The sequence below is a fragment of the Rhodococcus sp. BP-261 genome, assembly GCF_019835205.1.
GTDB lineage: Bacteria > Actinomycetota > Actinomycetes > Mycobacteriales > Mycobacteriaceae > Rhodococcoides > Rhodococcoides kyotonensis_B.
In genome coordinates, this window is record NZ_JABUCO010000002.1 from 288356 (window position 1) to 345342 (window position 56987).

Annotated in this window: 58 protein-coding genes and 1 pseudogene (2 of these 59 running past the window's edge); 33 read left to right on the forward strand and 26 right to left on the reverse strand. The window is 65.7% G+C overall.

The window, feature by feature from the left end; translation table 11 throughout:
* The 5 genes from HQ354_RS03600 to HQ354_RS03620 all read right to left on the reverse strand — a co-directional run.
* A protein-coding gene (locus HQ354_RS03600; RefSeq protein WP_222634170.1) for a DUF881 domain-containing protein crosses the window boundary here: on the reverse strand, positions 1 to 27 show its 5' portion. It extends 828 nt beyond the left edge of the window; only the first 27 of its 855 coding nucleotides appear in the window; its start codon is at positions 25 to 27; its stop codon lies beyond the left edge, outside the window.
* The gene (locus HQ354_RS03605; protein WP_243636803.1) at positions 20 to 631 is read right to left on the reverse strand and encodes a CDP-alcohol phosphatidyltransferase family protein; all 612 of its coding nucleotides are present in this window, start codon (positions 629 to 631) and stop codon (positions 20 to 22) included. The genes HQ354_RS03600 and HQ354_RS03605 overlap by 8 nt, the downstream gene beginning before the upstream one ends.
* A 40-nt stretch (positions 632 to 671) precedes the next feature.
* Positions 672 to 1322, reverse strand: a complete 651-nt coding sequence (locus HQ354_RS03610) for a CoA pyrophosphatase (protein WP_068431224.1) — start codon at positions 1320 to 1322, stop codon at positions 672 to 674.
* On the reverse strand, positions 1319 to 1726 hold the full coding sequence (locus HQ354_RS03615) for a nitroreductase family deazaflavin-dependent oxidoreductase (RefSeq protein ID WP_068431226.1): 408 nt from the start codon (positions 1724 to 1726) through the stop codon (positions 1319 to 1321). The genes HQ354_RS03610 and HQ354_RS03615 overlap by 4 nt, the downstream gene beginning before the upstream one ends.
* Positions 1727 to 1799: 73 nt before the next feature.
* Positions 1800 to 3446, reverse strand: coding sequence for an FAD-binding dehydrogenase (locus tag HQ354_RS03620; protein ID WP_068431483.1), 1647 nt, complete (start codon positions 3444 to 3446; stop codon positions 1800 to 1802).
* Between the two features lie 130 nt (positions 3447 to 3576).
* On the opposite strand from HQ354_RS03620, the gene HQ354_RS03625 reads away from it, so the two are divergent.
* From HQ354_RS03625 to HQ354_RS03635, 3 genes are all read left to right on the forward strand, one after another.
* Complete coding sequence (locus HQ354_RS03625; RefSeq protein ID WP_114330959.1) at positions 3577 to 4359, forward strand: PIG-L family deacetylase; 783 nt, start codon at positions 3577 to 3579, stop codon at positions 4357 to 4359.
* Between the two features lie 98 nt (positions 4360 to 4457).
* On the forward strand, positions 4458 to 5615 hold the full coding sequence (locus HQ354_RS03630; RefSeq protein ID WP_084424018.1) for an alpha/beta fold hydrolase: 1158 nt from the start codon (positions 4458 to 4460) through the stop codon (positions 5613 to 5615).
* A gap of 82 nt (positions 5616 to 5697) precedes the next feature.
* Positions 5698 to 6720, forward strand: a complete 1023-nt coding sequence (locus HQ354_RS03635) for a LacI family DNA-binding transcriptional regulator (RefSeq protein ID WP_167675937.1) — start codon at positions 5698 to 5700, stop codon at positions 6718 to 6720.
* A gap of 11 nt (positions 6721 to 6731) precedes the next feature.
* Here the strand turns inward: HQ354_RS03635 and HQ354_RS03640 are convergent, their stop codons facing one another.
* The 4 genes from HQ354_RS03640 to HQ354_RS03655 all read right to left on the reverse strand — a co-directional run bounded on the left by HQ354_RS03640 (position 6732) and on the right by HQ354_RS03655 (position 11497).
* Positions 6732 to 7661, reverse strand: coding sequence for an aldo/keto reductase (locus HQ354_RS03640; protein ID WP_222634171.1), 930 nt, complete (start codon positions 7659 to 7661; stop codon positions 6732 to 6734).
* Between the two features lie 81 nt (positions 7662 to 7742).
* Positions 7743 to 9074, reverse strand: a complete 1332-nt coding sequence (locus HQ354_RS03645) for a DUF3533 domain-containing protein (protein ID WP_222634172.1) — start codon at positions 9072 to 9074, stop codon at positions 7743 to 7745.
* Positions 9075 to 9156: 82 nt separating this feature from the next.
* A complete protein-coding gene (locus tag HQ354_RS03650; protein ID WP_222634173.1) occupies positions 9157 to 10509 on the reverse strand; it encodes an MCE family protein in 1353 nt (450 codons plus the stop codon).
* 154 nt (positions 10510 to 10663) lie between these two features.
* A complete protein-coding gene (locus HQ354_RS03655) occupies positions 10664 to 11497 on the reverse strand; it encodes a class I SAM-dependent methyltransferase (RefSeq protein WP_222634174.1) in 834 nt (277 codons plus the stop codon).
* Between the two features lie 162 nt (positions 11498 to 11659).
* Between HQ354_RS03655 and HQ354_RS03660 the strand changes: the two are divergent.
* The 3 genes and pseudogenes from HQ354_RS03660 to HQ354_RS03670 all read left to right on the forward strand — a co-directional run.
* Positions 11660 to 11974 (forward strand): annotated as a pseudogene (locus tag HQ354_RS03660) (winged helix-turn-helix transcriptional regulator); the annotation flags it as partial.
* Between the two features lie 129 nt (positions 11975 to 12103).
* The gene (locus tag HQ354_RS03665) at positions 12104 to 13189 is read left to right on the forward strand and encodes an Rv1355c family protein (RefSeq protein ID WP_167675949.1); all 1086 of its coding nucleotides are present in this window, start codon (positions 12104 to 12106) and stop codon (positions 13187 to 13189) included.
* Between the two features lie 72 nt (positions 13190 to 13261).
* Positions 13262 to 14479 carry a GGDEF domain-containing protein gene (locus tag HQ354_RS03670; protein WP_222634175.1) on the forward strand — a complete coding sequence of 406 codons (1218 nt, stop codon included), beginning with the start codon at positions 13262 to 13264 and terminating at the stop codon, positions 14477 to 14479.
* Here HQ354_RS03670 and HQ354_RS03675 read toward each other — a convergent pair.
* Entirely contained in the window at positions 14447 to 15172 is a 726-nt protein-coding gene (locus HQ354_RS03675) for a hypothetical protein (RefSeq protein ID WP_167675953.1), read from the reverse strand. The genes HQ354_RS03670 and HQ354_RS03675 overlap by 33 nt on opposite strands.
* A 272-nt stretch (positions 15173 to 15444) precedes the next feature.
* Here HQ354_RS03675 and HQ354_RS03680 point away from each other — a divergent pair, with 272 nt between their 5' ends.
* From HQ354_RS03680 to HQ354_RS03700, 5 genes are all read left to right on the forward strand, one after another.
* The gene (locus HQ354_RS03680) at positions 15445 to 16359 is read left to right on the forward strand and encodes a DUF4436 domain-containing protein (RefSeq protein ID WP_261768438.1); all 915 of its coding nucleotides are present in this window, start codon (positions 15445 to 15447) and stop codon (positions 16357 to 16359) included.
* An 81-nt stretch (positions 16360 to 16440) separates the two neighbouring features.
* Entirely contained in the window at positions 16441 to 18741 is a 2301-nt protein-coding gene (locus HQ354_RS03685) for a pyruvate dehydrogenase (protein ID WP_222634176.1), read from the forward strand.
* Between the two features lie 159 nt (positions 18742 to 18900).
* On the forward strand, positions 18901 to 20091 hold the full coding sequence (locus HQ354_RS03690) for an acetyl-CoA C-acetyltransferase (RefSeq protein ID WP_068431253.1): 1191 nt from the start codon (positions 18901 to 18903) through the stop codon (positions 20089 to 20091).
* Between the two features lie 99 nt (positions 20092 to 20190).
* Positions 20191 to 21015 (forward strand): SDR family oxidoreductase, encoded by an 825-nt coding sequence (locus tag HQ354_RS03695; RefSeq protein WP_222634177.1) that lies wholly within the window; start codon positions 20191 to 20193, stop codon positions 21013 to 21015.
* Positions 21016 to 21038: 23 nt separating this feature from the next.
* Complete coding sequence (locus tag HQ354_RS03700; protein WP_167675959.1) at positions 21039 to 21335, forward strand: DUF503 domain-containing protein; 297 nt, start codon at positions 21039 to 21041, stop codon at positions 21333 to 21335.
* Between the two features lie 68 nt (positions 21336 to 21403).
* On the opposite strand, the gene HQ354_RS03705 is transcribed toward HQ354_RS03700, so the two are convergent.
* Complete coding sequence (locus tag HQ354_RS03705; protein ID WP_222634178.1) at positions 21404 to 22429, reverse strand: Gfo/Idh/MocA family protein; 1026 nt, start codon at positions 22427 to 22429, stop codon at positions 21404 to 21406.
* A gap of 13 nt (positions 22430 to 22442) precedes the next feature.
* Positions 22443 to 23366, reverse strand: a complete 924-nt coding sequence (locus HQ354_RS03710; protein ID WP_222634179.1) for a sugar phosphate isomerase/epimerase — start codon at positions 23364 to 23366, stop codon at positions 22443 to 22445.
* 216 nt (positions 23367 to 23582) lie between these two features.
* On the opposite strand from HQ354_RS03710, the gene HQ354_RS03715 reads away from it, so the two are divergent.
* Positions 23583 to 24566 (forward strand): LacI family DNA-binding transcriptional regulator, encoded by a 984-nt coding sequence (locus HQ354_RS03715; protein WP_068431271.1) that lies wholly within the window; start codon positions 23583 to 23585, stop codon positions 24564 to 24566.
* A 33-nt stretch (positions 24567 to 24599) separates the two neighbouring features.
* On the opposite strand, the gene HQ354_RS03720 is transcribed toward HQ354_RS03715, so the two are convergent.
* The gene (locus HQ354_RS03720) at positions 24600 to 25352 is read right to left on the reverse strand and encodes an acyl-[acyl-carrier-protein] thioesterase (protein WP_222634180.1); all 753 of its coding nucleotides are present in this window, start codon (positions 25350 to 25352) and stop codon (positions 24600 to 24602) included.
* Between the two features lie 153 nt (positions 25353 to 25505).
* Between HQ354_RS03720 and HQ354_RS03725 the strand changes: the two genes are divergently transcribed.
* On the forward strand, positions 25506 to 26657 hold the full coding sequence (locus tag HQ354_RS03725; protein ID WP_167675965.1) for an acetyl-CoA C-acetyltransferase: 1152 nt from the start codon (positions 25506 to 25508) through the stop codon (positions 26655 to 26657).
* Here HQ354_RS03725 and HQ354_RS25450 read toward each other — a convergent pair.
* The 4 genes from HQ354_RS25450 to HQ354_RS03740 are packed head-to-tail and all read right to left on the reverse strand — an operon-like array spanning position 26638 to position 30123.
* Positions 26638 to 27729: a nitronate monooxygenase family protein gene (locus tag HQ354_RS25450; RefSeq protein WP_068431274.1), complete on the reverse strand. Its 1092-nt coding sequence runs from the start codon at positions 27727 to 27729 to the stop codon at positions 26638 to 26640. The genes HQ354_RS03725 and HQ354_RS25450 overlap by 20 nt on opposite strands.
* A complete protein-coding gene (locus HQ354_RS25455; protein WP_261768437.1) occupies positions 27726 to 28484 on the reverse strand; it encodes a CoA-transferase subunit beta in 759 nt (252 codons plus the stop codon). Before HQ354_RS25455 ends, HQ354_RS25450 begins: the two co-directional genes overlap by 4 nt.
* A complete protein-coding gene (locus HQ354_RS03735) occupies positions 28481 to 29350 on the reverse strand; it encodes a CoA transferase subunit A (protein ID WP_222634182.1) in 870 nt (289 codons plus the stop codon). The genes HQ354_RS25455 and HQ354_RS03735 overlap by 4 nt, the downstream gene beginning before the upstream one ends.
* A gap of 5 nt (positions 29351 to 29355) precedes the next feature.
* Positions 29356 to 30123, reverse strand: coding sequence for an enoyl-CoA hydratase family protein (locus HQ354_RS03740; protein ID WP_068431279.1), 768 nt, complete (start codon positions 30121 to 30123; stop codon positions 29356 to 29358).
* Between the two features lie 109 nt (positions 30124 to 30232).
* Here HQ354_RS03740 and HQ354_RS03745 point away from each other — a divergent pair, with 109 nt between their 5' ends.
* Together HQ354_RS03745 and HQ354_RS03750 are read left to right on the forward strand one after the other, a co-directional pair.
* Positions 30233 to 31030, forward strand: a complete 798-nt coding sequence (locus HQ354_RS03745; protein ID WP_308115110.1) for an SDR family oxidoreductase — start codon at positions 30233 to 30235, stop codon at positions 31028 to 31030.
* Positions 31027 to 31935 (forward strand): SDR family oxidoreductase, encoded by a 909-nt coding sequence (locus HQ354_RS03750; RefSeq protein WP_068431284.1) that lies wholly within the window; start codon positions 31027 to 31029, stop codon positions 31933 to 31935. The genes HQ354_RS03745 and HQ354_RS03750 overlap by 4 nt, the downstream gene beginning before the upstream one ends.
* An 8-nt stretch (positions 31936 to 31943) precedes the next feature.
* Here HQ354_RS03750 and HQ354_RS03755 read toward each other — a convergent pair whose 3' ends face one another.
* A complete protein-coding gene (locus tag HQ354_RS03755; RefSeq protein ID WP_068431291.1) occupies positions 31944 to 32750 on the reverse strand; it encodes an SDR family oxidoreductase in 807 nt (268 codons plus the stop codon).
* On the reverse strand, positions 32747 to 33934 hold the full coding sequence (locus HQ354_RS03760) for an acyl-CoA dehydrogenase family protein (RefSeq protein ID WP_068431292.1): 1188 nt from the start codon (positions 33932 to 33934) through the stop codon (positions 32747 to 32749). The genes HQ354_RS03755 and HQ354_RS03760 overlap by 4 nt, the downstream gene beginning before the upstream one ends.
* Before the next feature lie 45 nt (positions 33935 to 33979).
* Between HQ354_RS03760 and HQ354_RS03765 the strand changes: the two genes are divergently transcribed.
* The 5 genes from HQ354_RS03765 to HQ354_RS03785 are packed head-to-tail and all read left to right on the forward strand — an operon-like array spanning position 33980 to position 38800.
* A complete protein-coding gene (locus tag HQ354_RS03765) occupies positions 33980 to 34846 on the forward strand; it encodes an enoyl-CoA hydratase (RefSeq protein ID WP_167675973.1) in 867 nt (288 codons plus the stop codon).
* A gap of 4 nt (positions 34847 to 34850) precedes the next feature.
* A complete protein-coding gene (locus HQ354_RS03770) occupies positions 34851 to 35990 on the forward strand; it encodes an acyl-CoA dehydrogenase family protein (protein ID WP_167675975.1) in 1140 nt (379 codons plus the stop codon).
* A complete protein-coding gene (locus tag HQ354_RS03775) occupies positions 35987 to 36967 on the forward strand; it encodes an acyl-CoA dehydrogenase family protein (RefSeq protein WP_222634183.1) in 981 nt (326 codons plus the stop codon). The genes HQ354_RS03770 and HQ354_RS03775 overlap by 4 nt, the downstream gene beginning before the upstream one ends.
* Entirely contained in the window at positions 36964 to 38088 is a 1125-nt protein-coding gene (locus tag HQ354_RS03780) for an acyl-CoA dehydrogenase family protein (protein ID WP_222634184.1), read from the forward strand. The genes HQ354_RS03775 and HQ354_RS03780 overlap by 4 nt, the downstream gene beginning before the upstream one ends.
* A 31-nt stretch (positions 38089 to 38119) precedes the next feature.
* Positions 38120 to 38800, forward strand: coding sequence for a TetR/AcrR family transcriptional regulator (locus HQ354_RS03785; RefSeq protein ID WP_068431302.1), 681 nt, complete (start codon positions 38120 to 38122; stop codon positions 38798 to 38800).
* 1 nt (position 38801) lies between these two features.
* Here HQ354_RS03785 and HQ354_RS03790 read toward each other — a convergent pair whose 3' ends face one another.
* Positions 38802 to 38948 (reverse strand): hypothetical protein, encoded by a 147-nt coding sequence (locus HQ354_RS03790; RefSeq protein ID WP_157105421.1) that lies wholly within the window; start codon positions 38946 to 38948, stop codon positions 38802 to 38804.
* Between the two features lie 220 nt (positions 38949 to 39168).
* Here HQ354_RS03790 and HQ354_RS03795 point away from each other — a divergent pair, with 220 nt between their 5' ends.
* Together HQ354_RS03795 and HQ354_RS03800 are read left to right on the forward strand one after the other, a co-directional pair.
* Complete coding sequence (locus HQ354_RS03795; protein ID WP_068431305.1) at positions 39169 to 39942, forward strand: glucose 1-dehydrogenase; 774 nt, start codon at positions 39169 to 39171, stop codon at positions 39940 to 39942.
* A gap of 40 nt (positions 39943 to 39982) precedes the next feature.
* The gene (locus tag HQ354_RS03800) at positions 39983 to 40900 is read left to right on the forward strand and encodes a D-isomer specific 2-hydroxyacid dehydrogenase family protein (RefSeq protein ID WP_254303646.1); all 918 of its coding nucleotides are present in this window, start codon (positions 39983 to 39985) and stop codon (positions 40898 to 40900) included.
* Here the strand turns inward: HQ354_RS03800 and nac are convergent.
* Positions 40894 to 41826, reverse strand: a complete 933-nt coding sequence (gene nac, locus HQ354_RS03805) for a nitrogen assimilation transcriptional regulator NAC (RefSeq protein WP_174551498.1) — start codon at positions 41824 to 41826, stop codon at positions 40894 to 40896. The two genes, HQ354_RS03800 and nac, sit on opposite strands and share 7 nt — an antisense overlap.
* A gap of 271 nt (positions 41827 to 42097) precedes the next feature.
* Between nac and HQ354_RS03810 the strand changes: the two genes are divergently transcribed.
* The 8 genes from HQ354_RS03810 (at position 42098) to HQ354_RS03845 (ending at position 49743) form a co-directional block, all read left to right on the forward strand.
* On the forward strand, positions 42098 to 42889 hold the full coding sequence (locus HQ354_RS03810; RefSeq protein WP_068431311.1) for a LamB/YcsF family protein: 792 nt from the start codon (positions 42098 to 42100) through the stop codon (positions 42887 to 42889).
* Positions 42886 to 43578 carry an allophanate hydrolase subunit 1 gene (locus tag HQ354_RS03815; protein ID WP_222634185.1) on the forward strand — a complete coding sequence of 231 codons (693 nt, stop codon included), beginning with the start codon at positions 42886 to 42888 and terminating at the stop codon, positions 43576 to 43578. The genes HQ354_RS03810 and HQ354_RS03815 overlap by 4 nt, the downstream gene beginning before the upstream one ends.
* A complete protein-coding gene (locus tag HQ354_RS03820) occupies positions 43571 to 44608 on the forward strand; it encodes a biotin-dependent carboxyltransferase family protein (protein ID WP_222634186.1) in 1038 nt (345 codons plus the stop codon). The genes HQ354_RS03815 and HQ354_RS03820 overlap by 8 nt, the downstream gene beginning before the upstream one ends.
* On the forward strand, positions 44605 to 45948 hold the full coding sequence (locus HQ354_RS03825) for an MFS transporter (RefSeq protein WP_222634187.1): 1344 nt from the start codon (positions 44605 to 44607) through the stop codon (positions 45946 to 45948). Before HQ354_RS03820 ends, HQ354_RS03825 begins: the two co-directional genes overlap by 4 nt.
* Positions 45949 to 45958: 10 nt before the next feature.
* A complete protein-coding gene (locus tag HQ354_RS03830; protein ID WP_068431317.1) occupies positions 45959 to 46714 on the forward strand; it encodes an SDR family oxidoreductase in 756 nt (251 codons plus the stop codon).
* Positions 46707 to 47738 (forward strand): L-idonate 5-dehydrogenase, encoded by a 1032-nt coding sequence (locus tag HQ354_RS03835; RefSeq protein ID WP_222634188.1) that lies wholly within the window; start codon positions 46707 to 46709, stop codon positions 47736 to 47738. Before HQ354_RS03830 ends, HQ354_RS03835 begins: the two co-directional genes overlap by 8 nt.
* Positions 47739 to 47851: 113 nt before the next feature.
* Positions 47852 to 49063, forward strand: coding sequence for an aspartate transaminase (locus tag HQ354_RS03840; protein ID WP_222634189.1), 1212 nt, complete (start codon positions 47852 to 47854; stop codon positions 49061 to 49063).
* 8 nt (positions 49064 to 49071) lie between these two features.
* Positions 49072 to 49743: a 4-carboxy-4-hydroxy-2-oxoadipate aldolase/oxaloacetate decarboxylase gene (locus tag HQ354_RS03845; protein WP_114330925.1), complete on the forward strand. Its 672-nt coding sequence runs from the start codon at positions 49072 to 49074 to the stop codon at positions 49741 to 49743.
* A 6-nt stretch (positions 49744 to 49749) separates the two neighbouring features.
* On the opposite strand, the gene surE is transcribed toward HQ354_RS03845, so the two are convergent.
* Positions 49750 to 50514, reverse strand: a complete 765-nt coding sequence (gene surE / locus HQ354_RS03850) for a 5'/3'-nucleotidase SurE (protein ID WP_167675994.1) — start codon at positions 50512 to 50514, stop codon at positions 49750 to 49752.
* Positions 50511 to 51539 carry a 1-phosphofructokinase family hexose kinase gene (locus tag HQ354_RS03855; protein ID WP_167675996.1) on the reverse strand — a complete coding sequence of 343 codons (1029 nt, stop codon included), beginning with the start codon at positions 51537 to 51539 and terminating at the stop codon, positions 50511 to 50513. The genes surE and HQ354_RS03855 overlap by 4 nt, the downstream gene beginning before the upstream one ends.
* Positions 51540 to 51648: 109 nt before the next feature.
* On the opposite strand from HQ354_RS03855, the gene HQ354_RS03860 reads away from it, so the two are divergent.
* Positions 51649 to 53019 (forward strand): mycothione reductase, encoded by a 1371-nt coding sequence (locus HQ354_RS03860; RefSeq protein WP_308115111.1) that lies wholly within the window; start codon positions 51649 to 51651, stop codon positions 53017 to 53019.
* A 27-nt stretch (positions 53020 to 53046) separates the two neighbouring features.
* Positions 53047 to 53925 carry a glucose 1-dehydrogenase gene (locus tag HQ354_RS03865; RefSeq protein WP_084424044.1) on the forward strand — a complete coding sequence of 293 codons (879 nt, stop codon included), beginning with the start codon at positions 53047 to 53049 and terminating at the stop codon, positions 53923 to 53925.
* A gap of 16 nt (positions 53926 to 53941) precedes the next feature.
* Here HQ354_RS03865 and HQ354_RS03870 read toward each other — a convergent pair whose 3' ends face one another.
* The 3 genes from HQ354_RS03870 to HQ354_RS03880 form a co-directional block, all read right to left on the reverse strand.
* Entirely contained in the window at positions 53942 to 54598 is a 657-nt protein-coding gene (locus HQ354_RS03870) for a TetR/AcrR family transcriptional regulator (RefSeq protein WP_068431328.1), read from the reverse strand.
* Positions 54599 to 54605: 7 nt separating this feature from the next.
* Positions 54606 to 56084: an MFS transporter gene (locus HQ354_RS03875; protein WP_068431329.1), complete on the reverse strand. Its 1479-nt coding sequence runs from the start codon at positions 56082 to 56084 to the stop codon at positions 54606 to 54608.
* 110 nt (positions 56085 to 56194) lie between these two features.
* Positions 56195 to 56803, reverse strand: coding sequence for a GyrI-like domain-containing protein (locus HQ354_RS03880; protein WP_068431331.1), 609 nt, complete (start codon positions 56801 to 56803; stop codon positions 56195 to 56197).
* Between the two features lie 183 nt (positions 56804 to 56986).
* Between HQ354_RS03880 and HQ354_RS03885 the strand changes: the two genes are divergently transcribed.
* On the forward strand, position 56987 holds a 1-nt sliver of the coding sequence (locus HQ354_RS03885) for a DedA family protein (protein WP_114331009.1). It continues 581 nt past the right edge of the window; only 1 of the gene's 582 nt is visible here; only part of the start codon is in view: it crosses the right edge, with 1 base visible at position 56987; its stop codon lies off the right edge, out of view.

Genomic DNA, 56987 nt, shown 5'->3' on the forward strand with positions numbered 1-56987 from the left:
GGTATTGCGCTGCGCCGGCCTACGCATGAGGAGTCGGCCTGCTTTCGGCTGTCGGAGTCGTCATGCCGACGAGAATCGCCTGGTACGTGTACAAGATGCCGGTCCACGTGTACAACGCCGTCCCCCAGACAAGGAGTGCATATCCGATCGGCGAGCACACGTCGGCGACGGTCGAATCCCCTGCAGCGATCAGCAGGACGGGCAACGCCATCATGATGACGAACGTCGCCGCCTTGCCGAGGTAGATGACCTGCGGCGGAGGGAGTCCCCGTCGCCGATACACGAACATCGTTCCCGCCAGGACGAGATCCCGCCCGATCAGCAAGGCCGCAACCCACCAGGGAATGATGCCGCGCACGACGAATGCGACGAGCGCGGTCACTACCGACAGCCGATCCACCAGTGGATCGAGCAGTTCACCGAGCCGTGACGACTGGTCGAGGGCGCGGGCGAGCTTCCCGTCGAGCCAGTCGGTCGCACCGCTCGCGAGCAGCACGGCGAGTGCGAGACCGTCGGCGTGGCGGACCAGGAGCAGGTAGAGGAACAGCGGAATCAGCAGCAGACGGAGCACACTGAGAACGTTCGGAACGGTCAGGATGCGATCGCCCCGATCAGTTTCGGACGGACTCACCACTCGCACCTCGATTCCTGAACTGGCGAACGCAGATGCGTCAGCGCCACGCGAACACCGGCTGTTCGAAGTCTGCCACGCGTGTGTGTCGTCCTCGAAGTACCACCTCTCGGAACTGGTGAACCACCGCGCCCGTGGGCGCGTGGACGAGCGACTCGCGGAACGGCCACTGGATCACCGGTCGTTCCGATTGCTCGATGGTCACGAATCGCGGATCGATGTCGATTTCCGACACCCCGACCTCGTACACGATGGCGACCTCGTCGGGACTCGGTTTCAGTTCGGCCAAGCGGTCACCGACCCAGACGACGAACGGCGTGATCACGTAGCCCGATCTGGTCTCGTAGTCGTCGAGGCGTCCCAGCACGGCATCCTGGTCTGCCCGCAACCCGAGCTCCTCGTGCAGTTCACGCAGGCAGGCCTCGACCGACGACTCGCCCGGATCCACACTGCCGCCGGGCAACGCGAACTGCCCCGGGTGTGCACGCAGGCGCGACGGCCGTTTGGTGAGAAGCAGTCGTCGGTGTCCCGGTGTGCCACCGATCGCCAGCGCCACGGACGCGGCCCGCTTCGCCCGGGCTGGGACCGTCGTGGGGACGAACGACGAGAGAGCAGCGACGACGTCGGAGCGTTCGAGTCGGTAGTCGGGCGGTTCACCGGCGCCCGACGCGTCCGCCGTGTTCGCTGTCAGGACTTCGCCGACAACGCGACGACGGGAATGACCCGCGACGTCTTCTTCTCGTACTCCGCGAAGCCGGGGTACAGCTCTGCCTGTTTGCGATACAACTCGTCACGCTCGGTGCCGGTGATCTCCAAAGCCACGACGTCGACCGTCGAATCCCCCACCTCGATCGCGGCATCCGGGTTGGCCTTGAGGTTGTGGTACCAGTCGGGATTCGTGTCGGCCCCTGCCTTCGACGCGAAGATGACGTAACGATCGTCGTCGGGCAGGTACATCACGGGGCTGATGCGCCGAGCACCGGACTTGGCCCCCGTGCTGTGAAGCAGCAGCAGTGGCGCCCCCTCGAACGGCCCTCCCACTTTGCCGTGATTCGCGCGGAACTCCGCGATGACTTGCTCGTTGAAATCGGCCATCGAACACTCCTCGTCTGCGGCTGAACGGTGCGGTTCACTCTACCGAGACGGGGCGTCGAAACACCGGCTCCGGTCAACGCGCCGCGGCGCGACCTGCAGCTCGGCCCGAGAAGATGCATCCACCCAGGAATGTGCCCTCGAGCGACCGGTAACCGTGGACTCCGCCTCCACCGAACCCGGCCACTTCACCGGCTGCGAACAGCCCGTCGAACGGTTGTCCGTCGCGACGAAGAACTCGGGAATCGAGGTCGGTTTCGAGCCCGCCGAGTGTCTTCCGGGTCAGAAGATGGAGCTTGACCGCGATCAAGGGTCCCGATGCAGGATCGGACATCCGATGCGGCGTGGCGATCCGTGCGGCCTTGTCGCCCCTGTATCTACGGGCCGCATGAATGGCCGACACCGAGAGGTCCTTGCTGAAGTCGTTGTCCATTTCCCGGTCGCGTGCGGTGACCAGTCGTTCGATGTCGCCTGCTTTCAGTTCGACCTCGCCGATCCGGTTCATGCCGGCTACCAGTTCGCCGATCGAGTCGGCGACGACGAAATCCTCGCCGCGACGCTTGAAGGCTTCGACCGGTCCCGGTGCTCCGGATCGCACGCGTTCGAGAAGCTTGCGGACGCTCTTGCCCGTCAGGTCCGGGTTCTGTTCCTGGCCGGACAGCCCGAACTCCTTCTCGATGATCTTCTGATCGAGCACGAACCACGAGTAGTCGTATCCGGTCCGGACGATGTGTTCGAGTGTGCCGAGGGTGTCGAATCCGGGAAACAGCGGTGCGGGCAACTGTTGTCCGTGCGCGTCGAGCCACAGCGACGACGGGCCGGGCAGGATCCGGATACCGTGGTTCGGCCACACCGGGTCGAAGTTGGTGATTCCTTCGGTGTAGTGCCACATGCGGTCCGGATTGATGACGCTCGCGCCCGCGTCGGCGGTGATCTGCAACATTCTGCCGTCGACGTGCGCCGGTACACCGGTGAGCATGTGCTTGGGCGCAGGCCCCATGCGCTCGGGCCAGTTCTTCTTGACCAGGTCCCAATTCGCGCCGATGCCTCCGGACGTGACGATGACCGCGGGCGCGTCGAACTCGAACTCTCCGATGCCGAGACGCGACGACGGGACTCCGCGTGGCGCGCTCGACGGTTCGAGAACGGTGCCGCGCACGCCGGTAGCGGCGCCGTCGGTGACGACGATGTCGTCGACACGGTGGCGGTGCGCGAGCGTGACCAGCCCGTCGGTGACGCCCTTGCGCACGATATCGGCGAAGATCTCGACGAGCGCAGGCCCTGTCCCCCAGGTGATGTGGAACCGCGGAACCGAATTGCCGTGTCCGGTGGCACCGTATCCACCTCGTTCCGCCCATCCGACGAGCGGGAAGATCTTCAATCCTCTTTGCCGGAGCCAGCTTCGCTTCTCCCCTGCGGCGAACTCGACGTAGGCTTCCGCCCAGCGACGCGGCCACCGGTCTTCTTCGCGGTCGAACCCGGCCGTGCCCATCCAGTCCTGCAAGGCAAGCTCGTGCGAATCCTTGATGCCGAAGCGGCGCTGCTCGGGACTGTCGACGAAGAACAAGCCACCGAACGACCAGAACGCCTGACCACCGAGATTGGCCTCGCTCTCCTGATCCACCAGAATCACGTGCTTGCGCGACGCCACGAGCTCGGCCGTCGCGACCAGGCCTGCCAGGCCCGCCCCCACGACGACGACATCCGCCTTGGAAACGACCATGTCCACCCCTTCTCATCCACACCCCGCCGGTACTGCGCTCCGACTGTAGACGCCATGGCGAACGAGTCGAGGGCGAACGCACGGGTTCTGCACTACTCTGCTGTCGACTGCCGACCGGAAGGTACCTGCCATGCCCGTTCGCACCACCGACGACGATCGTGTTCCCAGCGTTCTCTGCGTCCACGCGCACCCCGACGACGAAGCGCTCTTCACCGGGGGCGTGTTGGCCCGCACCGCTCGTCGGGGCGGACGGACCGGCGTCGTCACCTGTACGTGGAGCGAGGGAAGCGGCCGGGTCGAGGAACTTCGGCGGTCGCTCGACATTCTGGGCGCCGGCGAGCCGCGCCTGCTCGGGTACACCGACAACGCGTTCGACGACGGGGTGAAGTTCTGTTCCGCGCCGTTCGACGAGGCGGTCGGGAAAGTCGTCGGCCACATCAGGGACTTCCGTCCCGACGTCGTCGTCACGTACGACGCCTTCGGTTCCTACGGACATCCGGACCACGTCCACGCACACAGGGTGACCATTGCCGCTGTGGAGGCCGCAAGTCATCACCAGCTCTACCCGAACGCCGGGACGCCATGGGCGCCGTCGCATCTGTGTTTCGCGACGTTTCCGCGCAGCGAGGTCGAGAACCGGTGGGGAACGCTGTTCGGCGGCACGGCACCGCAGCCCGGCCCCGGAATCCCCGGCGTCGACGACGAACTCGTGACGGTGACCGTCGACGTTCGGGAGTTCTTCGAGACGAAGTGGGCCGCATTCACGGCCCACGAATCCGAACTCGCGCGCGGCGGCGGCGCGAGCCAGTTCGTCGCCATGAACGACTTGGATCGACGCGACACCCTCGGCACGGAGTGGTTCATCCATCGACAGCTGAGAGGCGACGCGACGGACCCCTTCGCGCCTCGGTGACCTGCGCGTCGACGCGGCCGCGTCGTGGTGTCGCCGACGACGCGTACCGTGGTCGAAGACCACTGAAGTCGAACGAGTAGGTCCGGAGAGTTCACCTCGTGCGATGGGACGACCGGCTGCGTCGCGAGCGCCTGGCGCAGACTCGGCTGGGGCACGACTGGATCGTTCTCGGCCGAACGCGTCGCGCGCTCCTACGCACGGCACTCGCCCTGATTCCACTCCTGCTCGTGCTGAATCTGTACTGGCAGCACGACGTCGCGCCCGAACAACGCAGACTCGCGTCGACGACTCCTCAGGTCGATCAGATCTTCGATGCAGCGGATCCTCGAGACCGCGCTACCGCCGTCGTCGACATGGTCGGACTGGGCAACGTCGATGCAGCACCGACCGCGATGTCGCTCCCTGCATTCGGTGCGATCGGCCGCGTCTGGGCGGTGCGCTACGACAACCGCGGTATCGACACCGAGGTGATCGGCCAGCTGATCGCCGCGCGCGCGAAGACCGCGGGGGTGAAGAACGTCGTGCTGGTCGGCCACAGCATGGGTGGCGTCGTCGCGCTCGAGGTCGCGCAGCATCTGTACGAGGACAGCGACGTCCGCGTGACCGGAATCGTGTTGGACTGCACGCCCCTCGACCTGCACGCCGTGCGCGCAAGCAGTCGAGACGCAGGTGAGAACCTGTTGCGGTGGATCGGCTGGCTGCCGGGAGCGCGTGAGAGTCGCACGCTACGCACCGTCGTCGAGATGGCCGCTCGCTCCGAGAGATTCGTCGACCTGCATTCGTCGTGGTACCCGAGAATCCACTGGGACGACGCCGTCGACGCGTTCGACGAAGTCATGCGGGACAAGATCCTGAACCCCTCGGCCGCGAGCAACGGGTTCATCGAGTCGCAGTTCAGGACCATCGTCGCGTCCGGCGCACTCGACAACCTCGATGCGCTGAACCGCCCGGTCGACGGAAAGCCCAGTCCGGCAATCGTCTTCATGCGTCCCTCGATCGGACGCGCGGACGGCGTCGTCGACGTCGACTATTCGCAGTCGATCCTGTTCGACCGGGTAGGTGGATCCGACGGGCAGCTACGTGTCGTCCGCATGCCGGGAACCGGTCATGCGAATCCGCGCCAGGAACCGCAGCGGTACAACGATGCCGTCGTCGACCGTGTACTGCCGTTTCTCGAACCACGCGTGTTCTCGTCGGGCCGCTCGGCGCTCCCGGTGAGCGGCGACGTCACTCGTCGGACGACGTCGCCGGGGTGACCGACGCTGCGGCGGCCCGCGACGCTATGGTCGTGACGGACACCCAGCGTGGATCCATCCGAAACCCCTCAGGAGTTATCCGATGCCCCACCCGTATCCGGTGCGCGAGATCGCGAGGCAAGCCGGCGTCAGTGAGGCGACCGTCGATCGCGTCCTGCACAAACGTCCAGGTGTGCGTGCCGGTACCGTTCTGCAGGTGGAACAGGCGATCGCCGACCTCGACCGTCAGCGCACGCAACTGAGGCTCTCCGGCCGGACGTTCATGGTCGACGTCGTGATGGACACACCCAATCGATTCTCCCGTCTCGTGCGCGAGTCCCTCGAGGCCGAGCTACCGGGCTTGCGGCCCGCGGCCATCCGCGCACGGTTTCATCTGAAGGAGGGTTGGCCGGTCGACGACCTCGTCGCGACCCTGGACTCCGTCGCCGCGAAGGGCAGTCACGGCGTCATCCTGAAAGCTCCGGACACACCGGCCGTGGCTGCGGCGATCGATCGAGTGACGGCCGCGGGCGTTCCGGTTCTGACGCTCGTGACGGACGTACCCGCGAGCAATCGAATCGCGTACGTCGGGATGGACAACCGCGCCGCGGGAAGCACTGCGGCATATCTGGTGTCGCAGTGGCTACGGCAGTCCGACGCGGCCGTCCTGGTCATGACGAGCCGCAACTTCTTCCGCGGCGAGGAAGAACGAGAGATGGGCTTCCGTGCCGCGATGCGAGCACGAGACCCAGGTCGTCGCATCGTGGAGATCTCGGACACCGACGGCCTCGACGACACGTCTCGGATACTCGTCGCCGCCGAGTTGGAGCGAGGCCAGGACATCCGCGCTGTCTACTCCATCGGTGGCGGCAATTCCGGTGTGCTCGATGCATTTTCGGCCGCCGGACGCGAATGTGAAGTGTTCGTCGGACACGATCTGGCCCAGGAAAATCGTGCGCTTCTGCAGACCGGTCACCTGACGGCGGTGTTGCACCACGACCTGCGCGAGGACATGCGGTACGCGGCCCGGTCCATCATGACGTTCCACGGGGCGCTGCCGGGCTCGGTCCGTACGGTCCGGTCCAAGATCGACGTCATCACCCCGCACAACATGCCGGGGCGATGACGCGTTCGGTGTCAGTTGTTCTCGGGGAGGCCGCTGATCCAGGACGTGCTGCGGACACCGTCGGTGATCGCGAGGACGTCGGCGAGCAATTCCTCGTCGATGGGCGCCGAGACGGCGGCCACCGCTGCATCGAGGTTCTTGGCCTTGGTCGTGCCGATCACCGTTGTCGCACAACCGGATCGCTGAATCGAGAACTGGTTGGCGAGGAAGGACACGTCCACGCCGCGAGCGGCACACAGCGCGGAGACGGCGCGTGCCGCATCGAGAATCTCCTGCGGGGCAGGCAGATCGATCCGTAGGCCTGCTGGTGTCAGTAGACCGAGAGCGACTGCGGCAGCGTTGATCACGGCCGTGTCGTTGTCGCGGCACACCGGAGCGAGTACCGTCTCGAGTTCGGTGTTCAGCAACGTGAAGTGAGCGTAGGAGAGGATCACGTCGAGGTCCGTCTCGGTCACCGCGCGGGCCAGCGTGTGCATCGGATATCCGGTCATGCCGATGTAGCGGCACTTGCCCTCGTCGCGCAGCGAGACGAGTTCCGCGTAGGCGTCGCCGAACACGCCGTCGAGAGAGACGAACTCGATGTCGTGCAGCTGGAACACGTCGACGTGATCGGTGCCCAGCAGCTCGAGGCTGCGCTCGAGGCTCGTGCGAATACCGTTGGGCGAGAAGTCGAAATCGTTCGCACCGTTACGTCCTGCCTTGGTGCCGATCAATACCTCGTCGCGTATACCGGCGACGGCGCGACCGAGCCGGCGTTCGGCCAACCCCTGTCCGTAGTACGGGGACGAGTCGAAGAAATTGATTCCGGCGTCGACTGCGCGATGAACGGCATCGAGCGCCGCCGTTTCGTCGGCACTTCCGAACATATCGCCGAGGGGGGCCGTTCCGAACGATACGGCGGAGACCTTCAGCCCGGTGCTACCGAGGGTGTTGTACTGCATGGATTTTCGCGACTCCAGTCAGGTGAGGTGGTGCACCCGATTATTCAGGGCGCGTGGCGGCTCCGACAAGCGACCTTTCCATCAATTGTCCCTCGAGGTCACGAGAGCACCGTTTCGGCGCTCGAAGCCCTTGCGGTCGTAGAGGCGAACGACGACGAGACCGACCAGAAGACCGATCGCCATACCGATCGACGTCATGGTCACTCCGTGTCCGAGGCCTGCGTCCCATCGGGCGTCGAAGTAGAGGATCGCGCGCACCGCGAGGTAGACCTGGTGCATCGGCTCGAACTGTGCGAGCCATCCGAAGATCCTCGGTGCGGCGCTGATCGGGACGGTTGCGCCCGCCGACGGTAGCCCCAGAACGACGAACAGGATCAGGTTGATCAACAGGCCGAGCGTGCCGAACACCGACACGATGGACACCGCCGTCACACCGACCGCGGTGATGGCCAACGCCCCGTACATCCACAACAGCAGCGAATGCGACGACGGCATACCCAGTGCGTGGGAGATCAGCAGATACAAGGCCGACACCACCAGGCCGACGATGGCCATGAGCGCCCACTTGATCAGCATGGTCTGCAAGCGGGATATGGGCGCGGACGCCGTGTGACGGAAGAACGGCCCGTACTCGGTCGGCGTGAATCCCAGGACGCTGTCGACCAGAGAGCTGACGACCATCGCGCCCGTGAAGCCGGCGAGAAGGAGCAACAGCGCGTAGTAGAACGCAGACAGGCCGAGGCCGGTTCCGTCCGGGAGTGGATCGTGCGGAGTGACGATGATGTCGATCGGCTCGGCGAGCGTCAGTGCAGCGGCGCCCGAGATCGGCGACGCTTCGGTCGCACCGAGCTGTGCCTGCACCTGCTCCGTGAGCTGTTGTCCGACCTTGGCATTGGCTTCACCGAGCGCCTGATCGCCGATCGCGCTGAACAACGACGAGCCGAGGGTTCCTGCGCGCGGGTTCGTGTAGACGGTGATGACAGGCTTGTCGACGTCGCCTGCAACGACACTGGCCTGCGCCAGTATGGACAGGCGTTTCGTGAAGTCGCTCGGAATGACTATGGCGCCGAACACGTCTCCACTGTCGAGTTGGTCGTGCGCCTGCGCGATCCCCATCTGCCTGAGGTCGACGGTGTTCGGGTCGATCCCTGCAACCAGTCCATCGCGAATCTGATTGCCGAAATTCGCCTGTTCACCCGTCGGCAGAACGTCCCCTTCATCGCTGACGACGAGAGCGATCGGGAAGTCGTGCAAGCTCTTCTTCGGATCGAGGATGCCACCCATGTACACCGCAGCCAGCACGGACATCAGCACCGACACCACGACGATCGGTGCGATCCACAGTCGAGGCCCGCGAAGCGCACCTGCACCGGATCGCTCGTGCTGCCCGTGCTCGGGCTTCTCGTCTGTCATCCACGACTCCTCGAACGCAGTGAGAGGTCCGTCGCGTGCACCACGCGGCAAACCCTTGCCGGTCGGCGACACCGATCGCCGATCACCGGAAGCCTACTTCCGTCCCTCGTAGGGCGGGTGCGCCCAGGGTCGTCGTCCACGACGGCACATCCTCCGGAGCGACGCCTCCTGCTTCGCCGTAGATCACGGCGAGCGTGTCGCGTTCGAAGTCCGAGCCTTCGTAGGCACTCGGCAGTGCAGCGTCGGACACCGCGGGTACCGCGGAGTACTGCGGCGCCGGCAACTCCGGAACATCCTGCGGCCCCGGGTTTCTCGACGGGACCTGGTACGAACCGTCGTTCACGGAACCGCCCGGGTACTGGCCGAAGAATTCACCGGCGGCGGTATCGGCAGGTTCGAAGCACCGGGGCCCGCGGTTGTCGAGGAACCGCGGCTCGTCCTGGTTCGGCAGGTAGCGGCCCTTGGGGTTCACGATCGGCATCGTGACGTTGATGCCGCGGTATTCGTCGCCCACGCCGATGACTTTCTGCGCCTCGGCAACTGTCGGAACGAACTGCGCGAACGTACATCCGAACGCAGGCGAGTACTCGGCCAGAAGCTCGAGCGCTTGACGGGAGTCCGCGGCGATGCCGACGAGGTTGTCCGAATTCGCCTGCAGGAAATCCGAAGTCGTACCGCCCGTCGACGTGAGTGTTGCGATCAGCGTGTCCACCGCAGGTCGCTGTTCGACCACGGTGTTCCCTGTCACGGCGAGATTGTCGAGGGCGTCCACCAACTGCGGGGCCGCATCCGAATAGGTTTGCGTCAGATCCGCGAGGCCACGCAGATCGTCCTGAATGGTGGGCAGTTCGGTGTTCAGGGCGGCGAAGATGCGCTCGAGTCGGTCGATCGTCAACCCGAGATCGCTGCCGCGCCCGGTCAGTCCCTGCGCCAGCGCTCCGAGCGTGCTCGCGAGGTCTTGCGGCGGAACGGCTTCGAGCAACGGAAGCAGGTTGTCCAGCAGCTGGCCCACCTCGATGGCTGCGCCGCTCGTGTCCTGCCTCAGCACGGAGCCGTTCGTGATCGGCTCTCCCTCCGCGCCTTTCGGCACGATCAGCGACACGAATCGCTCACCGAACAACGTCTTCGGCAGAAGACGAGCCGTCGTGTCCGACGGAATGAGGTCGGCCTTGTCCGGATCGATGGCCAGACGGGCGGTGACCACACCGTCGGCCGCCGACGTGGATCGCACCTCCCCCACGATCAAGCCGCGAACCTTCACGTCGGCGTTGGTGGGCAACGCGTTTCCGACGGAGTCGGTGATCAGATCGACGTCGACAACCGTCTTGAACGTCTTGGTGTACGACGTGATCGACCACGCGACGAACACGATGATCATCAGGAACAGGAGCATGCCGAGCAGTCGCCGCTTCAGCGGTGACGGAGATTCGATCATGCGGCGACGCCCGGCCGCGACCCGATTCCGACCGAGCGTCGTGCAGACCGACAGGACGACCCGAGGAGGGGGTGTGCGCTCATTCCGCGAATCTTAATGTAACGCGGGGTCACAGTTACAAGAGAATGTGACGCACACGATCACCCGACGGCTGTCACTCCGCGCGACGGCCAGTGACCAACAGATACTCCCATTCCATCGACGTTCCGTCGTAGAACTCTTCGGCCAGTTCCCGCAGGGTTGCGTCCAGTGCACGAACCTTGTCCGGCTCGGCCTCGATGCGGGAGTACACCGCGATGGTCGGACCGTACTTGGCCTTGAAGTAGTCGAGGAAGCCGTCGGGCTCCGTGAACATGTCGACGACCAACTTCTTCCTCGTGCACTGCAGGTCGGCAACTCGATCTCCGAACAACTCTCGCACGTGAGCCTCGTCACCCCACAGGGGCGGAGGCTGCGCTCCGGGCGGTGGCGGTGCCGCGTACGGCTTCAGTGCGGCGAACATGCGGCCGATGAAGCCCGTGGGGGTCCAGTTGACCATCCCTATCGACGCGCCTGGCCGGGCGACGCGAATCATCTCGTCGGCTCCCGCTCGATGGTGCGGCGCGAACATCACCCCGATGCACGACAGCACCGCATCGAACTCGCCGTCCTTCCACGGGAGCGCCTCGGCGTCGGCCTCACGCCACTCGATGTCGGTGAGTCCGCGTTCTGCCGCGAGTCGCCGTCCTTCGTCGAACAATTCCGGTGTCAGGTCCGAAGCCACGACGTGCGCGCCGCATGCCGCAGCGGCAAGCGCCACGTTGCCGCTGCCCGCAGCCACGTCCAGTACTCGTTGTCCTGGCGATATCGAACACGCATGGACGAGCATCGGTCCCAGTTCGCCCACTACCTCGGCTGCAATGGCCGGGTAGTCACCCATCGCCCACATCGAGCGATGAGCCGCCTTCAGCGCACGGTCGGCGGCGATGGTGTCGATCGAGTCGGTCATGACATCCTCCTCTCGCGATTCGTTACCTCGACATGCTGTCTTCGAATGGTAAAAGCACTGCTCCCACTGCCTCCAGTACTGAATCTGTACCGCCTCGGGCTTCGGGCGAACAGGACCGGACGACTCTGTCGGTCCCGGCCGACCCGTCGTAACATCCGGCACATGGGGGCGACCTACCACCAGTTGTGTCCCGCGGCGAAAGCGATGGAACTGTTCGACGAGCGCTGGACACTCCTCGTCGTCCGCGAACTCGTTCTGGGAAGCAAACGGTTCAACGAACTTCGACGGCAACTTCCGACGATGTCGCCGACGCTGCTGTCCAAACGCCTGCATCGGTTGTCCGCTGCCGGAATCGTCGAGAAATGCGTCGTCGACGACGACGTCCACTACGCACTCACCGAGTCCGGGCGAGATCTGCGCACGGTCGTCGAGGCGCTGGGAGCATGGGGTGCACGCTGGCTCGACACTGCCGACGATGCGCGCGCGCTGACGTGACGACACCTCGCACTGCACCGCGCGCGCTCACCCGTTTTCTCGGCTGCGTACGGAATGATCGAGATGGTGTCCGCATCGGTGCGGGCGGTGACGTGAATTCTGGAGGTATGGGTGGCCGAGCATCGGGTGTTCGATGTGTCCGTTCGCGGCGACGAGGAGGACGCCCGGCAACTATTGAACGACCCCACCATCGCGGTTCTCGACACCGTCGACCAGCAGCGACGATCGCTGGCAGAGCTACTCCCGAGGCCGGTGACCGAGCTCGAGGAGCAGGCGCGGTGGGTGCACTACCCGTGGCGCCGGACCGTCGCGCGAGTTCTCGGCCCCGACGGTTTCCACCGGCTTCGCTTGGACCGCAACCGGGACAAGATCACTCTCGACGAACAACGGACGTTTCGGGGTCTGAAGATCGGAGTCGTGGGGCTGAGCGTCGGGCACGCGATCGCCCATACTCTCGCTCTCGAGGGGTTGTGCGGTGAGCTGCGGCTGGCCGACTTCGACGAACTCGATCTGTCCAACCTCAATCGGGTTCCGGCGTCGGTGTTCGATCTCGGCGTCAACAAGTCCGTTCTCGCCGCCCGTCGCATCGCCGAGATCGACCCGTACCTGCCGGTTGCGGTGTTCACCGACGGCATCACCGAAGCGTCGATCGACGAGTTCGTCGACGGGCTCGATCTGGTAATCGAGGAATGCGACTCGTTGGAAGTGAAGCTGCTCGTCCGCGAGCACGCACGCCGACGGCGTATCCCGGTGGTCATGGAAACCAGCGACGGCGGAGTGCTCGACGTCGAGAGGTTCGATCTCGACCCGGACCGACCGCTGCTACACGGACTGCTGCCGGATCTCGGACCCGCCCGGTTCTCGACCATGACTGCCGAGGAGAAGACGGCAATAGCTGCATCGATCCTCGACCCCGCGAAGATCACCGCCCGGATGGCGGCATCGGTACCGCAGATCGGATCGACTCTGTCCACGTGGCCGCAGCTCGGCGGCGATGTCGCGCTCGGCGGGGCGGCCGTGGCCGCGGCAGTACGGACGTTCGGACGCGGTGAGTCTCTCCCGTCCGGTCGCAGACGTATCGATCTCGACGCACTGCTGCGCGCCGGTGAGGATCCGCTGACCCGACATCGTGATTCCGCGGCACGCGCCGCCGTGCCGTCGCAGTCCGCATCGGGTGACGACGCCGACACCGCGTAGCGGACTAACTTCGTGCGTGTGATCTCTAGGTAATGTTCGTTCGGTCCACTTCCCGATTCGAGGGTTTCGACGATGAATGTGTTTGCCCGGTTGCGCCCGCGTTCGTGGGTGAGCTCGTGGCGTTCGCATGTCGACACCCGCACGTCGATGGTGATCCTCAGCGCGACCGGCGCCGTGCCGCTTCTGGTCATCGCGATGATCTCGCCGACGTTCCTGCGACCGAATGCCTTTCCGCTTCTGATCGGTGTGCTCCTCTTCACCGCGGTGACAGTGCTGTTCGCGGCACGGGTGGGGCGTCTGACCGAACAGCAGTTCGCCGTGCTGGGTTTCGGCGGGATGGCCGGTGTCGCAGTGTGCGCCTACCTCATTGCCGACCCGGCGGGCATGCGGGCAGTGACGTCGATGTTGGCGATCGTGCCTGCCATCGCGGCGTCGGGGTCGCCGCCGCGCGTGACCATTGCTTTGACCGCGGTGTCGGTCGCCATGGCCACGGCGTTGTCGATCGAGGGCATGGGGTCGTCGGGCTGGGCGGTCACCGCTGTGGCGATCGGTGCCGCCGCAACCGCTGTGCTGGTTCCCGTCGTCCTCATCACCGGCCTTCGCCGTGCCCTGCATGTGATCAACGAACAGCTGCGAGTACTGGCGAGCACCGACCCGCTGACCGGGTTGGTCAATCGCCGTGGGTTGCTCACGCTCACCGAGGAATTGCTGGACACGGCCGCCAGGCACGACTTCCCGGTATCTGCGTTGGTGGTGGACATCGACCTGTTCAAGACCGTCAACGACACCGACGGCCACGCGGCCGGTGACCGAGCTCTGACTGCAGTCGCGCAAGCCCTCGTCGATGCCGCGGACGACGCCGGAACACCGAACGCGATCGTCGCGAGAATCGGCGGTGAGGAGTTCCTCGTCCTCGCGCCGAGTCGACCTGGTGCGGACCTCGCGGACAAGGTGCTGCACCGGGTTCGGTCGGACTGCACGGTCACCGTCAGCGTCGGAGCTCTCACCGTCGACCTGCAGCAGGCATCCCCCGGCACGGAACCTCGCCCACCACGGTCGAACGGCACCGAACGGGATATCGATGCGGTCCTCGACCAGGTGGTCCGTGCGGCCGACATCGCTCTGTACGCGGCGAAGAGCGCCGGCCGCGACCACGCCTGCCACGCAGGGGTTCTGCGGATTCCCTGGGGAGCGGACTCGGTGCGCGGCACACGCATCAGAGCGACCGCCGACCCTCGTACTGCGACCGGTGAGAGATCACGCGGCGACGGCAGCCGCAGAGTGTCGTAGGGCCCGCGCGTCGCGATACATGCGGGACAACACGTCGGGCCGAGCGTCGACCTGGATGCTCCGGCGATCCCACCACATGATGCGGGTGCGGTACCGCTCGTCGGGATACGCGGCGTAGGGCACGTGCTCTGCGACGCGGCCACCCGACGACTCCCACCGTCGCAGAACGTGTTCCGCTGCGGTCGCCATGATCCATCGCACGTTCATCGCATCCATCGTCGGCACCGCGACGCGAGCGAGCGCACCTGCGACGGCGCCTGCGTCGGCGAAATCGGCGTCCACCCAGGCGGTTTTCATCTCGACGACGCCGTCGCGCAGCCTCGAGTCGATCATGTCGCGGACTTGTTCGCGGCCGATGTTCCCCGCCCACTCCGTCATCGCATGCGACTGGTCGGCACTCGTGTATGCGCCCTGGCCGCGAACTCCGCCGACGACGGCGCCGGTTCCGTCGATCGACACGAAGAACAACGCCGTATCGGACGCAAGGTGCCGCGAGTCGGCATCCAGGACGACCTCGACGCCGTGCTTCGCGTACGAGATGTGCGCCCCGCGGAGGTATTCGGACCACAGGTCCGGGTCGTCGAGAGGTGTCGTGCGGACGAGGGTAAGACCGGTGAGGGCGTCGTGCACCTCGGCGCGCCCGACGTACCGCCAGGAGCGAGCAGGTGCTGTGTCGACTGTCGAGAAACTCATCTGTGGACCTTTCGGGGAACCGCTCCGAGCGGATCTGTGGGAAAAACGTGCGAATGTCGGTGCTTGCCCATGAAAACAGGCACCGCGGTCAATTCTCTGTGCCGGGACCACCTTGTACAACGTGCGCGCGCATGACCCCTGTCCATCGAGTATCCGCAGAACGGGTACGAGAGGCCGAATTTCGCCGGTGCCGGTCCCGAGGCCGCACGAATCGCATTGCTGTTCAGGGTGTTCCGACACCGCCGCGCGAGCGCGGGCGCTAGACTCTCGCATTGTCGGAGTCTCGTGTCACCGCACCCCACCAGGTCCGACCCGGAAAGGGCGCCATGGGCATGCAGGACACAGACAGGGCTGTCTCCCAGCGAAAGCCGTGGCGAGCCGCGTCGATCGCCCTGCTCGTGGTCGCGCTGTACCTGGTCGTGGTGACGATCTACGGTCTCGGAGACCGTACGGGAGCGCCCGATACTCGCGAACCTTCCGCGTCGGGCGCCCTTGTGTATCTCGACGTGGTCGGGGTGGACGGCGCGAATTTCTCGATCGACGCCAGAGTGACCGTCTATCCGGGACAGGATCTCGTGGACGACGACGGTTACCTGAAAGACGACCTCGTCGTCGACGTCTCGCCGCTCGCCGCGGGTGATCGGCTCGAGTACGTCGCGGGAACGACGCCGGGGGCCGGACCGGTGACGCTGTACGCGGACGGTGACATCACTCGGTGGCCGTTCGACGTTCACGACGCCGCCGACGTCGCAGTTCGGGTGACCAGCGAATCCGTCCGCGGCAGCACTCCGATCGCCACCGACGTCGCGGTCACCGATTCGCTGTCCGGATGGAATGTTCGAGCGGACGATCCCGATCGGTTGTCACCGCAGTCGTTCGGCGTCACGGCGAACAGGACCGCAGGCTCGGTGATCTTCGCCCTCGCGCTGTGCGTCGTTCTACTCGTGCTGCCGGTGTGCGCGTTGTTCGTGACGGTGCAGACCGTCCGTGAACGCAAGAAGTTCCAGCCGCCGATGGTGACCTGGTTCGCGGTCATGTTGTTCGCAGTTCTGCCGCTGCGCAACCTGTTCCCCGGTAGTCCGCCGATCGGATCGTGGGTGGACTACACGGTGGTGCTGTGGGTCGTCGCAGGTCTCGTCACCGCGATGGGCATGTACGTACTCGCGTGGTGGCGTCAGGCTCCCTAGATCACGCCCGGCTCGGCGCCGGGTGCCTACTGTGGACCGCAAGGCAAAGGCATCGACCCGTTTCACGGCTTGGGAGGGTGAATGGTTGCGTCAGCGAACCTCGAGACTCTGACGGCGATCGAACGACGCGTCCTGTGGTTGTCGACGTCGATGATCCATCACGCCAACCGCATTCGGCCCAACCCGTCCGGCATGAAGGTGGGCGGGCATCAGGCGTCGTGTGCGTCCATGGTCACCATCATGACGACGTTGTGGTTCGAGCAGCTGGGTCCCGGCGATCGGGTGTCGGTCAAACCGCACGCGTCGCCGGTGTTGCATGCGATCAACTACCTGCTCGGAGACCTCGACGAGAAGTACTTGACGACGTTGCGCCAGTTCGGTGGTCTGCAGTCGTACCCCAGCAGGATCAAGGATCCCGATCCCGTGGACTACTCGACGGGTTCCGTCGGAATCGGTGCCACCGCACCGATCTGGGGCACGATCGCGCGTCGCTACGTCGACACGGCGTTCGGCGACACCGGCGGTGGACGGCAGTACTCGCTCGTCGGAGACGCCGAACTCGACGAAGGCGCGATCTGGGAAGCGGTGATGGACACCTCGGTGGCCGAGCTCGGCGAGATCGTGTGGATCGTCGACCTCAACCGGCAGTCCCTCGATCGCGTCGTCCCCAACATCGCCGCCGATCGACTGAGCCGCATGTTCGACGCGGCGGGCTGGCAGGTGATCGTCGTGAAGTTCGGTGCGCTGTTGGAGTCGCTGTTCCAGCGGCCTGGAGGTGATGCGCTGCGGACTCGCATCCTCGACATGCCCAACCCCGAGTATCAACGTCTGCTGCGCTGCACGGCCGAACAGGTCCGTCAGCGACTCCCCGGCGCGGGTGCCGATGCCGTCGACATCGAGAAACTGATCGTCGATCTGGACGACGACACACTGCTCCGCGCGATTCGCAATCTCGGTGGACATGACGTCGATGCGATGAGGCTCGCCTACTCGCAGATCGACGACACTCGGCCGACTGTCGTCATCGCGTACACCATCAAAGGGCATGCACTGCCGACCGAGGGTCACCCGCAGAACCACTCGTCGCTGCTCACCGTCGAACAGTACGACGATCTGGCACGCGAACTCGGCACAGACGTCTCCGATCCGTGGCGGCGCTTCGACGACGGCAGCGACGCGGCCGCGCTCTGCACCGCCCGTGCGCAGGCCCTGCGACGGGACGACGTTCGCCCGACTCCCCCGCCCTCGGTGCCCGTCGACATGGGGCGGACTCCTTCGGGCACGTCGACCACCCAGGCGGCGTTGGGCCGAGCACTACTGGATCTGACGCGCGAGGCCCCCGACGTCGCCCAGCGGGTGGTGACGGTCAGCCCCGACGTCACTTCGACGACCAACCTGGCGGGGTGGCTGAACAAGGTCGGGGTCTGGTCACCCACCGAGCGACGGGACTGGTTCGACGACGATGCAGAGACGATCATGCATTGGCGCGAGAATCCGACGGGCCGACACATGGAACTCGGAATTGCCGAGACGAACCTCGTCGGACTGATCGGCGAGCTGGGTGCCACGTGGAGCCGATGGGGTCAGCCGCTGTTTCCGATCGGAGTGCTGTACGACCCGTTCGTCGAACGCGCGCTCGAACCGTGGTCGTACGGTATCTACGCCGGAGGACAGTCGATCCTCGTCGGGACGCCGTCGGGCGTCACTCTCGCGGCCGAGGGCGGCGCGCATCAGTCGATCACCACGCCGTCGATCGGGCTCGAGCAGCCTGGTTGCATCAGCTACGAGCCCGCGTTCGCGATCGACACGGAATGGACGTTGTTCGCGAGCATCTCGCGACTCGGCCGTCCGGACGGCGTCTCGTCGTACCTGAGACTGTCGACGCGTCCGGTGGATCAGACACTGGCAGCGGTGCCGACCGACCGCGCGGCCCGCGAGCGACGACGGCGCCACGTCGTCGCAGGCGCATACGTGCTGCGGCACAGTCCCGATCCCGCGGTCGTCCTCGTCGGAATGGGCGCGATGATGACCGAAACCCTCGTTGCTGCAAATCGTCTCGCCGAGATGGGGAAGGCGGCCTCGGTCGTGTGCGTCACGAGTCCAGGGCTGCTGTTCGATGCCGTTCAGGCTCGGCGAGGGCTGTCGGACGCGCCGACGTGGATCCTGGACCAGGTCTTCCCCGCGTCGCGACAGGCCCCGATGGTGACGGTCCTCGACGGCCACCCGCACACGCTCGCGTTCCTCTTCGGCATCGGCGGAGTGCGCGGAACGTCGTTGGGTGTGACCGGCTTCGGCCAGGTCGGATCGCTCGACGACGTCTACCGCTACCACGGGATCGACGCCGACGGCATCGTCGGCGCCGCTCTGGACCTCGTCGGCTGAGAACGACGCGTTCACTCAGTGGACGGAACGGAGGCAGCAGACCACGGCATGAGCAGAATGCCGACCAAGTAGGTACTGCCCTACCCCTGCGTGGCATCCAGTGCCACACTGGGTGTCTACGAACACAGTTGGACATCCATCTTTTCTGGAGGAGATTTCGTGACTACATCTGTCATCGTCGCCGGTGCTCGCACTCCGGTCGGTCGACTGTCCGGAGCGCTCAAGGATCTGTCCGGATCCGACCTGGGCGGCATTGCCATCAAGGGCGCCCTCGACAAGGCAGGTGTCGCACCCGAATCCGTCGAGTACGTCATCATGGGCCAGGTCCTCACCGCGGGTGCGGGCCAGATCCCCGCCCGCCAGGCCGCCGTCGCCGCCGGTATCCCGATGGATGTTCCGGCGCTGACCATCAACAAGGTGTGCCTGTCCGGCGTCGACGCGATCGCACTCGCCGACCAGCTGATTCGCGCCGGTGAATTCGAGGTCGTCGTCGCAGGCGGCCAGGAATCGATGACGCAGGCTCCGCACATGCTCGAGAAGAGCCGCGCCGGCTTCAAGTACGGCGACGTCACGATGAAGGACCACCTCGCCTACGACGGGCTGTACGACATCTTCACCGACCAGGCGATGGGCGGGCTCACCGAATCCCGCAACGACGGCCCGACCGCGTCGACGCGCGAGGAGCAGGACGCTTTCGCCGCGGCATCGCACCAGCGGGCGGCGTCGGCATGGAAGAACGGCGTGTTCGACGACGAGGTCGTGCCGGTGTCGATCCCGCAGCGCAAGGGCGATCCGATCGTCTTCTCTGAGGACGAGGGCATCCGCGCCGACACCACGACCGAGACGTTGGCGAAGCTGCGCCCCGCGTTCAGCAAGGACGGCACCATCACGGCAGGCAACGCCTCGACCATCAACGACGGCGCTGCAGCGGTGATCGTGATGAGCAAGGACAAGGCCGAGAGCCTCGGACTGTCGTGGATCGCCGAGATCGGTGCACACGGCGTAGTCGCAGGCCCGGATTCGTCGCTGCAGTCCCAGCCCGCCCGCGCGATCGTCAAGGCGTGCGCCAAGGAAGGCATCGATCCGGGGGATCTCGACCTGATCGAGATCAACGAGGCGTTCGCTGCCGTCGGGATCGCGTCGACGCGCGAACTGGGCATCGACGAGTCCAAGGTCAACGTCAACGGAGGCGCCATCGCGATCGGGCACCCGCTCGGCATGTCGGGTGCACGCATCGCTCTGCACCTGGCGCTCGAACTGAAGCGTCGCGGCGGCGGCGTCGGCGCGGCGGCACTGTGCGGTGGCGGTGGCCAGGGCGACGCCCTGATCGTCCGAGTCCCGAAGCAGTAACCACCCTCGAACGACTCGAACGAGCGGCGCGAACCGGAATGGTCGCGCCGCTCGTTCGCGTTGCACCCGAGGTACATGTATCGAGGGAAAGGCGTTCGTATGACAGAGAAGGTGTGGTTCATCACCGGCACGTCACGCGGTTTCGGTCGAGAGTGGGCGATCGCTGCGCTCGACCGAGGTGACAAGGTTGCGGCTACGGCACGCGACACGTCGACGCTGTCCGATCTCGTCGACCGATACGGCGACTCCGTGTTGCCGATTCAGCTCGACGTCACCGACAGGGCAGCCGATTTCGCGGCAGTGAAGCAGGCACACGACCATTTCGGGCGTCTCGACATCGTGGTCAACAACGCGGGCTACGGCTTGTTCGGTTTCGTCGAGGAGGTGAGCGAACTCGAGGCCCGAGATCAGTTGGAGACCAATGTGTTCGGCGCGTTGTGGGTCACTCAGGCCGCGCTGCCGTTCATGCGTGAGCAACGGAGCGGACACATCCTCCAGGTTTCGTCCATCGGTGGCATCAGCGCGTTCCAGAATGTCGGGCTGTACCACGCGTCGAAGTGGGCATTGGAAGGATTCTCGCAGTCCCTTGCGCAAGAGGTGGAGTCGTTCGGCATCCACGTCACGTTGATCGAGCCGGGTGGCTTCACGACGGACTGGGCTGGTTCCTCCTCCAAGCGGGCGACGGAGCTTCCCGCGTACGCCGACGTGCACGAAGCGGCGAACGCTGCACGCGCGCAGCGCACGTCGAAATCGGGAGACCCGAAAGCATCGGCCCGCGCGCTGATGAAGGTCGTCGATGCAGAAAAGCCCCCGCTTCGGGTGTTCTTCGGTGAAGCGCCGCTGGCCATCGCGAAGGCCGACTACGAAAGCCGCCTCGCACTCAGGGAGGAATGGCAGCCGGTGTCGATCGAGGCCCAGGGCTGACGCGGGGTCTAGACTTCCCCTCGATGTGGATCGGATGGATAGAACTCGATTTTCTACTGGGTGACGTGCACTCCTTGAAAGAGAAGCGCTCGGTCGTACGCCCTATCGTCGCCGAGATGCAGCGCAAGTTCTCGGTGTCGGCGGCCGAGGTCGATCATCTGGACCTGCACCGTCGCGCATCCGTCGGAGCGTCCGTGGTGGCAGCCGATGCGGCGCATGTGTCCGAAATTCTCGACCGGGTCGAACGGCAGGGCGCGGCTCGGCCGGAAGTACAGCTCGTCGGCGCTCGTCGGCGCGTCATTCGCGCCGACGACATCTGAGGACGCGGACTCCCGACGAAAATGGCGCCCAGTGCAGATGCACTGGGCGCCACCGAGTTTCGATCGGATCAGATGGACGAACGCGCCACCATCTCGACCGGGACGCGCTCGCCGGTCTCGAGCGACTTCACCCCGGCTGCGCAGACGGCGGCAGCAGCGTAGCCGTCCCAGGCACCCGGCCCGTCGATGTAGTTCCCGGTTTCTGCGCCGGCCTTCACCGCGTCGACCCAGCGCTGAATTTCCGTGTCGTAGGCCTGCCCGAAACGCTCCTTGAACGACGGTGTGATGGTTCCGCCCCACGAGCCGGGCTTGCTCTTGCGGACCAGGCCGACGTCGAGGCCGATCATGGCGCTTCCCAGTTCCGCGACGACCTCGGTGCGCACCTCGTACGCGACGCCCGTGGTGACGAAGACCTCGGCGTCGACGTGGCGGCCCGACTCGGTCGCGAACAGTGCGATCTGCGGGTCCTGCAGTCCTTCGGGAGCGTTGGCGTTCGCCGACGGCTTGATGATCTGCACCGACGTGATCTCCTCGTCGAGAAGGAAGCGCGTGACGTCGACCTCGTGGACGAGCGAATCCTTGACGATCATCGCGCTGTCGAAGCTCGGCGGAACCGTGGGGTTGCGGTGTGCGCAGTGGACGACGAGCGGACGGCCGATGTCTCCGGAATCGATGAGCGCCTTGAGTTCTGCGTACTCGTTGTCGAAGCGGCGCATGAAGCCGACCTGGATGAGAGTCTTGCCCAGCGCGGCCTCGGCTTTCACGACGGCCAGCGACGTCTCGACCTCGGTGGTCAGCGGCTTCTCGCACAGGACCGGCTTGCCGTGCTCGAGGCAGTCGAGCAGCTGCTTCTCGTGCGTCGGGCCGGGGGTGGCGAGCAGGACCGCGTCGACCTCGGGATCGGCGATGGCCTCGAAGGGATCGGCGACGGCGCGGCAACCGGGGATCGTCGCGGCGAGTTCTTCGGCCTTCTCGGTGAAGAAGTCGTTGACGACGGCGACGCGCGCGCCTGCGATCTTGGTGGTGATGCGGGCGACGTGGTCGGCGCCCATCATTCCGACGCCGAGCACGGCGATGCGGAGGTCGTTCGACATGAAGAAAGCCTCTTTACTGGAAGGTCACGGACGGGATGCCACAGGAGCTCAGGTACTTCTGCGTGCGCTGCGCGATGGGCAGGGGCGCGTCGGGCGCGCAGGGGTACATGTCCTGCTCGACGATCGCGAAGATGTCGGCGGTCAGCTTGCCGTCGTCGGCGAGACGCTCGATGGTGCTGAGCAGCGGAGGCATGTCCGGAATTCCCAGCGGCGGTTCGATCATGGCGCCGAGCTTGCAGGCCTCGCCGAAGGGCAGGTCCTCGGCCTCGACCTTGGCGCGTACCTCGACGTTGACCTGCTTGAGATGCAGGTATCCGATGCGCTCGGGGGCGCGTTCGATGATCGCGATGTTGTCGCCGCCGCAGTAGCTGATGTGTCCGGTGTCGAGGCAGAGGTTGACGAACTCGGTCGACGTGCCGTCGAGGAAGCGGTAGACGTTCTCCTCGGTGTCGACGTGGCTGTCGGCGTGCGGGTGGTACTGCGCCTTGACGCCGTACTGCTCGAACATGCGCTTGCCGAGCTCGTTCATGCCCTCGGTCTTCTTGCGCCACTGGTCGGCGGTCAGGTTGCGATCCTCGAGAACAGCGCCTGTGCCCGGGTCACGCCACATCTCCGGGATGACGACCACGTGCTTGCCACCGACGGCTGCGGTCAGCTTGGCGACGTCCTCGATCTGTGTCCAGACGGCGTCCCACGCGCCGTCCTGGTGCAGGTGCTCGAACACCGTGCCGGCGGACAGTTTCAGGTTGTGGGCGACGAGTTCGTCCGAGAGCTGCTTCGGATCGGTGGGCAGGTAGCCGTAGGGACCGAGTTCGATCCACTCGTACCCCGACGCCGAGACCTCGTCGAGGAATCGGGTGTACGGCGTCTGCTGCGGGTCCTCCGGGAACCACACGCCCCACGAATCCGGTGCAGATCCAACGCGGATCACGCTCATGGCCAGTCCTTTCGAGTGGTCTCGGGGTTGCGATGGTTCCCGAGCGAGACGAGAATCTGACGCGCGTTACTGACGCGCTTCAGTCGCTACTATGGTGACTCGATGTGTGATTGTCAAGACAATCTGTCGAGCAGCTGAAGACGGTCACCACGACAGGGAGGGCACGTGCAGAAGTCGAGGGAAACACCCGAGTCGTCGCCTCGGCGACGCGCCACCATGGCCGACGTCGCCGAGCGCGCAGGCGTGTCCCGCACGCTGGTGTCGCTCATCTTCAGCGACAAGCCGGGCGCGTCGGAGGAGACGCGACAGCGGGTGCTGCGCGCCGCGGACGACCTGCGGTACCAGCCGGACCGCGCAGCTCAGCTCCTCGCGCGCGGTCGTAGCCGGACCCTCGGCGTGTTGACCGACGTCAAGCAGACGTTCCAGGCGGAGATGATCGGGACGGTCTACGACGCGGCCGAAGAGGCCGGGTACGACGTGCTCCTGTCGGCAAGTGGCCCGACACGTGACGAACGCAAGGCCATCGAAGCGCTGTTGAGCCACCGGTGCGAGGGCTTGATCCTGTTCAACCCGCTGTCCGATTCGGACTACCTTCGATCGGTCGGCTCCCGTGCCGCGCTGACGATCGTCGGACGCAAGGTCACGGACGCCGCGGTCGACACCGTTCGCTCAGCGGACAGCACCGGAATCCAGCAATCGGTCGACCACCTCGTCGAACTCCGTCACCGCGACATCGTGCACGTCGACGGCGGCGAGCACTCGGTGTCGATCGACCGTCGTCGCGCGTACGCCGAAGCGATGCGGACCCACGGTCTGGACGACTACGTACGCGTCGTGCCCGGTGCGCACGACGAGGCCGCAGGCGCTGCCGCGGCGGAGTTCCTCCTCCGAGGTTCGACACTGCCGACGGCGATCATGGCAGGCAACGACCGCAGCGCGCTCGGCATCATGGATGTTCTGGTCAAAGCAGGCGTGTCGATTCCCGGCGACGTCTCGATCGTCGGTTACGACGACGCTCCCCTGTCCCGGCTGTCCCGCATCGATCTGACGACCGTTCGTCAGGACAGCGCGCAACTGGCTCGAAAGGCCCTGGAGTTCACGGTATCTCGACTGGACGATCCCGAATCGACGGTCGGAGACAGCGTCATAGAGCCGGAATTGATCGTTCGCGGCACGACGGGTCCCGCACGTTCCACGTGAGCGCGAATGGGTACCCTGAGCGACCAGAGGGCGCTATACGTTCGCAGTCACGAGGGGTTCGACGCGCACCAGCGCGGACGTCGCCTTCTCCGTCTCGATCTGCATGTACAGCGTGTCGCCGTCGCGATAGGACTGCACCGTGACGTCGTCGCCCTGCAGCACGGCGCCGACATGTTCGACGATGGCACGATGCGGCCTTTCCACGAACGCCGGGTCGCCTGCGAGTTCGTCCTCGACCGGCTGCCAGTAGATCGCGTTGTTGACGTGGCCCAACCGGTCGAAATCCGTCGACCGCGTCGGAAACGCAGTTCTCCGCGTCTCGCGAGACCCGTCGAACGGACTCAGGTGCGCCTTCCACCGCAGCCTGTGCACGGTGGTCTGTTCGAGCATCGGCGCCATGAACCTATCGGTCATGCGACTGGGACCGCCCGTCGTCGGGTCGATATGGATGAAGAACGCTTCGGTCTCCACGAGTCCGCCACGATCGCCGACGATCTGGACACGAATGTTGCACCAGCGGTTCGACAATCCCGACGACCATCGCCGCAGCGTGACGTTCTCTCGGAACACGATCGGGCGTAGGACGTCGACGACGGTCCGTCGCACGATCCAGGCGCCGTGGAGGTGGCCGTCGTCGGACACGTCGAGATGGTCGAATGCGATGTCCTGCAAGTACCGCGCGACGGCGTCCAACCTCAGCCGGTCCTTCGTGTCGGTGTCGCCGAGGCGCACCGTCCACGTCCGTTCGAAGGCAGGCGTGTCGGGACCGAGCGCAGGCAGGGGCACCCGGGACGCGATGTAGTCCTCGCTCGAGACTGAAATTCGAATTCCTCCTGTGTCGGGTGGCTCACAGGCTAGCAAACGGAGCGCGCTGAAATCGCCTGCCAAACAATTGCTTGGTTGTTACAATCGCCGCATCCCGAGACCGCGAGGAGTCCCATGCCCGAGGCCTACGTCGTCGACGCCGTGCGTACCCCTGTCGGCAAGCGGGGCGGGGCGCTGTCGTCGATGCACCCGGCCGACCTCGGAGCGTGCGTTCTACGCGCGTTGCTGGACCGAACCCCGGTCGACCCCATCGATGTCGACGACGTCGTGTTCGGCTGCGTCGACGCCATCGGGCCACAGGCAGGGAACATCGCCAGGACCTCCTGGTTGGCAGCGGGCTATGCGGAGGAGGTACCGGGCGTCACGGTCGACCGTCAATGCGGATCGAGCCAGCAGGCACTGCATTTCGCCGCGCAAGCCGTCATGAGCGGCACCGCCGATCTGGTCGTCGCCGGGGGCGTGCAGAACATGTCCGCGATCCCGATCGCCGCGGCCATGACGGCAGGCCGCGCCTACGGATTCGACACTCCGTTCGACGGATCGGCAGGCTGGGTGCACCGATACGGGAAGCAGGAAGTCTCGCAGTTCCATGGCGCGGAGATGATCGCCGAACGGTGGAACATCGCACGCGACGATATGGAGGCGTTCGCTCTCTCGAGCCACGAGCGTGCGCGTCATGCCATCGCGACCGGGCGTTTCGACCGCGAGATCGTCGCGGTCGACGGGTTCGCCGTGGACGAGGGTCCGCGCGCCACCACGCTCGAGAAAATGGCCGCCCTCCCCACGCTCGTCGAGGGAGGACGACTGACTGCGGCGCTCGCGAGCCAGATCTCCGACGGCGCCAGCGCCACGCTGGTGGCGTCCGAGGCGGCGGTTCGCGAGCACGCGTTGGTTCCGCGCGCTCGGTTGCATCATCTGAGCGCACGGGGAAGCGATCCGATCGCGATGCTCAGCGCGCCCATTCCGGCCACACGCCACGCGTTGAAGCGCACCGGATTGGCGATCGACGACATCGACGTCGTGGAGATCAACGAAGCGTTCGCCCCGGTGGTGTTGGCCTGGACGAAGGAGATCGACGCAGACCCGGCACTCGTCAACGTCAACGGCGGCGCGATAGCTCTCGGCCATCCGCTCGGCGCGACGGGCACGAAGTTGTTCGCCACGATGCTGTGCGAACTCGAACGCACCGGTGGCCGTTACGGATTGCAGACGGTATGCGAGGGCGGCGGCACCGCGAACGTCACGATCATCGAACGCCTGGGGTAGCGTCGTCCGATCGGTCCAACGTGGCACCGAGCCGTTCGATCGCCGCCACCGCGTCGTGCACGATGTGCTCGATCAACTGCTCGACCGTCGGAACGTCGTCGAGCACTCCGACGACCTGACCCGAAGCCAACACTCCTGCGTCCGTATCGCCCTGGACGAGACCCGATTTCAGCATCATCGGCGTGTTCGCGGCCATCAGCACCTGCGCCCAACTCAGGTCACGACTGCGGCGCATCTCCACGCCGTCGCGCACCATGGCGCGTAGCGACATTCCGGTCATTTTCCTGAACCGCACAGCACTCCGCACAGCGTTCACGAATCCCGTTGCATGCGAACCATTCTCCAGAGATTCGACCAGCGGGGTCCGCAGAACTCGGTGCGGCATGCCGTCGACGCGGGTCGACACGACCGTCCCGTCGAGCCCGGACTCCAGGTACTTTCTCTTGACGGCGTCGGGCACCGTGGATTCCTGCGTCAGCAGAAAACGTGTCCCCATCGCGACTCCCGCTGCACCGTAGGACAATGCGGCCGCCAACCCCCTGCCGTCGAAGAATCCGCCGGCTGCGACGACAGGGATGTCGACCGCGTCGAGCACCGACGGCAACAGCAACGTCGTCGCCACCGGACCGGTGTGTCCGCCGCCCTCTCCTCCTTGCACGACGACGGCGTCAGCACCCCACTGCGCGACCTTACGGGCATGCTTCGCTGCCCCGACGGAGGGAATCACCACTACCCCAGCCTCTTTCAGGGTGGCGATCAAGTCGGGTCTCGGTGCGAGCGCGAAGGACGCGACGCGGACGCCCTCTCGGATCAGTAGATCGACGCGCTGCCGCGCGTCAGTGGCGTCGGCACGGATGTTGACACCGAACGGGCACGACGTCGCGCGTCTGGTCTTCGCGATCGCTGCCGCCAGTTCGTCGTACGTCATCGTCGCCGACGCCAGGATGCCGAGACCACCCGCGTCGGCGGTCGCTGCCACGAGACTCGGTCCGGCCACCCACCCCATCCCGGTCTGCACGATCGGGTGACGCACTCCGACGAGTTCGGTCAGCGGCGTGGACAGCGTCGTCACGACGACGGCACCTCCTTCTCGCGCAGTGCGCGCGGATCGAGCACGTCTCGGATCAGGTGCAGTTCCTCGTCGGTCGGGATCCGCGTTTCCGCCACGTCGGTGCAGGCGAGCTCGAAACCCGTGGCGGCGCACACGTCGTCGACGGACACTCCGGGGTGTGCCGACAACAAACGCATCGAGCGACCGGGTCCCCCGAAGTCGAGGACACCGAGATCGGTGACGACGCGGTGCACGTCTCGGAAACGTGCAGCCGGATCGTCGCCGAGTCTGTCGTAGCCGACGCCGGACACCATGTCGACTGCGTCGACGAAGACCCGGGTGGAGTGCTTCGGTATCCAGTAGCTGGTCCGGTGGTTGATCGTGTTGCCCGGTCCGCCGCGCACCCCGAACATCTGACGCGTCGGCCGTGCATGATCGCCGAGGCACGAGATGTTCTGGTTGCCGTGACGATCGAGCTGGTTGGCGCCCATGACGACGTGGCGTCGCCCGCTTGCGACGACGTCGAACACTCTGCGATACGGAATCCAGCCTTCGATCGCGCCGCTGCCGCCGAGCGCGGGCGTATCCGCGAGCAGATACGCCTCGCCGTCGGACAGCAACAGATCGGGTTCGGTGGTCAGTCGTGCGAGCCGTGCGCCGAGGGCCGGAACGAGCGCCATCGGGCTGGCGAGTATCTCCCCCGCGCCGAGGAAGAGGTCGGCGCACGCGGCAGTGCAGATCTCCGCGCGCGTCGCTGTCGTGGTCACCGTCGTCATCGCACTGCCTCCTGTCGCGCGTCGGCACCGCGCGCGAACCGCTCGACGAATCGTTTCCCTTCGGCGACGTCATTCGCCGCGCGCACGTAGTCCTTCTGCATCTCCTCGTCGCGTCCGTAGTCGGGCACGCACGACGTGAAACGAGCTCCCCCAGGCACTTCGACGACGGCGTCGACCATCATGCGGTTGGTCAGCAACGCCTGCGGTGGTACCGCATCGACGAGATCCGCTGTCGATACAACCCGTTCGCACGTCAGGTAGCGTCGTTCGGCCGCAAGCAGATACAGGTCGTCGAAGTACGGGTCGGGCCCGAGGTACGCGCCGTTTCCGCTCGCATCCGCGAGATTGAGGTGCACGAACGCCGCGTCCAGAGTCAGCGAGGGCATGGCGACGAGTTCTTCGTGTGTCGACGTTCCGGGAATCGGATACGGTGAGAGCACGGTGCGCAGTTCCGGGTAGTACGCCATGACGTCCGATCCGAGCCCCGCGCGAATGGGCAGAAACGGCAGGCGTGCAGCCGCGGCCCGGAGGCCCGCGTTCAACATCCCCTCGTCGAGTTCGCGTACCTCGATTCGACCGGACGTGCGTGCTCGCGCGAACCACGGGTCGTACGGCACGGAATCCAGCGAGACGAACCCGAACACCACGCGTCGCACTTTCTCTGCGGCACAGAGCATTCCGACGTCGGGTCCACCGTACGACACCACTGTCAAGTCCTTCAGATCCGACCGCAGGATCGCCCGGACCGCCGCCATGGGCTTGCGTCGCGAGCCCCATCCCCCGAATCCGACGGTCATTCCGTCGGACAGTTCGGCGACCAGTTCGTCGAGAGTGGTCGTCTTGTCACGCCGAGTCGGTACGGCCATGTCCGTCATCCCTTCTCGGTCGGCGCGCGGAAGTTGTTGTCGAGCGATGCTCGCCGGGCCTCGTCGGCAGCGCCGGACAGATTCAGCTCGAATGTGAATCCCTGCTCGAATCTGTAACTCCGATGCACCTGCTGCGGGTCGATTCCGTTGAGCGCTTCCTTCGCGGCGCGAATGACGCGCGTGTCCTTGGCCGCGATCTCGCGCGCGACGCGAAAGGCTGCCTCGACGAGATCGTCGCGGGGCACGACGTCGTAGATCGACCCGAAGTGCTGCAGCGTCGCGGCGTCGATCTGTCGAGCCGTGTAGTAGAGCGTGCGCATCAGATGCTGCGGCACCAACCGCGCCAGGTGCGTCGCGGCTCCGAGCGCGCCGCGGTCGACTTCGGGCACTCCGAACGTCGCGTCGTCGGAGGCGACGACGACATCCGCATTTCCGACGAGACCGATTCCACCGCCGAGGCAGAAGCCGTGCACCGCAGCGACAACGGGCACCTCGCATTCGTAGACCGCGGAAAATGCTGCGGCGCAGCCCTTGTTGGCGCCGATGAGATGGTCGTAGCCAGAGAACTTCTCGATCTCCTTGATGTCGACGCCGGCGCAGAATCCGCGATTCTCGGCGCGAAGTACGACGACCCGCACGTCTGCATCGCGACCCGCGGCACGCACCTCGTCCGCGAGGTCGAACCAGCCCTGCACGGGAAGCGCGTTCACCGGCGGGTAGTCGATGGTGACGACGGCTATTCCCGGCTCGGGTTCGGTTGCAGTGATTGCCACGATCGATCCTCACGTTCGACGACAAAGCAAGCATGTGCTTGGTAAGTTAACACGGAGATCCAACGAACTCGGACGGTTCGGCGATTTCTCAGCCCGACGGGAGACAGACGTGGAATCAGCTCGCATCGGCAAGGTTGCCCTGGTCACCGGCGGCGCACGCGGCGTGGGAGCCGGAATCGCACGCGCATTTCTCCGAGCGGGGTATGTCGTCGTCACGTGTGCGCGACGCGAACCCGAATCCCCGGTCCTGGACGGCCTGGCGCACGCGGAGTTCTTGCGATGCGACGTGCGGCGGAAGGACGACGTGCAGCATCTCGTGTCCACGATCGTCGAACGGCACGGCAGCCTGGACGCGGTCGTCAACAATGCGGGCGGTTCCCCCTACGCGTTGGCCGCCGACGCGAGTCCGAATTTCCACCGGTCGATCGTGGAACTCAACCTCCTTGCCCCACTGCTCGTCGCGCAGACTGCGAATCACGTCATGCAGCAACAGGATTCGGGCGGGTCGATCATCATGGTGAGCAGCGTCAGCGCGCGACGCCCGTCGCCCGGGACGGCCGCGTACGGAGCGGCGAAAGCCGGCTTGGAGAATCTGACCGGGTCGCTCGCCGTCGAGTGGGCTCCCAAGGTTCGCGTCAGCGGTCTGACCGTGGGGATGGTGGCCACGGAACGGAGTGCGCTGCATTACGGCGACGCGGACGGCCTCGATGCCGTGGCGCATACCGTCCCACTGGGGCGGCTCGCGACGCCCGACGACGTAGGGGCGTCTGCCGTCTTTCTGGCGTCCCCGGCCGCGTCGTACATCACCGGAACGATGCTCGCAGTACACGGAGGCGGTGAGCGGCCCGCATTCCTGGGCGCGTCGAATGCCGACAGAGATCGAGAACCCGAGGGAGGACCTTCATGACAGGGTTGTGCCGAGACCGCGTCGTCGTCGTGACCGGGGCGGGGCGAGGTATCGGGCGTGCACACGCGCTCGCATTCGCGGCCGCGGGCGCCAAGGTCGTGGTCAACGATTTCGGCGTCGCGCTGGACGGGTCGACGGCGTCCGGGGGTCCGGCGCAGGCCGTCGTCGACGAGATTCGCCTACGTGGAGGCGACGCCGTCGTCGATACCAGCGACGTCGCGGACTGGGCAGGCGCTCGCACGGTGATCGACACGGCGATCGAGACGTTCGGGTCACTCGACGTGCTCGTCAACAACGCAGGCTTCCTCCGTGACCGCATGCTGGTGAACCTGGAGGAAGCCGAATGGGATGCCGTCGTTCGCGTGCATCTCAAGGGTCACTTCGCGCCGCTACGCCATGCGGCCGCGTACTGGCGGTCTGAGTCCAAGGCGGGACGACCGGTCGACGCGCGCATCGTCAACACGAGTTCGGGTGCCGGGCTGCAGGGAAGCGTCGGGCAAGGCAATTACGCGGCCGCCAAAGCCGGCATAGCGGCCATGACGTTGGTTGCGGCGAGCGAACTCGCGCGATACGGAGTCACCGTCAACGCCATTGCGCCCGCGGCACGCACACGCATGACGGAAGGCGCCTTTGCCGACGACATGGCCGCGCCGACATCGGGATTCGACGCCATGGCGCCCGAGAACGTCTCACCCCTCGTCGTCTGGCTCGGCAGTACCGAGTCGAAGGACGTGACGGGACGCGTGTTCGAGGTCGAAGGCGGAATAATCCGACTGGCCGAAGGGTGGCGCCACGGCCCGTCGGTCGACAACGGCGCACGGTGGGCCCCGGCGGACATCGGGAAGGGTGTGCACGAGATCCTCACGGCCGCAGCCGATCCGGTTCCCGTCTACGGCGCTCGTTGACGGACCGGTCACGCCCGCTGACTGGACACCGACACGACTTCGCCCGTCAGATACGTCGAATAGTCGCTGGCGAGGAATGCGATCGTGCTCGCGATCTCCCACGGCTCGGCGGCGCGCCCGTACGCCTCGTCCGCTGCGAGCCGATCGAGCAGTTCCTCCGACGTCACCTTGGCCAGGAATGCATGAGCGGCGATGCTGGGCGCGACGGCGTTGATGCGCACTCCGAACTCGGCGGCCTCGATCGCACTGCACCGAGTCAGGGCCATGACCCCGGCCTTGGCCGCCGCGTAGTGCGCTTGACCGTGCTGTGCACGCCACCCGAGAACACTGGCGTTGTTGACGATCACGCCGCCGTGATCGACTCCCCGGAAATAGTTCAGCGCCGCCCGAGTGCACCGGAACGTCCCGTTCAACGTCACGTTCAACACGGTCGACCATTGATCGTCCGTCATGTCGACGACGGGCGTCTCACCACCGAGCCCGGCATTGTTGACGACGACGTCGATCCGCCCGAACGCGTCGACTGCGCCGTCGATCAGCGCGTCGACCTGGCCGGTGTCGGTCACGTCGCAGACGATCGCTGTCACCGCGCCGAGCCCCAACCCCACGAGTTCGTCGCGCGTGGCCTCCAGTCGCCGGGGATGCGCGTCGGAGACGACGACGTCGGCCCCTTCCCAGAGGGCGCGACGCGCCGTGGCACTTCCGATTCCGGTGCCCGCGGCGGCGGTGACGACAACGACACGATCCGTCAGCAGACCGTGACCGGGCGTTTCGACGGGAGCGATCGAGAGGGGGCCGGGTGGGCGTGTGGTCAACGTCGTGCCTCTCGTGGAAGTCCGAGCACTCGCTCGGCGATGATGTTTCGCTGTATCTCGTTGGAGCCGCCGTAGATCGTGTCGGCGCGGCTGAACAGGTACAGCCGCTGCAGTCGGTCCAGGTCGTCGTTCGGAGCCATCGCCGACGGCGCACCGACGACCTCCATGGCCAATTCGCCGAGTCCGCGATGCCAGGTCGCCCACAGCAGCTTCGAGACCGACGCCTCACCGTGCTCGCCCGATCCCCCGAGCGTCGACGACGCGTATGCCCGCATCACCTTCAGCCCGATCCACGCGCGAATCAACTTCTCGCGCACCACAGGGTCGTCGGCGGCCCCGTTCCGGTGCGCGATGTCGACGATGTCCGACAATTCCCGAGCGAATCCGACTTGCTGACCGAGGGTGGAGACGCCGCGCTCGAATCCCAAGGTGGCCATCGCCACCGCCCAGCCGCGCCCGGGTTCCCCGACGACGAGGTCGCCGTCCGTTCGGGCACCGTCGAAGAACACCTCGTTGAACTCCGATGTTCCGGTCAGTTGTCTGATCGGCCGAACGGTCACACCGTCCTGCTTCATCGGCACGAGCAGGTACGAGAGACCGGCATGTCGACGAGATCGCTTGTCCGTCCTGGCGATCACGAACGCCCAATCGGCGACGTGGGCGAGCGAGGTCCAGATCTTCTGTCCATCGATCACCCAGTCGCCGTCGATCAGAGTGGCCGACGTCGACACCGCTGCCAGGTCGGATCCGGCGCCCGGCTCCGAATAGCACTGACACCACAGCTCGTCGACGCTCGCGATGCCAGGAAGGAATCGAGCACGGTGCGCGTCGGTTCCGAAGGCGATGAGGGTGGGCCCCAACAATTGTTCTCCGATGTGCGCGACGCGGGCAGGCGCGTCGGCCCGCGCGTACTCCTCGTGGAAGATCACCTGCTGTTCGAGGCTCGCGCCGCGTCCTCCGTACTCGACGGGCCAGCCGATGCATGTCCACCCGGACCGAGCGAGGTGACGCTCCCACGCCACTCGGTCGTCGAACGCCTCGTGTTCACGTCCTGGACCTCCCATCCCTTTCACCGCCGCGAAATCGCCTGCGAGGTTGTCGCGCAGCCAGTCTCGGACGCGACGGCGAAATTCGTCGTCGGAGGTGTCCTCGAATCCGCCGAACCTTCCCGCGACGTTGTCCATTCGGGTACGTTAACAAACCAAGCCCTTGCTCAGCCAGGAGTCGACATGACCGAAACCAGCGACAGCCAGGTAGTCACGTACGAGACCCGCGGACGGGTCGCGCTCGTGACGATGAACCGACCGGAATATTCCAATGCACAGAATTCGGCGATGACCTACGCGTTGGACCGCGCATTCACCACGGCGGTCGAGGACGACGACGTCGCAGCAATCGTATTGGCGGGCAACGGAAAGCACTTCTCGGCCGGACACGACATCGGTACGCCGGGCCGTGACGTCGACGCGCACTACGAGAACCGAGCGGTGCTGTGGTGGGACCACGTGCGCAAGGCGGGCGGCGACCAGAGGTTCGCACGGGAGATGGAGGTCTACCTCGGAATGTGCAGGCGGTGGCGGGAGATACCGAAGCCCACCATCGCTGCCGTGCACGGTGCCTGTATCGCCGGTGGTCTGATGCTGTCCTGGGTCTGCGACCTGATCGTGGCGAGCGACGACGCATTCTTCTCGGATCCCGTCGTGCGGATGGGTATCCCCGGCGTCGAGTACTTCGCGCACCCGTGGGTCCTCGGGCCACGTCGCGCGAAGGAAATTCTGTTCACCGGCCAGCGGTTCACGGCCGAGCAGGCACTCGAGTGGGGAATGATCAATCGGGTCGTTCCTCGCGCCGAGCTGCACGACGCGGCGTCGACGCTCGCCGAGCAGATCGGCGAGATGCCCGGATTCGGGTTGGCGCTCACGAAGAAGGCCGTCAATCAGTGCGAGGACATCATGGGACTTCGCGCCGGGATGGATTCGGTGTTCGGTCTGCACCACTTCGCGCACTCGCACAATGCCGAGGTCGATTCGGATTCGTTGGGCGGTATGGATGCCAGGTCCATGAAGACGTCCGCAGCTGCACGCGAAAGGACGTGAGCGCATGGACCTCGACTTCGATTCCGACACAGTTCGTTTCCGCGAGGAGGTGCGAGAGTTCCTGCGGGACAACATCCCCGAACGGCCGTTGCGGTCGATGGACACGGCCGACGGTTTCGAGGCCCATCGCGAATGGGAACGGATGCTTGCCCGACATCGCTATTCGGTGGTCTCGTGGCCGCGAGACCTGGGCGGCCGGGACGCGTCGGTGCTCGAATGGCTTGTCTTCGAGGAGGAGTACTACGCGGCCGAAGCTCCGGGTCGCGTCTCCCAGAACGGCATCTTTCTCCTCGCCCCGACGTTGTTCGCGCACGGCACCGACGAACAGCTGCGACGGATTCTCCCCCGGATGGCAGCTGCCGACGACATATGGGCACAGGCGTGGTCCGAGCCCGAGGCAGGCAGCGACCTGGCCGGAATCCGGTCTTCTGCGCACCGGACCGACGGCGGCTGGCTGCTGCGCGGACAGAAGACGTGGAGCTCGAGGGCCGGGTTCGCCGACAAGGCCTTCGGGTTGTTCCGGTCCGACCCGGCGGCCGAGCGCCACCGCGGTTTGACGTACTGCATGTTCTCGCTGACGGCCGACGGCGTCACCGTCCGACCGATTCCGCAGTTGAACGGCGAATCCGGTTTCGCCGAGATCTTTCTCGACGACGTGTTCGTCCCGGACGACGACGTCCTCGGCGCAGTGCACGACGGCTGGCGCGTCGCGATGAGCACGTCCAGCAACGAACGCGGAATGTCCCTGCGCAGCCCGGGACGCTTCGTCGCCGCGGCCGATCGATTGGTCCGGCTGTTCCGTGAGCACGGCGATGCGTCGGACACCGCCGTGGCCCACCGCGTCGTCGACGCGTGGATCGGTGCCCAGGCTTATCGGCTGCACACGTTCGGGACGGCGACGACGTTGGCCGACGGCGGCAGCCTCGGCGCGGAATCCTCGCTCACCAAGGTGTTCTGGTCCGAACTCGACGTCGCGCTGCACGAAACCGCGCTCGACGTGCTGGGCACAGACGCACAAGTACGCGGACCGTGGACCGACGGCTTCGTGTTCTCGTTGTCCGGCCCGATCTACGCCGGCACCAACGAGATTCAACGGGGTGTCATCGCCGAGAGACTGTTGGGCCTGCCGAAGGCACACCGATGAGATTCGTTCTCGACAAGTCGAGACTCGATTTCGCGGCCTCGCTCGATTCGATGCTCGCCGCTGCCGACGTACCCCGCGTGTCCCGGGCTCTGGCGGCAGGTGACACCGGGCCGGTGCGGCGGCTGTTCCGGTCACTTGCCGCGCTGGGAGTCACGGGCCTCGCGATCGACGCCGATCACGACGGCGTCGGCGCGGACCCCGTCGACATGGTGGTGGCGATGGAGCGACTCGGTCGGTGGGCGGTCCCCGGGCCGCTCGTCGAGTCGATCGCCGTCGTGCCCGTGCTGTTGACACACACGACGTTCGATCGGCGAGATTCCTGGCTGAGCGCACTCGCGTCCGGTGAGCTCATCGCCTCCTCGGCACTGCCGCCGTCGATGCCGCGTGCCGCCGACCCTGGCGTCGCCGATCTGCTGCTTCTCGTCGAGAACGGCAACGTCCGGACGGCCGTCGTCGACGCCGCGGTCCAGTCGGTCGATCCGTCGCGGACGCTCGGACACCTCCGCGCCTCCGACACCGTGTCGGCGCTCGACGACGGGGCCGAGGTCGTCCTGAGCCTGAACGGGTCACTGGCGTGCGCCGCGCAGTTGGCGGGCGCAGGCCGGGCGCTTCTCGACACCACGGTCGAGTACGCGAAGTCCCGACGGCAGTTCGGCCGTTCCATCGGGACGTTCCAGGCCGTTCAACACGCGCTGGCGGACGTCGCGATCGAGATGGAGATGGCTCGTCCGCTCCTGATGGGGGCAGCGTTGTCCGTCGGGTCGGGATCGGTGGACGCACGCCGCGACGTCTCTGCCGCCAAGGTCGCCTGCACCGATGCCGCGTACCGGGCGAGCCGGACCGCGCTGCAGGTTCACGGCGCGATCGGATACACGAGGGAATGCGACCTGTCGCTCTGGATCGGAATGGTCCACGCGTTGCGTTCTGCGTGGGGAACGCCGTCCGCGCATCGACGGATCGTGCTGGAGTCGTTGTGAACATACTGAACGACGATCGGACGATGCTCGCGAAATCCGTGCGCGCGTTGCTGTCCAAGAGGTCGGGATCGCCGGATGTGCGTGCCGCGACAACGACCCCCGACCGATTCGACCGCGACCTGTGGACGACGTTGTGCGAGCAGATCGGAGTGGGCGGTCTGCTGATCGACGACGAGCACGGCGGTGCGGCGGGCTCGTTGATCGATGCGGCGGTCGTCGCCGAGGAACTGGGACGCATGCTCACCCCGTCCCCCATGCTCGGAACGGCGTGTCTTGCAGCAACTCTCCTGGCCGCCTCGACGGACGACGACGCTCGGGCGCGACTCCTCCCCGGGATCGCAACAGGAGCGACCGTCGTGTCGGCGTGCCTCGCCGACGAATGCGGCCGCTGGTCCGGCGCACGCCTCGGGGTTCAGGCGAGGCTCGAGCACGAGTGGACGCTGACGGGTACCGCCCACTACGTCCTGGACGCCGGTGCTGCCGATACGTTCGTCGTTCTCGCGACGAACGACGGCGATCCCGGCCTGTTCGAGGTCGGCGCTCACACCCCCGGTGTGGCCGTATCCGACGGCGGCACACTGGATCCGACGCGAGCTCTGTATCGAGTCACGTTCGACGACGCGAACGCTCGGCCCATCGCCGCCGCCGATCCGGTGCGAGCCGTCGATCATGCCCTGTCCTGTGCGACGGTGCTGCTCGCCGCCGAGCAGGTCGGAGCTGCGGCTCGGTGCCTGGAACTCACCGTCGACTACACGACGTCGCGCACCCAGTTCGGACGGCCGATCGGCAGCTTCCAGGCCCTCGCTCATCGGATGGCGGACCTGCACGTACTCGTCGAATCGGCCAGAGCCGCAGCCTATGTCGCGGCACAGTCGACGACCGAACACGGTGCGTCGAACCCGGACGTCTCGGTCGCCAAGGTCTGGTGTTCCGACGCGTTCGGAGCCGTCGCCGCCGACTGCGTGCAATTACACGGCGGGATCGCGATCACCTGGGAGCACGACATGCACCTGTTCTTCAAGCGAGCTCATGCGAGTTCTCTGCTGTTCGGTTCGCCGGGGACGCACGTCGCGGCGCTCGCCGAGGACGCAGGCTTCTCATCGGAACTGCCCCCAAGCTAACGCTCGGGCGGGGAGAGTGGATAATTTGCGCATGGCTGCATCGACCGAACCCTCGCGGAGCCCCGCGGCACCGCGGCGCCGCAAGAACGGGCGCGCGACCGACCCGGCATCCCAGGGTTCGACGCGCCGTCAGGCTCTCGTCGACATCGCAGCAGAACTGTTCGCCGAGCGCGGCTTTCGATCGACGACCGTGCGCGAGATCGGGGACGCGGCAGGCGTGCTGTCGGGCAGCTTGTACCACCACTTCGATTCCAAAGAAACCATCATCGACGAGATACTGACGAGCTATCTCGACAGTCTCATGGCCACCTACCGGGACATCGCCGGACGCGATCTCGATCCGAAAACGACACTGCGCGAACTGATCCTCGCCGCGTTCGTCTCCCTCGGTCCGCACCGAGCAGCCATCACGGTCATTCAGAACGAACGCAACTACCTGTCCCAGTTCCCTCGCTTCTCGTACCTCACCAAGGCCGAGACCGACGTCCGGCAGATCTGGGTCAAGGTGATAGAAGACGGAATCGCGCAGGGCGACTTCCGCGACGATCTCGATCCGATCATCGCGTACCGCTTCCTGCGCGATTCGGTGTGGGTAGCCGTCCGATGGTTCACCCCGTCGGGGAAGCTGTCGGCCGAGCAGCTCGCCGACCAGTATCTCTGCCTCGTTCTGGAGGGGCTGGAATCACCGAGGAAGACCCGTCGGCAGCGATGACCTAGCGGTCCGACGCGCCCGCGAGCTGCAATTCCTGCCGCACCGTCACGTCCGCCGTAGCGTCTGCGGGACGCCTGCACACTGCCATCGTCTGGTCCCACCACGACTGCACTGCGTTCGTCTCGGACCCCGACCTGCTGTTCTCCACCGATCTCCTCCAGGTGTTCGTCTCATTCGGCTCGCGCCTGAGCAGGTGATACCCAGCTCGTCTCATCTTCAATCACATTGCCGACGAGGCGCCGCGTATGACGTCAGACCCGATAGGTATGCCCGTCGGCCTTGCGCACCGAATGTCGCTTGGCAGGATGTATCGACAGACACCTCGGCAGCGCCGAGACCACGACATCTCTCCACGGAAGGCGTGATACGTGCACGGCCATGAGGTTTTCGACTTGCGCGACAAGGTTGCACTGGTCACCGGATCGAGCAGAGGCATCGGCCGCGCGCTGGCCACCGGGCTGGCGGAGGCGGGCGCGCGCGTCGTGTTGAACGGGCGCGACGCCGACGCACTGTCTCGCACTCGTGACGAAGTCGCCGAGGCGACCGGAGCCGACGTCCGCGCCGACGCATTCGATGTCACGGACTCGGCCCAGGTCGCGGCGGCAGCAGTGCGTATCGAGTCCGAGGTGGGCCCGGTCGAGATCGTCGTGAACAACACCGGCGTTCAGCATCGCGCTCCGCTGCTCGAGTTCCCCGACGACGATTTCCGTCGGGTACTGGATACGAACCTCACCAGTGCGTTCTACGTCGGCCGTGAGTTCGCACGCGCGATGGTCGATCGCGGGCACGGCAAGATCGTCAACATCTGTTCGGTCCAGAGCGAACTGGGACGGGCAGGCATCGCACCCTACGCGGCGAGCAAGGGCGGGTTGAAGATGCTGACCCGCGGTATGTGCGCGGATCTCGCTCCGCGCGGTATTCAGGTCAACGCTCTCGCGCCCGGTTACTTCGACACCGAGTTGACGCGCGCGCTCGTCGACGACGCCGAATTCACTGCCTGGCTCGCCGCGCGCACGCCTGCCGGTCGATGGGGCCGTACCGAGGAACTGGTCGGTTCGCTGCTGTTCCTGTCCTCGCCCGCATCCGATTTCGTCAACGGCCAGATTCTGTACGTCGACGGCGGCATGACCGCCGTCGTCTGACACACACCAACCGTTTCGTCCAGAAGAAGTGAGATCTCTCGTGGCACCTGTACGTATACACCTCGGCCCGACGCACAATGCCGAACTGGCCGACGCGATCACCGGCGCGGGAGGCGTCCTCGCACCGCTCGACGACGCCGACGCGGTGGTGTGGACGGCGGGTCCCGATTCGTTCCCGCGTGATCTGCCCGACTCGATCCGTTGGGTGCAGCTCTCGTCGGCGGGCGTCGAGTCCTGGTTGGACGCAGGGATCGTCGACGAGAAGAGGACGTGGACGTCCGCCGCCGGCGCCTATTCCCGCACGGTCGCACAACACACCATCATGCTGCTGCTGGCCGGTGTCCGACACCTGCCCGAGCAGCTGAAGGCAGACTCCTGGCGGAAGGACGAATTCGACCCGCGAGTCGGGACGCTGGACGGAAGCACCGTCGCGATCGTCGGGTGCGGCGGCATCGGCCGGGCACTCATCCCGTTCCTGCACGCAGCGGGCGCGAAAGTGCTGGCGGTGACGCGCTCGGGGGTTCCGGTCGACGGCGCCGCGCTCACGCTGCCCGCCGACCGTGTCGACGAAGTCTGGTCCAACGCAGATCATTTCGTGATCGCCGCGCCTGCGACGAGCGAAACCGCGCATCTGGTCGACGCGTCCGCGTTCGCCCGCATGAAGCCGTCGTCGTGGGTGGTCAACGTGGCGCGCGGGGCACTGGTCGACACCGATGCTGCCGTCGACGCAGTGAAGAACGGAGTGATCGGCGGAGTCGCGTTCGACGTCACCGATCCCGAACCACTCCCCGACCAGCACCCGTTGTGGTCGCTCGAGAACGCGATCATCACACCTCACGTCGCGAACCCAGCGTCCGGATTGTCGACGGCGCTGGCTGCACACATCGCACGTAACGTCGAACTTCGCTGCGCTGGAAGCGAATTGGTAGCCAAGATCGACCCGAACCGGGGCTACTGACCTCGTTCGGGCGGACGGGTGTTGGCGGCGACGTACTCCGCCAACACCGTCCGTAGCACCTCACGGACCGCTTCGGCGGGTTTGGACAGCGGCTGGTTCGCGGGTGTCCCCAACGACACCTGCACTTCGATGACCGGTTCGATCCGTCGCAGCTCCAGCCCCTGAACGTTCATCATTCTGCGCGCCACGGACAGCGGTAACACCGTCGCGCCGAGGCCACTTCTGACGGCTTGACCCATCAGGGTCACCGATTCGACCTCCGCCACGATCTTCGGTTGTGCCAGAGCGGATTCGAACGCTGCTCCGACGACCTTGCGGATCGTGTGCATCCGGCCGGGAAGCAGCAGCGGCACTTCGAGCAGGTCGAGCAACGACACGGCGCTACCGACTTCGCCGGGAAGACCGGTTCCCGACGGCGCGACCACCATCAACTCCTCGGTCAGCAGCCTCTCGAACGTGACGCCCTTGATCGGGCCCGCGTCGTAGAGCAGAGCCATGTCCATGCGGCCGGTCATCATTGCTTCACTGAGCACACCGCCGAAATTCTCGTTGATATGCAACAGAATCGACGGGTACCGCGCACGGACCGCCGTCAGCAGCGGCAGCGCGATCGCAGCGACGGTGCTGTACGGAGCAAGTCCCACCGACACGCCGCCGGCCAATTCCCTTCCGACGACACTGACTTCGGCCTGTGCGCTCTCCACCTGCCGCAGAATCACCTGCGCGTGTCGGTACAACGCCTTTCCTGCGTCGGTCGGTTCGACGCCCTGTTTGCTGCGAATCAAGAGCTGCTGCCCGAAGTGCGACTCCAACGCCGTCATCTGTTGACTGAGCGCCGGCTGGGCGATGTGGAGGATGTCCGCTGCGCGCGTGATGCTGCCGGCATCGACGATGCGAACGAACGAGTACAGCCGTCGTGTGTCCACTGTTTGTTCTTCTCTCCTATCGGTTCAGCACAAGGTTTCCTCACCGTTTCAGATGAGCTACAGCGCTGTAGCGATTCACGTGCATCCGACACGCGGGTCCCGCATATTCCCAGGTGAACCAGCATAAGCCTTTGCTATTACATCACTGCGAACGGGTATTAACGCTCGATCGTCGTTCCTGCGTAGCGTCCGTTCCAACGAGATGCGGCACCGGGCGTACAGCCCGCCGTCACCTGACGTTCCACTTCGACAGGCAGAAAGGCAGGAAGCGATGGTTTCCAGAATCGACCTCGTCGCCGATCTGGGTGAGAGCTTCGGCGCATGGACCATGGGCGAAGACGAGGCGCTGCTCGACCTGCTCACGTCGGCGAACGTCGCCTGCGGCTTCCATGCAGGCGACCCGCGCACGATGGACCTGACCGTTCGGCGTTGCGTCGAACGTGGGATCGCCGTCGGCGCGCACCCGAGCTTCCCCGATCTGGCCGGATTCGGCCGTCGCGCAATGGATCTGACGCCCGACGAGGTACGAACGGACGTCCTGTACCAAATCGGTGCCCTGCAGGCGTTCGCGACGGCGCACGGTACGTCGGTCACGCACGTGGCTCCGCACGGCCGGCTCGGCAATCTCGTTGCGACACGACCGGATTACGCCACCGCGGTCGTCGACGCCGTCTGCGCCCTCGACCCGAGCATGATCGTCATGGCGCAGGACGGTTGCCTCGCGGACGAGGCCCGCACGCGAGGTGTACGCGTCGGAATCGTCGGAATCGCCGATCGCGCGTACCGACCGGACGGCACCCTGGTGCCGCGCACCGAGCCGGGAGCCGTGATCGAAGACCTCGACGAATTGGTGGCTCGCACGGTGCGCATGGTGGTCGACGGTGTTCTCGACGCGGTCGACGGCACACCGATCGCCATCGCGGCCGATACCGTTCTACTGCACGGCGACAACCCGGGTGCAGTCCGCACCGCCGCAGCCATTCGAGCTGCTCTCGACGCGGCAGGCGTCGAGATTCGGGGGTTGCATTCGGACACCGTGCGCCGCGATCGCTGTCCGGCATGACGGGCTTGACCATCACCGACTGCGGCGACTCGGCACTGCGAGTCACGTCGTCGGCGGCGACGACGGAAGAGAAGTGGGCCCGGGTACACGCCCTGGCGGCCACCCTCGACGCTCGCAGTCCCGTAGGCGTGTTCGGCGCGATCGTGACCTACGACGCGCTGCTCGTCGAATTCGATTGCGTGACAACCTCACACGACGCGGTACGGCGGGCCGTCGAGTCCGCAGCGCAGGCAGGTGGCGACACAGAGCATCGCGCACCGCGGTCCTTCGTCGTTCCGGTCGTCTACGGAGGTGCTCACGGTCCCGATCTGGAGCTTGTCGCCTCGGTACTCGGAGTGAGCACGGACGAGGTCGTCCGTATCCACTCCTCCGAGCCGCTCACCATGCGTTGCTTCGGGTCTCCGGGCGGAGCGCCCATGCTCGACGGGCCTGCGTTCGAACTTCCCATTCCTCGACGGTCCAGTCCACGCCCGAGTGTTCCGGCCGGAGCTGTCGCCGTCGCGGGGCGTCAGGCCGTCGTATCCGCCCGACCGGCACCCGGCGGTTGGCAGGTTCTGGGCCGCACACCTGTCGAACTGGTCGACCTCACGTCGAGCCCGTTGTCGCCGTTCGCCCCGGGAGACACGTTTCGTTTCGAACCCATCGACGCTGCGGAGTGGGACGCATACGCAGGAGGCATCGATGGCTGAGACCTTGACGATCCTGCAGCCTGGGATCTCCGCCGTCACCGACCTCGGACGGCGACGCGCGAGCCGTGTCGGGCAGATGACCGGTGGCGCGTCGGATCAGTACAGTGCCGAGGTCGCGAACGCTCTCGTCGCGAGCGAACCCACTGCACCGTTGATGGAACTCATGGCGTTGGACTTCGCCATGGTGCCGAGCACCGACATACTCGTCGCTGTCACCGGCGCCCCGGCCGAGGTTCGCGTCGACGGCGTTCGGGCCGCGCAGTGGGAACCCGTGGTGGTTCCGGCGGGCGCGACGCTGTCCGTCACACGGATCCGTCATGGGCTGCGCGTCTACATCGCCGTGCACGGTGCCGTGCACGCGCGGTCGCTGATGAACAGTTGCGCACCGGATTCCGTGCTCGGGTTCGGCAATCACCTCGCATCGGGAGACACGATCGAGATCGATGTCGACTGCCCTCCGATACGACATCCCTATTTCGACATCCCCGTCTTTCGTCTCGGCGCCGTCCGCCCCCGGTTCGGCGACCACTGGGACGTTCCCGTCACCGACGGCCCCGACATCGGGGACTTCGGTGGCACCGAGACACGGCTGTTCGACACCACCTTCACCGTCGGTGTCGCCAGCAATCACATCGGACTTCGCCTGGCCCCACCCGACGGCCATCGGCTTCCCGAACGCACCGCGGCGACGGAGATGTTGTCCCGCGGTGTTCCGATCGGAGCCGTCGAGGTTCCCGCCGGTAACGAACTTCTCGTCCTCCATCGAGGACGCGGGGTCACTGCCGGTTACCCGGTGCTCGCCGTCGTCACCACGATCGGCCTGTCACTACTCGGCCAGGCTCGACCCGGCCACACCGTCCGTTTCACCCGTACCGGCATCGACAGCGCGGTCGCTGCGCACCGACGACGGCAATCCGACATCGATGCAGTGCGGTCGAGAGTCCACACGGTCTTCACCGCGCTCGGCATTCCGACTCACGTCGGCCCTGGACCACTACCCAGCTCTGCACTCACACTGGAGTCAGCATGACAAACGCACTCACCCCGGACACAGGCACCGCACCCCCGGCACCGGAGACGACCAAGATTCGCAAGGTCGTCCTGGCCGGATGTGTCGGCATCTTCGTCGAGCTGTACGACAACGGCATCTTCGCCTTCATGGCGACGGCGCTGGCCATCGTCTTCTTCGACGTCTCGAAGTCGTCGGATGCCCTGATGCTCGTGTTCGCGGGCTACGCCATCTCGTTCTTCATCCGACCGCTCGGCGCCGTGGTCTGCGGCATCCTCGGTGACCGCATCGGCAGACAGAAGATGCTGGTGTTCGTCATCATGCTGATCTCCGTCGCCACCGCAGGCATCGGTCTGCTTCCGACCTACCAGGCCATCGGAATCGCTGCTCCCGCGCTGTTGATCCTGCTGCGAATCATGCAGGGCTTCTCGGTGGGCGGCGAGGCTGCAGGCGCGATGACGTTCCTCGCCGAGCACGCTCCGGACAACAAGCGCGGTCGAATCACCAGCTACGCCCAGATCGCATCGTTCCTCGCTCTGCTGACCGGCACGCTCGTCGCCTTCGCGATGTCGCCCTGGCTGAACGAGGCAGCGATCGACGGCGGCGGCGTCGCGAGTTGGGCATGGCGCGTTCCGTTCCTCGTCGCAATTCCGATGGGCATCGCCGGGTGGTACATCCGTCGTGCAATCAGCGACACCCCCAACTTCGAGAAGCTCAAGGCCGAAGGCGGTCTGTCTCGGAACCCGCTCAAGGAAGCATTCGCGACCCCCGAGCACCGCAAGGCAATGCTGTTGGCCCTGTTCATTCCGCTGATGAACGGCTCCGGTTACTACGTCCTGTTCTCGTACATGCCCACGTTTCTCAAGGGTGAGAGCATCGGATTCTCCACCGGCACCGCGCTGCTCGTCACCGCCGCATCGCTGGTCGCGATCTGCATTGCAATCCCGTTCATGGGCGCGCTGTCGGACCGGATCGGTCGAAAGAACGTCATTGCCGGAGCGGCTGCGGCCATGGCCGTCGCGGGCATCCCGTGCTACGCACTCATCGCTACCGGCAACGTCGCCCTCGCCGTCCTAGGCGCCTGCGTCATGGCCGTCATCTTCGCCGGACACACTGCTGTCATCCACATCCTGATCGTGGAGCTGTTCCCCACCCGCGTTCGCTACTCCGCGTACGGCCTCGGGTACAACATCTCCTCCGCTCTGTTCGGTGGAACGGCTCCGCTGCTGATGACCTGGCTCATCCCCCACTTCGGAATCTACGTCCCTGCCTACTACGCGGTGATCACCGCGATCGGCACGCTCATCGCCGTCAGCACCATCACCGACCGCGCCCACGAACCGCTTCGGGACACTCTCTAAGGACTCTGTCATGCCATTCAGCGACTACAGCACTGCCCTCGTCACCGGAGCGAACACCGGAATGGGCGCCGCCGCCACCGAACTGCTCACCAAACGCGGAATCACCGTGTACGGCCTCGCCCGCGATGCTGCCAAACTCGACGACGTCGCATCACGGACCGGAATGATTCCGCTCGCCGTGGACGTCACCGACACAGCCGCATTGACTGCAGCTGTCGGGGATCTCGACATCGACATTCTCGTCAACAACGCAGGTGTGTCGGCGACGGGCAACATCCTCGACGCCAGCGAGGAATCCGTCGACGCGATGGTCGACGTCAATCTCCGCGCCGTGCTCCATCTGTGCCGGCTGCTTCTGCCGGGCATGGTCGAACGCGACCGCGGACACGTCGTCAACATCAGCTCCATCGCCGGTCTGTACAACTTCTACGGACACACCGCCTACCACGCCACGAAGGCTGCGGTGCACCAGATTTCGCGCCAGCTCCGCAACGACACCAAGGGCAAGCGCATCCGCGTCACCGAGATCTGCCCCGGCCGCGTCGAGACCGAGATCTTCGGTCGCAATCTCGGCGGAACACCGGAAGCCATGAAGGAAGCGTGGGACACGTTCTACGAGGGCTTCGAATCGATCACCACCAAGGACATCGCCGACGCCATCGAGTTCGCACTCGATGCACCGCGCCACGTCAACATGGGCCTGATGGAGATCATGCCCACGTTCCAGGTCCCCGGCGGCCTCGACTTCGTGCGGCGCAATGACTGAGACGACACTCGGCGTGGTCGCACACGCAGCCGACGACCTGCGCGTCGAACAGGTGCCGGTTCGCCGTCCTGCTGCCGACGAGGCCGTCGTCGAGATCGCGTTCGGCGGAATCTGCGGATCCGATCTGCACTATTGGACGCACGGCGCCGCAGGCGAGTCCATCCTGAAAGCTCCGATGCTTCTGGGCCACGAAGTGGTCGGCACGGTCACCGCGGCGGCGGCCGACGGAAGCGGTCCCGCCGCCGGGACCCGTGTCGCGGTGCACCCTGCCACCCCGAAGCCCGGCACCGTGCGTCATCCCGAGGATCGGCCGAACCTGTCACCAGGATGCACCTATCTCGGTAGCGCGGCCCAATTTCCCCACACCGAGGGAGCTTTCGCGAAGCACTCGGTGCTGCCGAGTCGCATGCTGCGCCCTCTGCCCGACACTCTGGACTTCCGCACGGCTGCCATCGCGGAACCGGCTGCGGTGGCATGGCACGCGGTTGCACGTGCCGGCGACGTGACGGGAAAGAAGGCGCTCGTCGTCGGATGCGGCCCCATCGGCGCACTCGTCGTCGCGGTGCTGGCACGCGCCGGTGCCGCCGAGATCGTCGCGGTCGACCTGCACGAGACGCCGCGCGAGATCGCCCGGTCGGTGGGTGCAACCCGCACCCTCGACGCCTCGGACTCCGAATCGATTGCCTGCGTCGATGCCGACGTTGTCATCGAATGCTCAGGCAATCGATTCGGTCTCGAGTCGGCCATCCGCGGTGCGACGCGCGGTGGCCGAGTGGTCATGCTCGGGCTGCTTCCGACCGGAATGCAGCCTGCTCCACTGTCTCTCGTCATCACACGCGAACTCGAGCTGGTCGGTTCCTTCCGATTCAACAGCGAAATCGACGACGTCCTCGAGGCGCTCGCCGACGGTTCGCTCGACGCGAGCGCCGTGGTCACCCATACCTTCGGCGTCGACGATGCTCTCGAAGCATTCGCCGTCGCCAAGGATTCCGCACACTCCGGCAAGGTACTGCTCGAGTTCTGAGCCTGCGCGTCATCGCCGATCGTTATATCCCGAGAACGAACAGGTCTTGGGCATCAGGAACATTCGACGCTAGCGTCGATGTCGACACCACCATATTCACCCGAGGAGATCACATGTCTTCGCCCCTTCTCGCCTCGCGTGTCACCCGCATGCGTGAGTCTCCGAGTGTTGCAGCTGCACAACGGGTTCGGGAACTGAAGGCCGAAGGGCGATCGATCCTCGATCTCACCGTCGGTGAACCCGACTTCGACACACCGGACCACATCAAGGCGGCCGCGATCGCGGCGATGCAATCCGGATTGACCAAATACACTGCCGTCAACGGTATTCCAGTACTGCGCGAAGCGATCTCCAAGCGGTTGATGGAGAAGACAGGTCTCGACTACGACGCGTCGCGCATCACCATCGGCGGTGGCGCGAAGCAAGTCATCTTCCTGGCGTTGATGGCGACGGTCGAAGCCGGCGTCGAGGTTGTCGTCCCCTCCCCGTACTGGGTCTCGTACCCGGACATGGTCGAGGCGCACGACGGCACCCCCGTCGTCGTCGACTGCCCCGAGTCGGACGGATTCCTGCTGACGCCGGAACGTCTCGAAGCTGCCATCACACCGGCCACCCGCTGGGTCATCCTGAACACCCCGTCGAATCCCACCGGCGCGATCTACGACGCGGACAGGTTGGCGGCGTTGGCCGCGGTGCTCGACAGGCACCCGCATGTCCACGTGCTCTCCGACGAGATCTACGACGAGATCTGCTATCTCGACGCCCCCGCTCCCACGCTGCTCGGCATCGCACCCCACCTGCGCGATCGCGTCTTCCTCACCAACGGCGTGTCGAAGTCGTACGCGATGACCGGCTGGCGGCTGGGTTACGGCGTCGGCAATCCGGAGCTGGTCGGCGCGATCAACAAGTTGCAGTCTCAGTCGTCGTCGTGCCCGTCGTCGATCAGCCAGGCTGCTGCCGCCGAGGCGCTGTCCGGTGATCAGAGTTTCGTCACGGAGTCGGTGGCGAGTTATCGACACCGACGCGACGTCGTGTTCGAGTTGCTCGACGCCGTGGACGGGCTCGACCCCGTACTCCCGCAGGGTGCGTTCTACCTCTTCGTCGGCTGCTCCTCCCTGATCGGCGCGCGCACACCCGAGGGTGTCGAACTCCGTAGCGATCAGGATGTCGTTCTCTACCTGCTCGATCACGCTTCGGTCGCGACGATCCAGGGGTCCGCGTACGGCGCGGACGGGTACTTCCGGGTCTCGTTCGCCACGTCCGAGGACGTTCTACGTTCCGCCGCGGCCAGTATCTCCGCAGCCGTCTCGTCACTGACTCGATAGGAATTCTCATGGTCCACGTCACCACCAAGATCGACCGCCCTGCGAAGGAACTCGTCGACGAGCTCGGCGCCTTCTCGGCCGCAACCATTCACGAGGCCCAAGGACGTTCCGGCGCATTCGATTCCGGCATCAAGCCCATCGATCGCGACATGTCGTTCTGCGGACCGGCTTTCACGGTCGTGTGCCATCCCCGCGACAACATCATGCTGCAGGTCGCCATCAGCTACGCCCAGCCGGGTGATGTGCTGATCGTGTCCTCGGGCGACCAGCCCGCGGGCCAGTTCGGCGACGTGCTCGCCAATGCCTGTGTTGCACGCGGTATCGCAGCACTCGTCACCGACGGCGGTGTCCGCGACTCGCGCGAAATTCGCGAACTCGGCTTCCCGGTCTTCAGCAAGCATGTGTGCATCCAGGGAACCGTCAAGGAATCCCTCGGGCCGATCAACCAGCCGCTCGTCTTCGGCGGACAGCTCGTCCGCCCCGGAGATGTGATCAAGGGCGACTGCGACGGTGTCGTGCTGACGCGTAGGGAAGAAGTGCGGTCGGCGATCGACGCCTGCCGCGAACGCGACGCCGCCGAGGCGGAGTACATCGAACGCTACAAGCGAGGCGAGACGCCCATTCAGGTCAGCAATCTCGCAGCGGTTCTCGAAAGCAAGGGTCTCACCGTCGACGTCTAGAGACGCTTACCGCGACGAGATCGTCATGGTCAAGGCCGCGAGATCGACGTCGACAGCACTCGGTGCGCGCAGCGAGGTCACGGTCGCCCACTTACGGCCGATGAGCCCGGCATCGCTGTCGTCGTCGCTCTCCGCGACGATCTCGTCGAAGCGCACGGTCACGAAGCCCTCGCCTCGGTCGCCGATCTCCGCCTGCACCGCGCCGAACTCGGCCAACGGCGCAGCGGCGACGCCCTCGAGTTCGTCGAGTGGCACGTCGGGAATGTTGACGTTCAGCACGGAATCCGGCCTACCGTTCTCCATCGTCCACCGCACCGCATCGCGTACCACGAGCTCGGCGGTGTCCCAGTGCGTGGGGTTCGTCGTCGCGAGCGACGCCGCCATTGCCACCACGCCGTGTGTCGACGCCGTCAGGGCCGCGCCGACGGTTCCCGAATGCAACACGGCCGAGCCGGTATTGGGGCCGTGGTTGATGCCCGACAGCACCAGGTCGGGTGGATCCCCGAACGCGCCGCGTGTGGCGACGAACGCGATCAGGGCCGGCGACGCCTTCACGGCATACACCGGGACGTCGGCCAGACCGTCGATGGACCGGGTCGTGACCGCCAGACGCGAGTCGCTGCCCATCCCCGTCAGCGACGCGCTCGCACCGCTGCGCTCCTCGTGCGGAGCGGCGACGACTACGTCGAGACCAGCTTCGACGGCGATACGCGTCAACAACGCGATGCCGTCGCTGAAGACGCCGTCGTCGTTGGTGACCAGTGCCCTCATGACGCGGATCCGAACGTGCGGACATCCACGGCTTCCGTCAGTCGCAGGACGAGATCGCGCTGACCGCTGCCGAGGCCACGTCGCGTGACGTTGGCGCTTCCCGCACCGCCACCCAGTTGCAGAGCGTCCCTCATCGACATTCCTCTCGCCAGACCGGTCGCGATACCGGCACTCATCGAATCGCCCGCGCCGTGGTGGTCGACCTGACTCAGGTCGGGGGTCACGATTTCGAGGACTTCGTCGTCCACCAGAGCGAGCGCGGGTTCCGCGGCACGGGAGATGACGACTACCTGGGCGCCCTCGTCGTGCAGCGCTCGCATGGCCTCGATCAGCGCCTCCGGTTCCTCGGAATCTGCTCGGCCGTCCTCGATCAGATCCTCGTGACTGACCTTGAGCACGGTGAGCCCACCTGCCAATGCGGCCGTCATCGTCGGTCCGGACAGATCCGCCACGATCGGCACCCCGAGCGCAGTCAGATCGGCGGCCAGTCGGGTGTAGAGCTCGGGTGGGACGACGTTCCCGGAGTGGGGTCCGCCGAGAATGGCGATGTCGCTCTTGCTTCCGACTGCAAGCGACAGGCCGAACAAGTCGTCCAGTGCGTGGCGCGCCAAGGGCGGCGGGTCGACGGTCGCGACTTCCTTGCGTTCCCCGTCGCGGCGGTCGTGCACGTACGAACCGCTTTCCTGGCCGATTTCGACGGCCTCGACCTTGATGCCCTCGCGTTCGATGAGGTCACGCAGAACGCCACCGATCTCACCACCGAAGACCCCGCACAGCGTCACATCCAGGCCGAGCACCGAAGCCATCCGGGAGATCCAATGCCCTTGGCCACCCGCATGCACGTGCAGTTCCGGGTCACCGCTGGGCGAACAATCCAGCGTCACCGTCAACAACGGCGAAGGGGCGAATACGAATGCGGTCGGACTTTCGCGAATGTCAGGCACCGAGACGGAATGCCCGATCCACGCGCGGGTCAAACGGACTTTTCGGACGCCGTCGATACCGGTGGCGCCGCCGTCGTGCATGTTTCGCGGGGCGACGGTTCGGCAACACCGAAGAGGTGTGGCCCTCTCGCGCGCCTCGCCCGAAGCGCGGTGTGAACCAGGCACACGACCACCGAAAGGGCTCGCACACGTGCACTTCGACATCGTCATCATCGGCGCAGGTTCGGGAAACATGGTCGCGGACAGCCGCTTCGACGACAAGTCCGTCGCCATCGTCGAGGAAGCCGCCTTCGGTGGTACCTGCCTGAACGTCGGATGTATCCCGTCGAAGATGTTCGCGTACACGGCCGATGTGGTCGACACCGTCGTCGGCGCGCCGAATTTCGATGTACCTGTCGATCAGGACTCGGTGTCGGCCCGGTGGCCCGACGCTCGCGATCGCATCTTCGGTCGCCTCGATCGTGACGCGCGCGACGCGCGTCGGGGGCGTGAGGAGGCACCCAACATCACGGTCCTGACCGGAACCGCTCGGTTCGTCGCTGGGAAATCCTTGCGCGTCGAACTGGCGGACGGATCGACGACCGATGTCAGCGGCGATCGCATCGTCGTCGCGGCGGGAAGCAGACCCGTCGTCCCCGACGCTCTCGCCGGCGACGACATCGGCTGTCACACATCGGATTCCATCATGCGCATCGACGAGGCCCCGACGCGCCTCGCCGTTCTGGGCGGCGGGTACATCGGAGCCGAATTCGCACATATCTTCTCGCGCTTCGGGTCGGCCGTCACGATCATCGAACCGTCGAAGACTCTGTTGTCGGGCCACGACGAGACGATCACCGACACCTTCACGACAGTGTCCTCGGCCCGCTTCGATCTTCGACTGGAGAACTCGGTGACGGCGGCACGCCGCACGGCCGACGGCATCGTCCTGTCACTGGAGAACGGCGACACACTGACCGTCGACACCGTGCTGGTCGCGACGGGGCGCACACCCAACACCGATCGACTCGACTGCGCCGCAGCAGGACTCGACATGGACGACGACGGGCACCTGCTCACCGACGCGCAACAACGCACCAACGTCGACGGCATCTTCGCGCTCGGTGACATCTGCGCGTCCGTTCCACTCAAGCATGTCGCCAACCGTGAAGCGAAGGTGGTGGCACACAACCTGGCCGACCCGGACCATTTCCTCCGGATGGACGACGACCTCGTGCCGTCGGCTGTCTTCACCATTCCCCAGATCGCCAGCATCGGAAAGACGGAACAGCAACTGCGAGACTCGAACACCGCCTACGTGGTCGCACAGAAGAAGTACTCGGACGTCGCCTTCGGGTGGGCCATTCAAGACGACACGGGTCTGTGCAAGATCCTGGCCGACCCGGACAGCGGTCGAATACTGGGCGCCCACATTCTCGGACCGCAGGCGGCGACGATGATCCATATTCTTTCCGTCGCAATGCACTTCGACATCTCGGCGCAAGACCTCGCCCGACGGCCGTTCTGGACACATCCGGCGCTCCCGGAACTGATCGAGAACACGCTGTTGGACATTCACTGAAATCATCTCGAACGAAAGGACATGCACATGACCGACCCGACGACCAGGTTTCCGATGCCCGAACGGAGCGGACAGCCGGAACTGCCGCATCCAGGGCTGACCCAGGACATGGTGACCGCTCCCGACCACGGAGAGAACAGCTACCGCGGATCCGGGCGACTGGACGGGCGCAAAGCACTGATCACGGGCGGCGATTCGGGAATCGGCCGCGCGGTCGCGCTGGCGTTCGCGAGAGAAGGCGCCGACGTCGTCATCGCGCACCTCGAAGCGGAGGCTGCCGACGCCCAGGCGACCGTCGAACTGATCGAATCCGCGGGACGTTCCGGACGCGCGATCGCATGCGACATCACCGACGAGGCGCAGTGCGCTTCTCTGGTATCCGCGGCGGTCGACACACTCGGCGGCCTCGACATTCTGGTCAACAACGCCGCGTACCAGATGGCCCAGAACGGCGGTATCTCCGACATCACTACCGAACAGTTCGATCGGGTGCTCAAGACCAACCTGTACGCACTGTTCTGGATTTCGAAAGCCGCTGTGGGAGTGATGAAATCGGGGTCCACGATTGTCAACACCACGTCGATTCAGGCGTCGAATCCCTCGCCGGAGCTGTTGGACTACGCTACGACGAAGGCCGGTATCGTGGCCTTCACCAAGGGTCTGTCCGCTGATCTCGCCGAGCGCGGAATCCGTGTGAACGCTGTCGCTCCGGGACCGATCTGGACCCCGTTGATACCGGCGACCATGCCCGCATCCAAGTTCGAGAAGTTCGGTGAGACGGTCCCTCTCGGACGCCCAGGACAACCTGCCGAGCTCGCGCCCGCGTACGTGTTCCTGGCCTCGGACGATTCGAGCTACATCACCGGCGAGACCATCGCCGTGACCGGGGGAACGCCGATGACGTGAGGCGACTCCGTCGTCGTCATCGGGTGCTCGGGGCCTGCCACAACCCGACGATCGCGTCGATCAGATCGGTACCGCACCGATTCCACTCCTCGACGGGGTCCGCGCGCGAGTCGGCGACGTCCCGTTCCGTTTCGGCGACGAAGTGTGTCATCAGGTTGCGTGCCATCGCCCCGCGCGAGCTCCTGACGTCGGCGGGCAGGTCGGGCTTGCGCGCGTCGAGGCCCGCGACGATGCGACGCAGCGATGCAGACGCGAGTGCTTCCTCGTACACGATCGGACGGAGCACGGGATCGGTGATCACCTGCGCGGCGAATCGTGCATACCACGTCGGACGTCCGAGCTGCGCCAAATAGTCGGTCGACGGCCTGACGAGAAGCGTGATCCATGTGCGCAGATCGTCTCGGTCCGAGTCGTCGTTCGCATCCGATTCCAGCAGGTCTCGCCGGATTCGCTCTATACCGCGAGCGTGTTTGACGACGATCGCGCGCACCAGGTCTTCCTTCGTACCGAAGTGGTAGCCGACAGCCGTGTTGTTCCCTTGGCCCGCAGCTTCGCTGACCTGACGGTTCGACACTGCGAACACGCCCTGTTCGGCGAACAGCCGTTCTGCGGCAGTCAGAATCACCTCGCGCGTCTCTGCCGCGCGAGGTGATCTGCTCTTCGAATGCGTCACTGCACCATTATCGGGCCGAGACCGACTCGTCGTCGTCGGAGACCGCCACCGACCGGCTCGCATCGGCGTCCGGTCGTGCCGGAACGAACCGCGGCAGGAAGGCTGCGATCACCAATGCGACAACCGCCGCGCCCGCGGCGACCCCCATGACGACCTTGAAACCGTCCTGCGACGGCAACGACACCGAGCCCATCGACATGGTCATCTGCGCGAGGATCACGCCCGCGACCGCACTTGCGAACGACGTTCCGAGAGAACGCATCAGCGTGTTGAAGCTGTTCGCCGCGGCAGTCTCCGACGCGGGGACGGCTCCCATGATCAACGCAGGCATCGCACCGTAAGCCAGACCGGTGCCCGCACCGATGACGAGCGAGACCAGAACGAGCTGCCACACGGCGCCCATCAGGAAGACGCCGCCTCCGTAACCGATTGCCACCGTGATCGCACCCACCATCAACGTCACCTTCGGACCCATGGTGGTCGTGATTTTCGACGAGAGCGGCGCCACCACCATCATGACGAGACCGGACGGCGCCATCACGAGACCGGACAACAGCATCGACTGCCCCAATCCGAATCCGGTCTCCTTCGGCATCTGCAGAACCTGCGGAAGAACCAGCGTCATCGCGAACATCGCGAAGCCGAACACGATGGACGCGAGGTTCGTGAACAACACCTGCTTGCCGACACTGACGCGCAGATCGACGAGCGGCTGCGCCACTCGAAGTTCCCACCAGGCCCACACCGCGAACGCAGCCGCCGCGACGACGAAGCACGCCAGCGTCGTGCCACTGCTCCAGCCCCACGTTGCGCCCTTCGAGATCCCGAGGAGCAGCGTGACGAGGCCGATCGACAGCGAGGCCGCACCACCGAAATCGAACCGACCACCGGTGCGGACGGCCGATTCGGGGACGACCGTGACGACCAGCACCGTGACGACCGCACCCAGCCCGGCCGCGGTCCAGAACAGGAAGTGCCAGTTCGTGTATTCGGCGATCAAGGCGGCTGCAGGCAATCCCAGTGCACCGCCGACGCCCAACGAAGCGCTCATCAAAGCGATGGAGCCGGGCAGTTTGTGCACGGGCAGGACGTCCCGCATGACGCTGATCCCCAGCGGAATCACGCCCGCTGCAAGTCCTTGCAGCGCGCGCCCTGCGACGAGCGGAACGAGGCTGCTGCTCAGCGCGCCGACCACGGACCCGGCAATCAGGAGCCCGAGGCTGACGAGCAGCATCCGACGCTTACCGAACATGTCTCCGAGACGACCCATCGTCGGGACCGCGACTGCTCCGGCCAAGAGCGTCGCCGTCACCACCCACGCGGTGTCCGACGCCGGCGCGTTCAGCAGCGACGGCAACTGCGGGATCAACGGAATGACAAGGGTCTGCATCAGTGCGACGACGATGCCCGCGAACGCGAGTACGGCGACGACCGGACCCGTTGCGGGCGCGTGCTGCTCGTCGTGCGCAGCGTGCGTAAAGCTCATGAGAACTCCAGAAATAGGGGACGTGCGACCGCCATGTGGTTCAGTCGACTGACTTAAACTACGAACGTTGCTTGTATCCGTCAACTAATTCGCGGTGGATGTGTCCTCTATCACGCGACGGGCTGACGCAAGATGGTGCGCAGTTTCGACGCGTCCACGCGGCGTGGGTCGTTCAGATAGATCTCGTGATGCTTGCCGGTCATCGTCAGCCCCGCTTCGGGCAGATAGCGGTGATGCAGTTCTGCGAGCACAGGAGCCTCGTCGTCGTAGGGGCCCACATGGAGCGTCTGAACACACCGGCCTTCTCGAAGCGTCTCGACACGCACCGCGTCGATACTCCGCGGGTTGCTCTTGCCCCTCACGGCGACGACGGCCGCGTCGAACATCGACGCGTCGATCCAGTCCGGCACCATGATCATGACCGTCCAGTGCCATGCCGTTTTGTCCCGAGCGGTCGTGAACGAGTCCATGTCCGGCGCCCACCACAGCGCCTCCAGCGGCGGTACGACGTAGTCGCGTGTCAGATCGCGTTTGCTGGCGAACTTCAGCGTGTACGCCACCGGGTACAGCGCGGCGAGCGCATCGGCGTATGCGGATGCAGTGTTGGGGTCGCCCTGACCGTCGATCATCGCGTACTGCATCGGCGGCATGTCGACGACTCGAAACTCGCCGAGACGCGCGACGTATCCGTCGAGTGTCGTCTTGAAATCGACCTTCACGCCGGGCCCCGTCCGTCGGTTCAGGCGATCACAGTACCGCTGACCGCCTGAACGAGGACTCGACCGAGCACGCCACGGCGCCCGAATCGTCCATTTCGTACAGTGGATGCAGTGAACCACGTATCGAGCATCGCTGCATCCGAGAACGAGCTGGGTGGACTGGCCGGTTGGGCCGTCGGATTGA

Excerpts from the sequence above, each read along its gene's own strand:
- HQ354_RS03770 (WP_167675975.1), top strand. The coding sequence starts at position 34,851 with ATGGACCTCGACTTCGATTCCGACACAGTTCGTTTCCGCGAGGAGGTG.
- HQ354_RS03700 (WP_167675959.1), top strand. The coding sequence starts at position 21,039 with ATGTGGATCGGATGGATAGAACTCGATTTTCTACTGGGTGACGTGCAC.
- HQ354_RS03710 (WP_222634179.1), bottom strand. The coding sequence starts at position 23,366 with ATGAGCGTGATCCGCGTTGGATCTGCACCGGATTCGTGGGGCGTGTGG.
- HQ354_RS03875 (WP_068431329.1), bottom strand. The coding sequence starts at position 56,084 with ATGAGCTTTACGCACGCTGCGCACGACGAGCAGCACGCGCCCGCAACG.
- HQ354_RS03625 (WP_114330959.1), top strand. The coding sequence starts at position 3,577 with ATGCCCGTTCGCACCACCGACGACGATCGTGTTCCCAGCGTTCTCTGC.
- HQ354_RS03825 (WP_222634187.1), top strand. The coding sequence starts at position 44,605 with ATGACAAACGCACTCACCCCGGACACAGGCACCGCACCCCCGGCACCG.
- HQ354_RS03705 (WP_222634178.1), bottom strand. The coding sequence starts at position 22,429 with ATGTCGAACGACCTCCGCATCGCCGTGCTCGGCGTCGGAATGATGGGC.
- HQ354_RS03655 (WP_222634174.1), bottom strand. The coding sequence starts at position 11,497 with ATGACCGACTCGATCGACACCATCGCCGCCGACCGTGCGCTGAAGGCG.
- HQ354_RS03650 (WP_222634173.1), bottom strand. The coding sequence starts at position 10,509 with ATGATCGAATCTCCGTCACCGCTGAAGCGGCGACTGCTCGGCATGCTC.
- HQ354_RS03735 (WP_222634182.1), bottom strand. The coding sequence starts at position 29,350 with ATGGCCGTACCGACTCGGCGTGACAAGACGACCACTCTCGACGAACTG.
- HQ354_RS03830 (WP_068431317.1), top strand. The coding sequence starts at position 45,959 with ATGCCATTCAGCGACTACAGCACTGCCCTCGTCACCGGAGCGAACACC.
- HQ354_RS03820 (WP_222634186.1), top strand. The coding sequence starts at position 43,571 with ATGGCTGAGACCTTGACGATCCTGCAGCCTGGGATCTCCGCCGTCACC.
- HQ354_RS03765 (WP_167675973.1), top strand. The coding sequence starts at position 33,980 with ATGACCGAAACCAGCGACAGCCAGGTAGTCACGTACGAGACCCGCGGA.
- HQ354_RS03675 (WP_167675953.1), bottom strand. The coding sequence starts at position 15,172 with ATGAGTTTCTCGACAGTCGACACAGCACCTGCTCGCTCCTGGCGGTAC.
- HQ354_RS03835 (WP_222634188.1), top strand. The coding sequence starts at position 46,707 with ATGACTGAGACGACACTCGGCGTGGTCGCACACGCAGCCGACGACCTG.
- HQ354_RS03640 (WP_222634171.1), bottom strand. The coding sequence starts at position 7,661 with ATGCAGTACAACACCCTCGGTAGCACCGGGCTGAAGGTCTCCGCCGTA.
- HQ354_RS03620 (WP_068431483.1), bottom strand. The coding sequence starts at position 3,446 with ATGGTCGTTTCCAAGGCGGATGTCGTCGTCGTGGGGGCGGGCCTGGCA.
- HQ354_RS03685 (WP_222634176.1), top strand. The coding sequence starts at position 16,441 with ATGGTTGCGTCAGCGAACCTCGAGACTCTGACGGCGATCGAACGACGC.
- HQ354_RS25455 (WP_261768437.1), bottom strand. The coding sequence starts at position 28,484 with ATGACGACGGTGACCACGACAGCGACGCGCGCGGAGATCTGCACTGCC.
- HQ354_RS03810 (WP_068431311.1), top strand. The coding sequence starts at position 42,098 with ATGGTTTCCAGAATCGACCTCGTCGCCGATCTGGGTGAGAGCTTCGGC.
- HQ354_RS03645 (WP_222634172.1), bottom strand. The coding sequence starts at position 9,074 with ATGACAGACGAGAAGCCCGAGCACGGGCAGCACGAGCGATCCGGTGCA.
- HQ354_RS03760 (WP_068431292.1), bottom strand. The coding sequence starts at position 33,934 with ATGGACAACGTCGCGGGAAGGTTCGGCGGATTCGAGGACACCTCCGAC.
- HQ354_RS03775 (WP_222634183.1), top strand. The coding sequence starts at position 35,987 with ATGAGATTCGTTCTCGACAAGTCGAGACTCGATTTCGCGGCCTCGCTC.
- HQ354_RS03865 (WP_084424044.1), top strand. The coding sequence starts at position 53,047 with ATGACCGACCCGACGACCAGGTTTCCGATGCCCGAACGGAGCGGACAG.
- HQ354_RS03840 (WP_222634189.1), top strand. The coding sequence starts at position 47,852 with ATGTCTTCGCCCCTTCTCGCCTCGCGTGTCACCCGCATGCGTGAGTCT.
- HQ354_RS03635 (WP_167675937.1), top strand. The coding sequence starts at position 5,698 with ATGCCCCACCCGTATCCGGTGCGCGAGATCGCGAGGCAAGCCGGCGTC.
- HQ354_RS03715 (WP_068431271.1), top strand. The coding sequence starts at position 23,583 with ATGGCCGACGTCGCCGAGCGCGCAGGCGTGTCCCGCACGCTGGTGTCG.
- HQ354_RS03750 (WP_068431284.1), top strand. The coding sequence starts at position 31,027 with ATGACAGGGTTGTGCCGAGACCGCGTCGTCGTCGTGACCGGGGCGGGG.
- HQ354_RS03855 (WP_167675996.1), bottom strand. The coding sequence starts at position 51,539 with ATGCACGACGGCGGCGCCACCGGTATCGACGGCGTCCGAAAAGTCCGT.
- HQ354_RS03845 (WP_114330925.1), top strand. The coding sequence starts at position 49,072 with ATGGTCCACGTCACCACCAAGATCGACCGCCCTGCGAAGGAACTCGTC.
- HQ354_RS03785 (WP_068431302.1), top strand. The coding sequence starts at position 38,120 with ATGGCTGCATCGACCGAACCCTCGCGGAGCCCCGCGGCACCGCGGCGC.
- HQ354_RS03695 (WP_222634177.1), top strand. The coding sequence starts at position 20,191 with ATGACAGAGAAGGTGTGGTTCATCACCGGCACGTCACGCGGTTTCGGT.
- HQ354_RS03815 (WP_222634185.1), top strand. The coding sequence starts at position 42,886 with ATGACGGGCTTGACCATCACCGACTGCGGCGACTCGGCACTGCGAGTC.
- HQ354_RS03725 (WP_167675965.1), top strand. The coding sequence starts at position 25,506 with ATGCCCGAGGCCTACGTCGTCGACGCCGTGCGTACCCCTGTCGGCAAG.
- HQ354_RS03615 (WP_068431226.1), bottom strand. The coding sequence starts at position 1,726 with ATGGCCGATTTCAACGAGCAAGTCATCGCGGAGTTCCGCGCGAATCAC.
- HQ354_RS03670 (WP_222634175.1), top strand. The coding sequence starts at position 13,262 with ATGAATGTGTTTGCCCGGTTGCGCCCGCGTTCGTGGGTGAGCTCGTGG.
- surE (WP_167675994.1), bottom strand. The coding sequence starts at position 50,514 with ATGAGGGCACTGGTCACCAACGACGACGGCGTCTTCAGCGACGGCATC.